This window comes from Corynebacterium urinipleomorphum (assembly GCF_900155535.1).
Classification (GTDB): domain Bacteria; phylum Actinomycetota; class Actinomycetes; order Mycobacteriales; family Mycobacteriaceae; genus Corynebacterium; species Corynebacterium urinipleomorphum.
The window spans coordinates 84,299-141,969 of the sequence record NZ_LT706965.1; the positions used below are offsets into that span (position 1 = coordinate 84,299).

General features: G+C 63.4%; 50 protein-coding genes, 2 tRNA genes and 2 pseudogenes (1 of these 54 cut by a window edge). 35 read left to right on the top strand and 19 right to left on the bottom strand.

What is annotated here, in order from left to right:
• Positions 1-496: pseudogene (locus tag CZ338_RS11160) on the bottom strand (DUF1542 domain-containing protein); the annotation flags it as partial.
• 133 nt (positions 497-629) lie between these two features.
• Between CZ338_RS11160 and CZ338_RS07580 the strand changes: the two are divergent.
• The 5 genes from CZ338_RS07580 to CZ338_RS07600 all read left to right on the top strand — a co-directional run bounded on the left by CZ338_RS07580 (position 630) and on the right by CZ338_RS07600 (position 3,964).
• A tRNA-Gly gene (locus CZ338_RS07580) sits at positions 630-701 on the top strand.
• 157 nt (positions 702-858) lie between these two features.
• Positions 859-932, top strand: a tRNA-Pro gene (locus CZ338_RS07585).
• Positions 933-1,002: 70 nt separating this feature from the next.
• On the top strand, positions 1,003-2,403 hold the full coding sequence (gene tig, locus CZ338_RS07590; protein ID WP_087117653.1) for a trigger factor: 1,401 nt from the start codon (positions 1,003-1,005) through the stop codon (positions 2,401-2,403).
• Positions 2,404-2,728: 325 nt separating this feature from the next.
• The gene (locus tag CZ338_RS07595; protein ID WP_087117654.1) at positions 2,729-3,310 is read left to right on the top strand and encodes an ATP-dependent Clp protease proteolytic subunit; all 582 of its coding nucleotides are present in this window, start codon (positions 2,729-2,731) and stop codon (positions 3,308-3,310) included.
• A 33-nt stretch (positions 3,311-3,343) separates the two neighbouring features.
• Positions 3,344-3,964, top strand: a complete 621-nt coding sequence (locus CZ338_RS07600; protein WP_087117655.1) for an ATP-dependent Clp protease proteolytic subunit — start codon at positions 3,344-3,346, stop codon at positions 3,962-3,964.
• 70 nt (positions 3,965-4,034) lie between these two features.
• On the opposite strand, the gene CZ338_RS07605 is transcribed toward CZ338_RS07600, so the two are convergent.
• The 3 genes from CZ338_RS07605 to CZ338_RS07615 form a co-directional block, all read right to left on the bottom strand.
• Positions 4,035-4,562 carry a hypothetical protein gene (locus CZ338_RS07605; protein WP_087117656.1) on the bottom strand — a complete coding sequence of 176 codons (528 nt, stop codon included), beginning with the start codon at positions 4,560-4,562 and terminating at the stop codon, positions 4,035-4,037.
• A gap of 82 nt (positions 4,563-4,644) precedes the next feature.
• Positions 4,645-5,199, bottom strand: coding sequence for a hypothetical protein (locus tag CZ338_RS07610; RefSeq protein WP_087117657.1), 555 nt, complete (start codon positions 5,197-5,199; stop codon positions 4,645-4,647).
• Positions 5,200-5,275: 76 nt separating this feature from the next.
• Entirely contained in the window at positions 5,276-6,049 is a 774-nt protein-coding gene (locus CZ338_RS07615; RefSeq protein ID WP_235839505.1) for an alpha/beta fold hydrolase, read from the bottom strand.
• 255 nt (positions 6,050-6,304) lie between these two features.
• Here CZ338_RS07615 and clpX point away from each other — a divergent pair, with 255 nt between their 5' ends.
• Positions 6,305-7,576: an ATP-dependent Clp protease ATP-binding subunit ClpX gene (gene clpX, locus CZ338_RS07620; RefSeq protein WP_087117659.1), complete on the top strand. Its 1,272-nt coding sequence runs from the start codon at positions 6,305-6,307 to the stop codon at positions 7,574-7,576.
• Between the two features lie 41 nt (positions 7,577-7,617).
• On the opposite strand, the gene CZ338_RS07625 is transcribed toward clpX, so the two are convergent.
• Complete coding sequence (locus CZ338_RS07625; protein ID WP_235839506.1) at positions 7,618-8,451, bottom strand: TetR/AcrR family transcriptional regulator; 834 nt, start codon at positions 8,449-8,451, stop codon at positions 7,618-7,620.
• A gap of 242 nt (positions 8,452-8,693) precedes the next feature.
• Here CZ338_RS07625 and CZ338_RS07630 point away from each other — a divergent pair, with 242 nt between their 5' ends.
• The 7 genes from CZ338_RS07630 (at position 8,694) to CZ338_RS07660 (ending at position 19,185) form a co-directional block, all read left to right on the top strand.
• The gene (locus CZ338_RS07630; protein ID WP_087117661.1) at positions 8,694-9,686 is read left to right on the top strand and encodes a malate dehydrogenase; all 993 of its coding nucleotides are present in this window, start codon (positions 8,694-8,696) and stop codon (positions 9,684-9,686) included.
• Between the two features lie 44 nt (positions 9,687-9,730).
• The gene (locus tag CZ338_RS07635) at positions 9,731-12,469 is read left to right on the top strand and encodes a valine--tRNA ligase (protein ID WP_087117662.1); all 2,739 of its coding nucleotides are present in this window, start codon (positions 9,731-9,733) and stop codon (positions 12,467-12,469) included.
• Between the two features lie 38 nt (positions 12,470-12,507).
• On the top strand, positions 12,508-13,962 hold the full coding sequence (gene folC / locus CZ338_RS07640; RefSeq protein ID WP_087118190.1) for a bifunctional tetrahydrofolate synthase/dihydrofolate synthase: 1,455 nt from the start codon (positions 12,508-12,510) through the stop codon (positions 13,960-13,962).
• A complete protein-coding gene (locus CZ338_RS07645) occupies positions 13,962-14,417 on the top strand; it encodes a DUF4233 domain-containing protein (protein WP_087117663.1) in 456 nt (151 codons plus the stop codon). The genes folC and CZ338_RS07645 overlap by 1 nt, the downstream gene beginning before the upstream one ends.
• Before the next feature lie 169 nt (positions 14,418-14,586).
• Entirely contained in the window at positions 14,587-15,738 is a 1,152-nt protein-coding gene (locus tag CZ338_RS07650; protein ID WP_087117664.1) for an acetyl-CoA C-acyltransferase, read from the top strand.
• Positions 15,739-15,741: 3 nt separating this feature from the next.
• Complete coding sequence (locus CZ338_RS07655; RefSeq protein WP_087117665.1) at positions 15,742-17,940, top strand: 3-hydroxyacyl-CoA dehydrogenase/enoyl-CoA hydratase family protein; 2,199 nt, start codon at positions 15,742-15,744, stop codon at positions 17,938-17,940.
• Between the two features lie 111 nt (positions 17,941-18,051).
• Positions 18,052-19,185: an HNH endonuclease signature motif containing protein gene (locus tag CZ338_RS07660; protein ID WP_087117666.1), complete on the top strand. Its 1,134-nt coding sequence runs from the start codon at positions 18,052-18,054 to the stop codon at positions 19,183-19,185.
• An 83-nt stretch (positions 19,186-19,268) separates the two neighbouring features.
• Here CZ338_RS07660 and CZ338_RS07665 read toward each other — a convergent pair whose 3' ends face one another.
• Together CZ338_RS07665 and CZ338_RS07670 are read right to left on the bottom strand one after the other, a co-directional pair.
• The gene (locus tag CZ338_RS07665; RefSeq protein ID WP_087117667.1) at positions 19,269-20,474 is read right to left on the bottom strand and encodes an acyl-CoA dehydrogenase family protein; all 1,206 of its coding nucleotides are present in this window, start codon (positions 20,472-20,474) and stop codon (positions 19,269-19,271) included.
• 80 nt (positions 20,475-20,554) lie between these two features.
• Complete coding sequence (locus tag CZ338_RS07670; RefSeq protein ID WP_087117668.1) at positions 20,555-21,748, bottom strand: acyl-CoA dehydrogenase family protein; 1,194 nt, start codon at positions 21,746-21,748, stop codon at positions 20,555-20,557.
• Positions 21,749-22,060: 312 nt separating this feature from the next.
• Here CZ338_RS07670 and CZ338_RS07675 point away from each other — a divergent pair, with 312 nt between their 5' ends.
• The 19 genes and pseudogenes from CZ338_RS07675 (at position 22,061) to CZ338_RS07765 (ending at position 40,691) form a co-directional block, all read left to right on the top strand.
• Positions 22,061-22,369, top strand: coding sequence for a hypothetical protein (locus tag CZ338_RS07675; RefSeq protein ID WP_087118191.1), 309 nt, complete (start codon positions 22,061-22,063; stop codon positions 22,367-22,369).
• 20 nt (positions 22,370-22,389) lie between these two features.
• A complete protein-coding gene (ndk, locus tag CZ338_RS07680) occupies positions 22,390-22,800 on the top strand; it encodes a nucleoside-diphosphate kinase (protein WP_087117669.1) in 411 nt (136 codons plus the stop codon).
• A gap of 234 nt (positions 22,801-23,034) precedes the next feature.
• Positions 23,035-24,804, top strand: coding sequence for an alkaline phosphatase D family protein (locus tag CZ338_RS07685; RefSeq protein ID WP_087118192.1), 1,770 nt, complete (start codon positions 23,035-23,037; stop codon positions 24,802-24,804).
• Positions 24,805-25,525: 721 nt separating this feature from the next.
• Positions 25,526-28,240: an Rne/Rng family ribonuclease gene (locus tag CZ338_RS07690; protein WP_407919378.1), complete on the top strand. Its 2,715-nt coding sequence runs from the start codon at positions 25,526-25,528 to the stop codon at positions 28,238-28,240.
• A gap of 192 nt (positions 28,241-28,432) precedes the next feature.
• The gene (gene rplU, locus CZ338_RS07695) at positions 28,433-28,738 is read left to right on the top strand and encodes a 50S ribosomal protein L21 (protein WP_087117670.1); all 306 of its coding nucleotides are present in this window, start codon (positions 28,433-28,435) and stop codon (positions 28,736-28,738) included.
• Positions 28,739-28,765: 27 nt separating this feature from the next.
• The gene (rpmA, locus tag CZ338_RS07700; RefSeq protein WP_087117671.1) at positions 28,766-29,110 is read left to right on the top strand and encodes a 50S ribosomal protein L27; all 345 of its coding nucleotides are present in this window, start codon (positions 28,766-28,768) and stop codon (positions 29,108-29,110) included.
• Between the two features lie 148 nt (positions 29,111-29,258).
• On the top strand, positions 29,259-30,782 hold the full coding sequence (gene obgE / locus CZ338_RS07705; protein WP_087117672.1) for a GTPase ObgE: 1,524 nt from the start codon (positions 29,259-29,261) through the stop codon (positions 30,780-30,782).
• Positions 30,782-31,897 (top strand): glutamate 5-kinase, encoded by a 1,116-nt coding sequence (proB, locus tag CZ338_RS07710; protein WP_087117673.1) that lies wholly within the window; start codon positions 30,782-30,784, stop codon positions 31,895-31,897. The genes obgE and proB overlap by 1 nt, the downstream gene beginning before the upstream one ends.
• 23 nt (positions 31,898-31,920) lie before the next feature.
• Positions 31,921-33,198: a glutamate-5-semialdehyde dehydrogenase gene (locus CZ338_RS07715; protein ID WP_235839507.1), complete on the top strand. Its 1,278-nt coding sequence runs from the start codon at positions 31,921-31,923 to the stop codon at positions 33,196-33,198.
• 57 nt (positions 33,199-33,255) lie between these two features.
• Positions 33,256-33,759, top strand: coding sequence for a hypothetical protein (locus CZ338_RS07720; protein ID WP_087117675.1), 504 nt, complete (start codon positions 33,256-33,258; stop codon positions 33,757-33,759).
• Positions 33,756-34,421 (top strand): nicotinate-nucleotide adenylyltransferase, encoded by a 666-nt coding sequence (nadD, locus tag CZ338_RS07725; protein ID WP_268875428.1) that lies wholly within the window; start codon positions 33,756-33,758, stop codon positions 34,419-34,421. The genes CZ338_RS07720 and nadD overlap by 4 nt, the downstream gene beginning before the upstream one ends.
• A 69-nt stretch (positions 34,422-34,490) precedes the next feature.
• Entirely contained in the window at positions 34,491-34,955 is a 465-nt protein-coding gene (gene rsfS, locus CZ338_RS07730) for a ribosome silencing factor (RefSeq protein WP_087117677.1), read from the top strand.
• A gap of 6 nt (positions 34,956-34,961) precedes the next feature.
• A complete protein-coding gene (locus tag CZ338_RS07735) occupies positions 34,962-35,603 on the top strand; it encodes a histidine phosphatase family protein (RefSeq protein WP_087117678.1) in 642 nt (213 codons plus the stop codon).
• The gene (locus tag CZ338_RS07740; protein ID WP_087117679.1) at positions 35,603-36,397 is read left to right on the top strand and encodes a DegV family protein; all 795 of its coding nucleotides are present in this window, start codon (positions 35,603-35,605) and stop codon (positions 36,395-36,397) included. The genes CZ338_RS07735 and CZ338_RS07740 overlap by 1 nt, the downstream gene beginning before the upstream one ends.
• A gap of 109 nt (positions 36,398-36,506) precedes the next feature.
• On the top strand, positions 36,507-37,154 hold the full coding sequence (locus tag CZ338_RS07745) for a ComEA family DNA-binding protein (RefSeq protein ID WP_087117680.1): 648 nt from the start codon (positions 36,507-36,509) through the stop codon (positions 37,152-37,154).
• A 575-nt stretch (positions 37,155-37,729) separates the two neighbouring features.
• A pseudogene (locus CZ338_RS11395) lies at positions 37,730-38,730 on the top strand (ComEC/Rec2 family competence protein).
• Complete coding sequence (holA, locus tag CZ338_RS07755; RefSeq protein ID WP_087117681.1) at positions 38,714-39,649, top strand: DNA polymerase III subunit delta; 936 nt, start codon at positions 38,714-38,716, stop codon at positions 39,647-39,649. Before CZ338_RS11395 ends, holA begins: the two are co-directional and overlap by 17 nt.
• 65 nt (positions 39,650-39,714) lie before the next feature.
• The gene (locus CZ338_RS07760) at positions 39,715-40,047 is read left to right on the top strand and encodes an ankyrin repeat domain-containing protein (protein ID WP_087118194.1); all 333 of its coding nucleotides are present in this window, start codon (positions 39,715-39,717) and stop codon (positions 40,045-40,047) included.
• Positions 40,044-40,691, top strand: a complete 648-nt coding sequence (locus CZ338_RS07765; protein ID WP_087117682.1) for a LysE family translocator — start codon at positions 40,044-40,046, stop codon at positions 40,689-40,691. Before CZ338_RS07760 ends, CZ338_RS07765 begins: the two co-directional genes overlap by 4 nt.
• A gap of 20 nt (positions 40,692-40,711) precedes the next feature.
• Here CZ338_RS07765 and CZ338_RS07770 read toward each other — a convergent pair whose 3' ends face one another.
• The 4 genes from CZ338_RS07770 to CZ338_RS07785 all read right to left on the bottom strand — a co-directional run bounded on the left by CZ338_RS07770 (position 40,712) and on the right by CZ338_RS07785 (position 43,432).
• Positions 40,712-41,392: an alpha/beta hydrolase family esterase gene (locus CZ338_RS07770; RefSeq protein ID WP_235839508.1), complete on the bottom strand. Its 681-nt coding sequence runs from the start codon at positions 41,390-41,392 to the stop codon at positions 40,712-40,714.
• Positions 41,393-41,687: 295 nt separating this feature from the next.
• A complete protein-coding gene (gene rpsT / locus CZ338_RS07775; protein ID WP_087117684.1) occupies positions 41,688-41,951 on the bottom strand; it encodes a 30S ribosomal protein S20 in 264 nt (87 codons plus the stop codon).
• Positions 41,952-42,164: 213 nt separating this feature from the next.
• Entirely contained in the window at positions 42,165-42,659 is a 495-nt protein-coding gene (locus CZ338_RS07780) for a type II toxin-antitoxin system PemK/MazF family toxin (protein ID WP_087117685.1), read from the bottom strand.
• A 74-nt stretch (positions 42,660-42,733) separates the two neighbouring features.
• Complete coding sequence (locus CZ338_RS07785; protein WP_087117686.1) at positions 42,734-43,432, bottom strand: hypothetical protein; 699 nt, start codon at positions 43,430-43,432, stop codon at positions 42,734-42,736.
• 103 nt (positions 43,433-43,535) lie between these two features.
• Here CZ338_RS07785 and lepA point away from each other — a divergent pair, with 103 nt between their 5' ends.
• Complete coding sequence (lepA, locus tag CZ338_RS07790) at positions 43,536-45,386, top strand: translation elongation factor 4 (protein WP_087118195.1); 1,851 nt, start codon at positions 43,536-43,538, stop codon at positions 45,384-45,386.
• Here the strand turns inward: lepA and CZ338_RS07795 are convergent, their stop codons facing one another.
• Positions 45,387-47,231, bottom strand: a complete 1,845-nt coding sequence (locus CZ338_RS07795) for a BCCT family transporter (protein ID WP_087117687.1) — start codon at positions 47,229-47,231, stop codon at positions 45,387-45,389. It lies immediately after the preceding gene.
• 63 nt (positions 47,232-47,294) lie between these two features.
• Here CZ338_RS07795 and CZ338_RS07800 point away from each other — a divergent pair, with 63 nt between their 5' ends.
• On the top strand, positions 47,295-48,518 hold the full coding sequence (locus CZ338_RS07800) for an alpha/beta fold hydrolase (RefSeq protein ID WP_087117688.1): 1,224 nt from the start codon (positions 47,295-47,297) through the stop codon (positions 48,516-48,518).
• Here the strand turns inward: CZ338_RS07800 and CZ338_RS07805 are convergent.
• Complete coding sequence (locus CZ338_RS07805) at positions 48,488-49,369, bottom strand: ribokinase (protein WP_087117689.1); 882 nt, start codon at positions 49,367-49,369, stop codon at positions 48,488-48,490. The genes CZ338_RS07800 and CZ338_RS07805 overlap by 31 nt on opposite strands.
• A gap of 143 nt (positions 49,370-49,512) precedes the next feature.
• Between CZ338_RS07805 and CZ338_RS07810 the strand changes: the two genes are divergently transcribed.
• Positions 49,513-50,808, top strand: coding sequence for an acid phosphatase (locus tag CZ338_RS07810; RefSeq protein WP_087117690.1), 1,296 nt, complete (start codon positions 49,513-49,515; stop codon positions 50,806-50,808).
• On the opposite strand, the gene CZ338_RS07815 is transcribed toward CZ338_RS07810, so the two are convergent.
• From CZ338_RS07815 to brnQ, 6 genes are all read right to left on the bottom strand, one after another.
• Positions 50,805-52,205, bottom strand: a complete 1,401-nt coding sequence (locus CZ338_RS07815; protein ID WP_087117691.1) for an ATP-binding cassette domain-containing protein — start codon at positions 52,203-52,205, stop codon at positions 50,805-50,807. The two genes, CZ338_RS07810 and CZ338_RS07815, sit on opposite strands and share 4 nt — an antisense overlap.
• Positions 52,202-52,990 carry an ABC transporter permease gene (locus CZ338_RS07820; protein ID WP_087117692.1) on the bottom strand — a complete coding sequence of 263 codons (789 nt, stop codon included), beginning with the start codon at positions 52,988-52,990 and terminating at the stop codon, positions 52,202-52,204. Before CZ338_RS07820 ends, CZ338_RS07815 begins: the two co-directional genes overlap by 4 nt.
• Positions 52,987-53,919, bottom strand: a complete 933-nt coding sequence (locus CZ338_RS07825) for an ABC transporter permease (protein WP_087117693.1) — start codon at positions 53,917-53,919, stop codon at positions 52,987-52,989. Before CZ338_RS07825 ends, CZ338_RS07820 begins: the two co-directional genes overlap by 4 nt.
• A complete protein-coding gene (locus CZ338_RS07830; protein WP_087117694.1) occupies positions 53,916-55,394 on the bottom strand; it encodes an ABC transporter substrate-binding protein in 1,479 nt (492 codons plus the stop codon). Before CZ338_RS07830 ends, CZ338_RS07825 begins: the two co-directional genes overlap by 4 nt.
• Positions 55,395-55,427: 33 nt before the next feature.
• On the bottom strand, positions 55,428-56,402 hold the full coding sequence (locus CZ338_RS07835; RefSeq protein ID WP_087117695.1) for an LLM class flavin-dependent oxidoreductase: 975 nt from the start codon (positions 56,400-56,402) through the stop codon (positions 55,428-55,430).
• A gap of 76 nt (positions 56,403-56,478) precedes the next feature.
• A protein-coding gene (gene brnQ / locus CZ338_RS07840) for a branched-chain amino acid transport system II carrier protein (RefSeq protein ID WP_087117696.1) crosses the window boundary here: on the bottom strand, positions 56,479-57,671 show its 3' portion. 223 nt of this gene lie beyond the right edge of the window; only the last 1,193 of its 1,416 coding nucleotides appear in the window; its start codon lies off the right edge, out of view — the gene reads right to left on this strand; the stop codon is at positions 56,479-56,481.

Genomic DNA, 57,671 nt, shown 5'->3' on the forward strand with positions numbered 1-57,671 from the left:
CCACAGCGCCGCCGGGGTAGTAGTGCGGAGTCTGCGAGCTCGCGTGCGGGGAGGCCTGGATAGTCTGGCCGTCGAATTCAGCGGTGCGCGGCTCGGTCACACGGCCGGCCTGACGTTGGGCCTCCAACTCCGGCAGCTGGGGGCCGGGCGCGAGGCCCAATATTTCGCGGGCTGCATCAACGTAATAAAGGCCTTCCAACGCCGACTCGCGGGCCAGCTGGGCTTGTCGCACCGTCGTGGCTTGGGTCAAGGCGGAATTGGCCGCGTTATAGCGCTCCGACGCGTCAGCCATCGCCTGGCTGGAGGCTGCGTCCGTACCCGAAATGGTGAGCACCTGGTGGCCGAGACGGTCGACCCACCGTCGGGCGTCGGCAAGCGCGTCCTCCAAGTTCGCGCCGTCGACCTGGGCGCGCTGGCTGTTGTTCTGCGCACCTCCGACAACCTTGACGGTGCCGAAGAGGATCACCGCGATCAGCAACAAACTCACAAGTCCCATGTCCACTCCTTCAATCAACCACTTTCCCCAACGATAACCGAGGCTCGGGCATTCCTTTCCTGGCCCTTTCCGGGCACTTTTTGGAGCGAGTCGCACAGTGGGTTAAGCTTGTCTGCGCGCATAAATCGCGTTCGGGAATGTCGTATAGTGGCTAATACCTCAGCCTTCCAAGCTGAAGACGCGGGTTCGATTCCCGTCATTCCCTCCGCTCCGGCCGGTCCATGCTTCATCGCAGGGCCGGCCTTAATCATGTGCGGGATCCGCGCAAGTGGCCCCCGATGATTCGGGTCTTTTTTGCTTCACGCTAGAATCGTCTCCCGTGAGTCAGCGTGGTGTGTTCGCCGGCGGCTCGCAGCGACCCACGGGGCGTGGCGCAGCTTGGTAGCGCACCTGCTTTGGGAGCAGGGGGTCGCAGGTTCAAATCCTGTCGCCCCGACAAGGAGACGCTTGTGCGCCTCCTGCAAATTTTTTGAACAAATACGCAATCTAGCCAGGAGAGAATTTCCGTGAAGACTTCCGTGGACAAGCTCAGCGACACTCGCGCGAAGCTGACCGTGACCGTTCCGTTCGACGAGCTCGGCCCGGAAATCGACCAGGCGTACAAGGCCATCGCACAGCAGGTCAACATTCCGGGTTTCCGTCGCGGCAAGGCACCGCGCCAGCTTATCGACGCCCGATTTGGCCGCGGCCCCATCCTCGAGCAGGTCGTCAACGACATGCTGCCGACTCGGTACGAAGCCGCTGTGACCGAAAATGACCTGAAGGTCATCGGGCAGCCCGAGATCGACATCACGAAGATCGAGGACAACGACTACGTGGAGTTCACCGCAGAGGTGGATGTCCGCCCGGAGATCGAGGTCCCGGACTTCTCCAAGATCTCCGTCGAGGTGCCGGCGCTGAAGATCGACGACGAGGCCGTCGACGAAGAGCTGGATAATCTGCGTGCCCGCTTCGGCGAGCTCAAGGACACCAAGCGCAAGATGAAGAAGGGTGACTTCGCTGTCATTGACATCGAGGCCACCATCGACGGCGAGAAGATTGAGGAAGCTTCCACCGAGGGCATCTCCTACGAGATTGGCCGCGACGACCTCATCGAGGGCCTGGACAAGGCCATCAAGGGTCTGAAGACCGGTGAGGAAGCAGAGTTCACCTCCGAGATCCAGTTCGGTGAGCACAAGGGCGAAGAGGCCACCATCAAGGTCACTGTCCAGCAGACCAAGGAGCGCAAGCTTCCGGAGCTGGACGAGGAGTTCGTCCAGATGGCGTCCGAGTTCGACACCGTCGAGGAGCTGCGCGAGTCTACCCGCTCCCAGCTGGAGGAGAACAAGAAGGCGCAGCAGGCCGCCGACATCCGCGACGAGGTGCTCAAGGCAGCCCTCGAGCAGACCTCATTTGAGCTGCCCAGCGCAGTTGTGGACGAGCAGGTGCACAACCAGCTGCACCAGATCCTCGGCCAGATGGCTCACGACGAGAACGCTTTCGCCCAGATGCTCGAGGCACAGGGCACGACCCGCGAGGAATTCGACAAGGAGTCCCGCGAGAACGCCGAAGACTCCGTGCGCACCCAGCTGTTCCTCGACGCTGTCGCCGACCAGGAAGAGCCGGAGGTCTCCCAGCAGGAGCTGACCGACCACATCCTGTTCACCGCGCAGTCCTACGGCATGGACCCGAACCAGTTCATCATGCAGCTGCAGCAGTCCGGCCAGATCGCTAACCTCTTCGCGGATGTCCGCCGCGGCAAGGCTCTGGCAGCCGCGATCTCCCGCACCTCCGTCAAGGACGACGAGGGCAATACCATCGACCCGAACGACTACTTCGGCGAGATCGACGAAGAGGAGATCAACGAGGCTGAAGCCGCCGACCAGGCAGTGGCCGACGCCGCTTCTGAGAAGGAAGAGGACAACTAAGCTTCCTCGCTGAACCTCCCCGCCGTGATTCGGCCGGGAGGTTCTTTCGGCTAGGCACCTATTTCGGCTCCCCAATCCCAAACACCGATTCCTGCCTATCTATTCACAAGGACAGGATAAAGCCGCGGATTGATCCGACTTTGTGAAAGGCATCCTGGAATAGGTATCTAGCCCGGCGGGGTCCGCCACCTGCCAGCCTCTACGCTGACAGCGAACACAGCCCCAAGCGGGGAATCCGCAACTAGGGTGGGGCGTTATCGTAGGCGAGAAACGACGATTGACAGAGTCACTCAGAGTCACATTGACAGATTTAAGGAGCACATCGATGACTTCTCCGGCAACCGGCATGAACCTCGGCGACTCGGTGTACGAGCGCCTGCTGCGCGAGCGCATCATCTTCCTCGGCCAGGAGGTGGACGATGAGATTGCCAACAAGCTGTGCGCGCAGATCCTCCTGCTGTCCGCCGAGGACCCGAACCGAGACATCTCGCTGTACATCAACTCCCCGGGCGGATCGGTCACGGCCGGCATGGCTATCTATGACACGATGAAGTACTCTCCGTGCGACATCGCCACCTACGGGATGGGCCTCGCCGCGTCGATGGGCCAGTTCCTGCTCTCCGGCGGCACTAAGGGTAAGCGCTACGCGTTGCCGCACGCGCGCATCATGATGCACCAGCCGTCCGCAGGCGTGGGTGGCACCGCTGCAGACATTGCCATCCAGGCGGAGCAGTTTGCGCAGACCAAGCGCGAGATGGCTGAGCTCATTGCGGAGCACACCGGCCAGACCTTCGAGCAGATCACCAAGGACTCGGACCGCGATCGTTGGTTCAACGCGCAGGAGGCGAAGGAGTACGGCATCGTCGACCACGTTATTTCGAACGCCCAGGGCACGATCAGCAACTAACCGGCAGAACAACACACAGAGGAGATAATCACTATGTCTTTCCAGATGCCCAACTCCCGTTACGTCCTGCCGAGCTTCATCGAGCAGTCCTCGTTCGGCACCAAAGAAACCAACCCGTACTCGAAGCTTTTCGAGGAGCGCATCATCTTCTTGGGCACCCAGGTCGATGACACGTCGGCGAACGACATCATGGCGCAGTTGCTTGTCCTGGAGTCGCAGGACCCGGATCGTGACATCACGATGTACATCAACTCGCCTGGCGGTTCGTTCACGTCCCTCATGGCGATCTACGACACGATGCAGTACGTCCGCCCGGATGTTCAGACCGTGTGCCTGGGCCAGGCTGCTTCCGCCGCTGCCGTGATTCTCGCCGCGGGTGCGCCCGGTAAGCGTGCCGCGTTGCCGAATTCCCGGGTGCTCATCCACCAGCCGGCCACTGAAGGTGCGCGCGGCCAGGTGTCTGATCTGGAGATCCAGGCTCAGGAGATCGAGCGCATGCGCCGCCTCATGGAGGACACGTTGGCACGCCACTCGGGGCGCACGGCGGAGCAGGTCCGCATCGACACGGACCGTGACAAGATTCTCACTGCCTCCGAGGCTGTCGAGTACGGCATCATCGACCAGGTCTTCGACTACCGCAAGTTGAACGCCTAAAGCGCTCGCTTATCGACGGTCCCCCCGCTGCTTCGTCCCCGAAGTCAGCGGGGGTGCGTTTTGCCAGCTCTTAATCGCAGATGATCATGTCCTTCTTCAGTTCGGCCGGGACTCCAAGCTCGTCAAGATGTCCCTCGTCGTAGCACTTGAAGCCAGTGAAGGTCTGTCCGGCTGGTTCAATTCGCTCCCAGTCTTGGCCGTTCCACATCATGTACGACGTAGCATCGGTCGCGTAGATGCCCACGCGGGCGAAGTGGCCATCGCAGTAAGAAGAAACTTCGTCGCCAGGCGACCCCTGCTCAACAGACTTCCAGTTGCACGGCCCCTTGTCGGAACCGCTGCTTGCATCGGCAGCCGCGGCAGGCTCCCGCTTCTGCTTGGCGGAATCATCTTCTTCGTCCACTGTTTCTGTCTCAGTCTCGTAAATCGTGGACACCGTAGTTGAGGCGCGCTCGGTAGTGGTTTCCTCCTCGGTGGGTGTGCTCACCTCTTGGTCCATGTTTGGTTCAGCGAGGGAATCTTCATCGTTGGAGCACGCGGTGATGCCGAGCGGGAGAGTCAGAGCGAAGAATGCGGCGGCGAGGCGGCGGGTTGTCATGGTCGTAGCGTTCCTTTGTCGTCTCGGAATGTGTTCAATTCACACCTTAGTGCTGGGTGTGAACCAGCCCGTTGAACAGCGGTTAGGGCATCACTGTCTTGTCTGGCCCAGCGACGGTGAAGGACTCGTCGTTGTAGCCGCACTCGATGCTGTCGCCGTCGGGAGCTTGGCACCAGCCATTGAGGTACTCGAGGCGCTCACCTGGCTGCAGTTCTCCGGAACCGGCGCTACCGCCCTCAAGGACGCCCCATGAGGTTCCTTCGTCGCTAGCGAAAATCGCGCTCGGTCGTCCGGTGAAGGGCACCCACGGGTTGCCCGGCATGTCCTCCAAGTCGGGCACTGAATCGTCCGGATTAGCGGAACAAGCGACGGCTGCCGCGCCGAGTGTGCAGAAGTAGGCGGTCCCGGCAACAGTCATAGTGACGTTTGCGTTGTCCCCTAGGTCGTCCATGAAGGGCTCGGGGGATACCAGTGAGTATTCAGGCTCGTCCGTTTCCGACACCAACGTGGGAGTGATCACTTCAGCCGACGGGGTGTTCGTCTCTGGGGCGGTGTCGTTGCCATCGCTGGAGCAGGCGGTGGCAACCAGCGGCAGCGCGAGCGCGACACCGGCGGTAGCGAGGCGGCGGTGGGTCATGGTGCGATCCTTCGTTCAAGAGCAGGTGCTATTCATGACACCTTATCGTGGCAGGTGACCCATCCCGCCTGATTCGCTATTTTTGAAGGAAAGCCAGCAACGCCTCGTTGAACTTCTCCGGTTGCTCGGTGCCAACTTGGTGAGAGGCGTTTTCAATGACAACGCATTCTGCCTCGCCGGTCACGCCCGCGGCGATCTCCTGGAGTTGCTGGGGGCCTGTCGACGGATCGTCGGCGCCCGCGATGGTGAGAACCGGCACAGTGATCTCCTGAAGGCGCTCGTCGAAGCCCCATTTTGCGAGTGCGTCGCCGCATTGCGCGTATGCCTCGGGATCGACAGAGCCGACCATCGCTTTGAACTTATCGACGGTCTCAGGCTCCCGTTCCTTGAACCCGTCCGTGAACCAGTTGTCCACAGTGGGATCCACGATGGACGACATTCCGTCGTTGCGGGCGGTGTCGGAGCGCCCCTGCCACTTGCCTGCGCCACCTAGGAATGTCGCTGTGGAGGCGAAGACGGCGCTATCAACACGTTCGGACGTGGCTGCCAAGTACTGAGTGATGGCGCCGCCCATCGACAGGCCGACGATGGTGCAGTGCTCGATGCCGAGGGATGTGAGCGTCTCTAGGACATCCCGGGCGAGATCGTCGACACTGGTCATGCCCAGATCAACAGCAGGGGTGGGTGAGTCGCCGTGGCCTCGGTGATCGATGCGCACGACGCGGTACCGCTCCTCTAAGGCGGGGAGCTGCGGCTCCCACGCCTCGTGTGTGGTGCCGATGGATGGGAGCAGCACGACGGTTTTCTCGCTGTTTTCGTTGCCGGATACGATGGAATGCAGTGTGGTCATGTTCCTCATTGTCCCGAAAAACAACGTCGCTTGCAGGGCTCCTGCGGGCCCTCTCACTGCGATGCCACTCCATCTGAAATAGTGGTGGATAGAGCGGAGTCTCCGCCTAGAAGATGGATTTCACAGGCGTTCGAATGACCGCATTCGGAATGTTCACCCCACCAGGTAGCGTTGTGGGCTACAGCAATCCATTGAGAGCTCCCACAAAAAGAACCGAACCGACACCACGAGTTAAAGCGAGAAGTAGAACACCCCATGGCAGTTACGCAAGACAGCTCCGACCTGTTGAAGTGCTCCTTCTGCGGCAAGAGCCAAAAGCAAGTTCGCAAGCTCATCGCCGGCGGCGGCGTGTACATCTGCGACGAGTGCATTGAGCTGTGTAACGAGATCATCGAAGAAGAGCTGGCAGGAGCTCAGTCCCAAGACAAAGGGGACGATAATAAACTGCCGCGCCCTTCCGAGATCACGGCGTTCCTGGATCAGTACGTGATCGGCCAGGACCAAGCGAAGCGCACGCTCGCAGTTGCGGTTTACAACCACTACAAGCGTGTCCGGACAGAAAAGGAAAGTCTTCGGAAGAAGGACGAGGACGTCGAGATCGCCAAGTCCAACATCCTTCTTCTCGGTCCCACAGGCTCGGGAAAGACATACCTGGCGCAGACTCTGGCGCGGATGCTCAACGTGCCTTTCGCTATCGCCGACGCGACGAGCCTCACAGAGGCCGGGTATGTCGGTGAAGACGTGGAGAACATCTTGCTCAAGCTGCTTCAGGCAGCGGATTTCGATGTGGAGCGTGCACAGAACGGCATCATCTACGTCGACGAGGTGGACAAGATTTCCCGGAAGTCGGAGAATCCGTCGATCACCCGGGATGTGTCCGGCGAGGGCGTCCAGCAGGCACTATTGAAGATTCTTGAGGGCACCGTGGCATCCGTCCCGCCGCAGGGCGGCCGCAAGCACCCGAATCAGGAATTTATCCAAGTGGACACCACCAATATTTTGTTCGTGGTCGCTGGAGCCTTCGCGGGTCTGGATAAAGTCATTGCGGAACGCGTGGGCAAGAAAGGCATCGGCTTCGGCGCGGAGATTGACAGTGCTGCGCAGCGAGAAGAGCAGAATCTGCTCGCGCAGGTGCAACCCGAGGACTTGGTCAAATTCGGACTCATTCCGGAGTTCATTGGTCGTCTGCCCATTGTCGCGGCGGTGGAGAATCTCGACGAGGAGTCCCTTGTGCGCGTGCTCACTGAACCGAAGAACTCGCTAGTGAAGCAGTACCAGCGACTATTCACCATGGATGACGCAGAGTTGCGATTCACTGAGGATGCCCTCGCAGCTGTGGCTAAGAAGGCGGCGGACCGCGGCACCGGTGCCCGTGGTTTGCGTGCGATCATGGAGGACACACTGGTGCCCATCATGTACGACCTGCCCGACCGCGAGGACGTGGAAGAGGTCGTGGTCGATGCGGATGTCATCACGGGCGAGGGCGAGCCGGAGTACATCCTGCGGAACACAAAGAAGTCCGCGTAGTGCCCGCGGCGAGGGGAGAGCTCAGCGTCAGCCAGTTCTAGCTATTCCCCGGAAGGGATGGCGGTGTAGTTGGGGTCGTAGATGCCGTCGATAAGCGTGTCCGCGATGTAGTCGCCCTCGCTCGACTCGTCTTTGTCCGTGGGCTCAACTGCCTCGGGTACGGATTGCGTCAGGTAGGACTCGTATCCTGAGTTCGGGATATTAGAGGTCAGGAAAGTCAGCACAGAGTCGATGGTCAGGCGGCGCATGCCTTCTGTGTTGGCGGGGCTGAGCAGATTGATCTGGCCGAATTCGTCCAACGTGGCATGGTTTCCAACACGGAAGAACGTCAGAGAGGCGATGAGCACCACGATGTCCGTGGCGGATATGCCCGGGCGGAACGCGCCCGCGTCCTGCCCCATGAGCAGAAGTCGCTCGATTTGAAGGAACACTTCGGAATCGTTTCGCACCGTGGTGATTTCTTCCGGGGTGAGCACTGGGTCCAGATTTTCCCGCAGGAATAACCGGATTGAATCCGGGTTATGGATCATCCGGTTGTATAGCACGTCCACGAAACGGCGGATGCCCTCGACGGGCACGGCGTAGGAGCGGTCCAGGAATTCCTGGGGAGGGGAGAAGCTCCATGCTGCACGGGTCAGCGCCCGGCGGTACAGCTCTCTTTTGTCCCCGAAGTGGTAATGCAGCATTCGTTTCGACATGCCGGCTTCCCGGGCAACTGAGTCGAGCTTCGTGGCGGCGTACCCCTGTCGTGCGAAGTGGCCCAAGGCGATGTCCACGGCGCGCTCCAGCACAGCGTTGTCAGCGTTGTCGGCGTTTTCGATGGTATCGGTCACCTCGTTGCCGGGCCGGGAGCCTGGGTGCAAGGACTCCGTCACAGCTTCTCCTTTGAAAGCTCGCAATAGTTTCTCGGCGGTGCGCGAACGCTCCCGCCGTCTCCCCTTCATCGTGCCCAAACGGGGTTGCACGCGCCGAATGAACGGACGAAAGTGGGCGTTGGGTGTGGAAATTGCCTAGAACAACGGGGGTAGCATGGGTGGTGTCACACAGACCCCGCACGCCTTTTCGGGGGGTGATGCCACCCTGCCGGGGAGCGGGAGAGATACGTGAAGGAGAAGAAATGACTAATCCGCAGGAAGCTCAGAAGACCGTCAAGGTTGCCGTCACGGGCGCCGCAGGCAACATCGCTTATTCGCTGCTGTGGCGGATCGGATCCGGCGAGGTGTTCGGTGCGGACACGCTCGTGGACGTTGCGTTGCTGGATATTCCGGATGCCGTGGGCAAGGTCGACGGTGTGGCGATGGAGCTCAACGACTCCGCACTGGGCAATATCCGCAACATCACTGTCACAGCCGACCCGACCACGGCGTTCGACGGCGTGAACGCGGCGTTCCTCGTCGGTGCCAAGCCGCGCGGGGAGGGCGAGTCCCGCGCCGACATGCTGGCCGCTAACGGGAAGATCTTCCTCGAGCAGGGCCGGGCGATCAACGACCACGCGGCGGATGACGTCCGCGTGCTCGTCGTGGGCAACCCGGCGAACACGAATGCCTACATTGCTAACAAGGCGGCGCCTGATGTCGCGCCGGAGCATTTCAACGCTCTCATGCGGCTCGACCACAACCGTGCGATCTCCATGCTGTCGGAGAAGCTCGGGGAGCACTCGAGCGCGTTCGAGAACATCCTCGTGTGGGGCAACCACAGCGACACCCAGTTCCCAGACATCACCTATGCCACGGTCAGCGGAGAGTCCGTGGCGGACCGCGTGGAGCGCGAATGGTACGAAAACGAGTTCATTCCGCGCGTGGCCAAGCGCGGCGCCGAGATCATCAAGGTTCGTGGCCGCTCTTCGGCGGCATCCGCGGCATCCGCGGCAGTGGACCACATGCGCGATTGGGTCAACGGCACCGAGGGCAAGTGGGTCACGTCCGCTGTCGTGTCCCAGGGCAGCTACGGGGTTGACGAGGGCCTCGTTTTCGGGTTCCCGGTCATCGGCATCAACGGCCGTTGGGGCATCGTGGAGGGGCTCGACCTTAACGACGATCAGCGCGCACGCATCGACGCCAATATCGAGGCGTTGCGCGCTGAGGCGGAGATCGCCGACAAGCTCTTCTAACTCCCTCGCGGTCCGCCGAGGCGTCACGGCTACACTGTCATACCGTGACTGAATCTAGCGCGACGTACAACGAGCAGCTTATCGGTGTCAGCCGGGCGGATGCCCTGCCGAAGAGCTGGGAGCCTCAGGACCTCGAGCAGGGCATCTACGAAGACTGGGTGGCCAAGGGCTATTTCACGGCCGACCCGTCTTCGGACAAGCCCGCGTACTCGATCGTATTGCCGCCGCCGAACGTGACGGGCCAGCTGCACATGGGCCATGCCCTGGACCACACGCTCATGGATTCGCTGGTCCGCCGCAAGCGCATGCAGGGCTACGAGGTCCTGTGGTTGCCGGGCATGGACCACGCTGGCATCGCCACCCAGACCAAGGTCGAGGCCATGCTCAAGGAGACCGAGGGCAAGGACCGCTACGACTACGGCCGCGAGGAGTTCATCGGCCGCGTCTGGGAATGGAAGGAAAAATACGGCGGCACGATCACGTCGCAGATGCGGGCGATCGGTGATTCCGTCGACTGGTCGCGCGAGCGCTTCACGTTGGACGAAGGGCTCAACCGCGCCGTCGTCACCATTTTCAAGCAGCTTTTCGACGCCGGGATGATCTACCAAGACTACCGCCTGGTCAACTGGTCGCCGGTGCTGGAGACCGCCGTTTCCGACATCGAGGTCGTGTACAAGGATGTCGAGGGCGAGTTCGTTTCCATCCGCTACGGCTCGCTTAACGACGACGAGCCGCACCTCATCGTCGCCACCACCCGCGTGGAGACGATGCTGGGTGATGTCGCTATTGCCGTCCACCCGGACGACGAGCGCTACCAGCACTTGGTCGGCCAGGAATTCGACCACCCGTTCCGCGACGACCTGAAGCTGAAGGTCATCGCCGACGATTACGTGGACATGGAACTGGGAACCGGTGCAGTGAAGATCACCCCAGCCCACGACCCGAACGACTACGAGATGGGTCTGCGCCACGACCTGGACATGCCCATCATCATGGACAAGACCGGGCACATCGCGGACACCGGAACCGAGTTCGACGGCCTGACCCGCGAGGAAGCCCGCGTGAAGGTGCGCGAGGCGCTGGCTGAGCAGGGGCGCATCGTCAAGGAAGTCCGCCCCTACGTCCACTCCGTCGGCCACTCCGAGCGCACCGGCGAGCCGATCGAGCCACGTCTGTCGCTCCAGTGGTTCGTGAAGGTTGCCGAACTGGCCCGCATGTCCGGCGAGGCGGTGCGCGAAGGCGACACCGTCATCCACCCCGAGTCCCTGAAGAAGCGTTACTTCGACTGGGTGGACAACATGCACGACTGGACCATTTCGCGTCAGCTGTGGTGGGGGCACCGCATTCCGATCTGGTACGGCCCGGAGGACGCCGACGGCAACCGCGACATCATCTGCTGCGGCCCCGACGAGGAACCGCCGGCGGGCTACGAGCAAGACCCGGATGTCCTGGACACCTGGTTCTCCTCTGCTCTGTGGCCGTTCTCTACGATGGGCTGGCCGGATAGCACCCCGGAGCTGGAGAAGTTCTACCCGACGACCGTGCTGGTCACGGCCTACGACATCCTCTTCTTCTGGGTCGCGCGCATGATGATGTTCGGCACCTTCGCCGGAACCCAAACTCCCGAGATTCTCGGCGCAGGCACAGGCGGCCGCCCGGAGATTCCTTTTGAGCACATCTTCCTCCACGGTCTCGTCCGCGACGAAAAGGGCCGGAAGATGTCCAAGTCCCTCGGCAACGGCATCGATCCGATGGACTGGGTGCGCGACTACGGTGCGGACGCCCTGCGTTTCGCGCTCGCCCGCGGTGCGAACCCGGGCATCGACCTGCCCATCGGCGACGACAACGCCGCCGCTGCCCGCAACTTCGCCACCAAGCTCTACAACGCCACGAAGTTCGCGCTGATGAACGGCGCCGCCGTCGGCCCGCTGCCGTCACGCGAGGAGCTGACAGACGCGGACCGCTGGATTCTGGACAGGCTGGAAACGGTGCGCGGGGACGTCGATAAGCTTCTGGACGACTACCAGTTCTCCAAAGCCAACGAAGAGCTCTACCACTTCGCGTGGGACGAGCTGTGCGACTGGTACCTCGAGATCGCGAAGACCCAGATTCCCCGCGACGGCGAATCCGAGCGAGGCCGCACCACCCAGATCGTGCTCGGTCGCGTCCTCGACGTGGTTCTGCGCCTGCTGCACCCGACGATGCCGTTCGTCACCGAGGTGCTCTGGAAAGCACTCACCGAGCAGGAATCCCTCTGCCTCGCAACGTGGCCGACCGCCGAGGACACCAACGGCGGCGCAGAGGTGGACACCACCGCGCAGCGCCGCATCACCGACGCCATCGCGCTGATCACCGAGCTGCGCCGCTTCCGTTCCGACCAGGGTGTCAAGCCGTCCCAGAAGGTGCCGGCGCGCCTCGACTTCGCCAAAGCGGACCTCGCCGGGCAAGAGGAGATGATCCGCTCGATCGCGAGGGTGGAGGAGCCGGGGGAGGACTTCGCGGCGTCGGCAAGCATTGAAGTGCGCTTGAGCGAGACGACGCTTGACGCGGCCCTGGACACCTCGGGCACCGTCGACGTCGCGGCGGAGCGCAAGCGCCTGGAAAAGGAGCTCGCTGCCGCGCAGAAGGAGCTGGGGACCACCGGCAAGCAGCTCGGCAACGAGTCCTTCCTGGCTAATGCTCCGGCCGAGGTCGTGGAGAAGATCAAGGCCCGCCAGCAGGTCGCGCAGGAAGAGGTCGAGCGCGTCACCGCCCGCCTCGAGGGCCTGCCGGAGGCGAAGTAGTGGCGGAGAGCGAAGACCAGGGCGGATACGACATCCGCATGGACGAAGACGGGCTCGTGCTCAATCTAGGCGACGAGCTTATCGACGCCCCGTCCGATTCCCCCGACTCCGAAGCCCCCGTAGCGCGGCCGGTGAGCGACACCGACCTTGCTGAACTCGCCCGCGTGGAGAGTGAGCTGCTCGCGCGCTGGCCGGAAACGAAGATCGATCCGAGCCTCGACCGCATCGAGATGCTCATGGACTTCCTCGGGCACCCGGAGCGCGCCTACAAAGTGATTCACGTAGCGGGCACGAACGGGAAGACCTCGACGGTGCGGATGATCGAGTCGCTGCTGCGCTCCTTCGGCGCGCGCGTCGGCCGGACGACCAGCCCGCACCTGCAGTCCATCACCGAGCGCGTCGGCATCGACGGCGAGCCGATCCACCCCGCGGATTTCGTGCGCATCTACGAGGAGATCGCACCCTTCGTGGAGATGGTGGACGCGAAAAGCAGCCACCCGATGTCGTATTTCGAAGTGACCGTTGCGATCGCGCTCGCGGCATTCGCCGACGCTCCTGTCGAGATCGCTGTCGTCGAAGTCGGCATGGGTGGCACGTGGGACGCGACGAACGTCGTCGAATCAGACGTGGACGTGATCATGCCCGTCGGCCTCGACCACACCGACTACCTCGGCGACACCATCGGCGAGATCGCTGGGGAGAAGGCCGGGATCATCCGCCGCCCCGAGGCCGTGACCATCGTGGCGGACCAGGAGGCGGACGCAATGCGCGTCATCCTCGAGCGCACTGTCTCCGTCGGCACCGCGGTCGCGCGCCTGGACCAGGAATTCGGCGTGGAAGAGACCGGCGTCGCCGTCGGCGGCCAGACCCTGACGCTGCGCGGCCTGTCGGGTACCTACGACAACATCTTTCTGCCGCTGTCCGGCCCGCACCAGGCACGCAACGCCGCTGTCGCGCTCGCAGCCGTCGAGGCGTTCTTCGGTGCCGGAGCGGAAAAGCCGCTCGACGCCGACACCGTCCGAGCCGGTTTCGCCGCCGCTGCATCCCCCGGCCGTTTGGAGCGCGTCCGCTCCACCCCGACCACGTTCATCGACGCGACGCACAATCCGCACGGAGCGCAGGCGCTCGCCGCCGCCATCGAGCGCGACTTCAACTTCGCGCGCCTCATCGGCGTGCTGGGCATCCTCGACGACAAGGACGCCGTCGGCGTGTTCACCGCCCTCGAGCCGGTGCTGAGCGAGGTGGTGATCACCCAGAACTCGTCGCCGCGCGCCACCGACGCCTACGAGCTCGCGGAGACTGCCCGCGACATCTTCGGCGAGGAACGCGTCCACGTCGAGGAGCACCTCCCGTCCGCGTACACGCTGGCTGTCGAGCTCGCCGAAGAAGCACTCGAAGCCGTCGGTGTTCAGTCCGGTTCCGGCGTGCTCATCACCGGATCCGTGGTCACCGCCGGCGAGGCCCGCGCCATGTTTGGAAAGGACCCCGAATAATGTCCCGTACCCCGCGCCAGAACCGGCCCGTCGAGTACGGGCCCCTCGGCCCCGGCTCCGCCCCGGTCAAGGACCCGATCAAGGGGCTGTCCGGCGTGCTCTCAGGCACACTCGTCATGGAGGCGATCACGATCTGGCTGTGCCTCACCGTGATCCTCAAAATCAACGACGGCGAACTCTGGACCACCTTCAACTGGGTCTTCATCACCGCCATGGGGCTCATTCATTTTCTCGCCGCATTCTTTCAGCGGCACCCGAAGGCATTGCTTATCGACGTCGCCCTTCAAGTCCCCCTAATCCTCGTCGGCTTCTTCATCCACTGGTCCGTCGGGGCAGTGGGCATCATGTTCGGGATCGTCTGGTTCCTTATCGTGAAAATGCGTGCCGAGATCCTCGAACGCCAGCGCCGCGGCCTGCTCACCACCCAGCACCTGGGCACCGCCGAGGACGCGTAGAACGGGGCGGGCAGGCGGTCGGTGGTCCGTCGATAAGCGTGCGCTCGCCCCGCACGCGTGTGGCCGGGGACACCCGCGACGAAATATGTGATCCAGGGTCGAAACTCGGGTGTGATCTTTCCTATAATTGTGGGGATGTGTAATCCAGCACAATCGATGAAGGAGATCCATGTCTGAGCCTATTTACATCACCCAGGCCAAGCGCTCGCCCGTCGGCACGTTCGGCGGTTCGCTGTCGCGTATGGCGACCATCGACCTTGGCACCCACATCGCCAAGGCCGTCATCGAGGAATCCGGCGTCCCCGCCGAGAACTTCGACTCCTCTGTGTGGGCCAACGTGGTCACCACGATCCCGCGCGACAACTACACCTCCCGCGCGGTCGCTCTTGAGGCAGGCATGCCGAAGAGCTCCCACGCCTACGGCGTGAACCGCCTCTGCGGCTCCGGCGTTCAGGCCATCATCTCCGCCGCGCAGCAGCTCATCACCGGTGACGCGAAGCTCTCCATCGCCGGCGGCGTCGAGGTCATGTCCCAGGCCCCGTACTCCGTCGAGGGCATGCGCCAGGGCCGAAAGATGGGCGACGGCCGCCTGATCGACTGGCTCACCGGTGCACTGACCGACCCGATGGGCAACGGCGGTATGGGCATCACCGCGGAGAACATCGCCGCGAAGTACGGCATCTCCCGCGAGCGCCAGGACGAGTACGCGCTGCAGTCCCAGGAGCGCGCAGCCGCCGCTATCGCGAACGGCGAATTCGTGGAGCAGATCGTCCCGGTCGGCGAGTTCACCACCGATGAGCACCCGCGCCAGACCACCCTGGAGAAGCTCGGTGGCCTGCGCCCGACCTTCAAGAAGGACGGCACAGTCACCGCCGGTAACTCCTCCGGCATTAACGACGCCGCCGCGGCAACCGTCATGACCACCGAGTCCGGCCTGAAGGAATTCGGCCTCGAGCCGCTGGCCAAGGTCGTCTCCTGGGGCGTCGCCGGCTGCGACCCGGCCACCATGGGGCTCGGCCCCGTCGCCGCTGTGCCGAAGGCTCTGGACAAGGCTGGCCTGTCGCTGAACGACATCAAGCTCATCGAGTCCAACGAGGCCTTCGCCGCCCAGTGCATCGCCGTCGCGGACCAGCTCGGCTTCGACAACGACAAGACCAACATCCAGGGCGGCGCCATCGCTCTCGGCCACCCGATCGGCGCCACCGGCGTCGTCCTGACCACCAAGCTCATCCACCAGCTGAAGAACGCTGGCGGCGGCTACGGCCTCGTCACCGCCTGCATCGGCGGCGGCCAGGGCATCGCACTCATTCTGGAGGTTTAAACAATGGCAGCTAAAGACATCAAGACCGCGGCAGTTCTCGGTGCCGGCTCCATGGGTGCCGGTATCGCCGCGCACATGGCCAACGCGGGCATCAAAGTCCACCTGCTCGACCTTCCGCTCGAAGACGGCGACAACCGCGACGGCCGTGCCCAGAACGGCATTGACACCCAGCTGAAGCGCTACGGTTTCCAGCGCCCCGAATACGCCAAGCTGGTCACCCCGGGCAACACCGAGGACCACCTTGACCGCCTCGGCGAGGTCGACTGGATCGTCGAGGCCGTCTTCGAGGACATCGACGTCAAGCGCGACACCTTCGCCAAGGTCGACGCCCACCGCAAGCCGGGTACCCCGGTGTCCTCCAACACCTCCACCATCCCGCTTGAGGTTCTGCTGGGCGAGGCATCCGAGGAGTTCAAGCGCGACTTCTCCATCACCCACTTCTTCAACCCGCCGCGCGTGATGCGACTGGTCGAGTACGTCGAGGGCCCGGACACCTCCGCCGAGGTCAAGGAGCAGATGCACCACGTCCTCGAGCGCCAGATGGGCAAGGTCGTCGTGGACTGCCGCGACACCCCGGGCTTCATCGCTAACCGCATCGGCAACTTCTGGATGGCCGTGGGCGCCAAGACCGCCTTCGACCAGGGCATCAAGCCGGAGCAGGCGGACGTCGCGTTCGGTCGCCCGTTCGGTGTTCCGCGCACGGGCATCTTCGGCCTCTTCGACTACGTGGGCATCCAGCTCGTCCCGGGCATCTGGGGCTCCCTGCTCAAGGCGCTCCCCGATACGGACGCGTACCAGGATTACAACATCGTCGAGCGCGACGAGTTCAAGACCCTCCTGGACAAGGGCTTCACCGGCCGCACCGCGGAGTCCGGCTTCTACCGCGGCCGCGACGAGGTCTACGACTTCTCCGCGGGCGACTACCGCCCGAAGGAGAAGTTCGAGGTGGGCAAGGACCCGAAGGAGCTCATGGAGTCCGGGACTCCGGAGGGCGACTACGCACGCGAGGTCTTCAAGGTCTTCATCAAGTACTGCTGCGACACCGCACCGGAGATCACGGACACCGTCGACCAGATCGACATCGCCATGCAGCTCGGTTACGGCTGGAAGAAGGGCCCGTTCGAGCTCGCTGATTCCATCGGCATCGACTACGTCGCATCGCTTTTCGACGACGCCCCGTCCCTCCTTCAGTCCGCTCAGCAGGCCGGCGGCTTCTACGCTGACGGCAAGGTGCTCGGCACTGACGGCCAGTTGACTGACCTGCCGAACCGCGAGGGTGTCATCCGCGTGGCTGAGCTTGTCGCCGGTGCCGAGGAGATCGCCGGTAACGACGACGCCACCGTGTACAAGCTCACCGACGGCGACTACGCTGGCTTCGGTGTCTTCGTGTACAAGACCCCGATGAACTCGAACTCCAACAACGTCACTGAGCTGTGGACGCACGCGCCGGAGTGGGACCTCAAGGGCCTTGTCATCGCCAACGACGAGGAGCGCGCTTTCTCCGCTGGTGCCGACCTGGGCACGCTGGCGAAGCTGTCCGGCCCGGAGGGCGATGCCGAGGAGCTCGCCCGCACCATCAAGCAGGGCATCGACGGCCTCCACGGTGCACGTGTCGCTCGGTACCCGGTTGTCGGCGCTGTCCGCGGCGTCGCCCTCGGCGGCGGCATGGAGCTGCTGCTGCACACCGACGCGTCCGTGATCCACGCTGAGACCCGCGTCGGCTTCCCGGAGCGCAATGTGGGCCTGTTCCCGGCATGGTCCGGCCCGGTGCGCCTGCTGGAGCGCCTGGTGGATCTGGGTGTGCCGAACCCGCACGCAACCGCGTTCAGCGTGCTGCTCAACGTCAAGCCGGTGCCGGCAGTCAACGTCGACTTCTGGCGCGAGAACGACGAGGTCATCCAGTCCCCGGACCACGTCGTCGAGGGCGCACTCGAGCTGGTGAAGAAGCTCGCTGATGGCTACTCCGCCCCCGCGGACGCCGAGCTCCCTCTCACCGGTGAGACCCTCGAGTTCACCGACGGCTCCGATACCGACAAGGCGATCGGCGATGCCCTGGCCAAGGTCTTTGCCGGCGAAGGCACCGCGAACGAGGACGAGCTGGCTCAGCGCCAGGTGGATGCCGCTACCGAGGTTCTCCTTCGCCAGGAGAACCACGACCGCGCCGTGTCCATGGCCACCACGCGTAAGCCGCTTAACAACTAGTCGGCCGACCGCACGACCGGCATCCCGCACCGCGCGGAGTGCCGGTTTTTGCGTACTGTAGTGCGCAAACAGGCCTTTCCTGGGGTTGCTTCTTCGGTTAGCGTACGGGCCATGAGGTTCACTGAATTGGTCCGGGCGCTGTCCGACAGCGTTGTGGACGCGCTCGCGGAATTCGACCGCGAGACGGCGCTCGCCGCCGGCATTGAACCGAACCGTGTCCGCGGGTGGGCGCGGGTACACGACGCGTTCTTCGGCCGCACGAAGTGGACGAAATGGCAGCGGAGAGCGCTAGACAAGGCGCGGGGAAGCGGGCTCTCGATCGACCAGCTCGCCTACATTGAGTCGCGGCTTTCGCTTATCGACGATCCCTCAACCCGCTGGAAGACCCGCCTGACCCTCCTGGGCACCCGCGGCAACTTCGATGCTGTGAAGCGCCGCGCAAAGAAGCTGGTGCCGGACCCGGAGCCCACTCCGCCTGCGGATGCCGTGAAGTTCGGTCGCGCCGCTTCGGGTAAGCAGACCATGACGGTGACTGCAGACCAGCGCCTTATTGCCGACACCGAGCATTTCCTCCGCGACGGCATTGACACGTCAAAGCCCGCCATGCCCCAGATGTCCGCCAAATTCGAAGACCTACTGCGCGGCAATCTCGGCTCCGGCTCCGGCTCCGGCCCCGCCCCGACTACGTCCGCTGTGCCGCATGCTCAGCCCCGGCCCATGGTCCTCGTCGGGTTGCCGGACTACGTGAGCATCGTCCGCGGCGAGGGCGACGAAGTCATTCTCGGGCTCACCGACGGCACGACCATGACAGGAGCGGAGTTCCTCAACCGCTTCGTCGCCACTGCGGAGAACGAATTGGAGGCGGCGGTTTTCCACCCGGAGGAAGGCGCGGTGAACCTGTACCGGTTGAGCCGTTTCGCCAACCAGAAGCAGCGCGATCTCGCCCGCGCCGCGATGCCGACATGCTCCCAGCCGTTCTGCCGCCATGGTGCCGATGCGTGCGAGATCCACCACGTCACCCCCTGGGCCAGGGGAGGGGAGACGAACCTGGCGAACCTCGCTCCGTTGTGCAGCTACCACAACCGCGTCAACGACGATGATCCGCGGCGAGCCAGACGCGGACGCATCGAGATGCACCGGGGAACACCTGTCTGGGTCTCACCGCGCGGAAAACTCGTGCCTCAGATGCACCACAGGTATGGCGCGATGTCGACGCTATTCGGCACGGACCCGCCGCCCGGTTGATCGTTGACGCAACCCGCCAGCACCGGATTAAGAAAAACCGGACCCTGCTACAGCAGGATCCGGCTACTTACCGTGCTCTCGTTCTATGAACGGTATGCGGATACTCCGGTAATGGACTTGCCCACGATGAGGGACTGGATGGTGTCGGTGCCCTCGTAGGTGTGCAGTGCCTCGATGTCCGCGTGGTGGCGTGCCACGTCATTCTCGAGCAGGATGCCCACTCCGCCGAACATGTCGCGCGCATCCGCGGCGATCTTGCGGGCGCCGCGGGTGTTGTGCACCTTGGCCAGAGCGGCCTGCTTCTCGTTGAGCTCGCCAGCTTCCTCCAGCTCCAGCAGACGGCGGCAGTACAGCGCCATGGAGGTCACTTCCTGCAGCATGTCCGCGAGACGCAGCTGGATGATCTGGTTCTTCACCAGCGGGCGGCCGAACTGGGTGCGGCGCTGCGCGTAGTCGAGGGCCTTCTCGTAGCAGTCGATCGCCATTCCGAGTGCGACCCACGCGACAGCGATGCGGGTGCCCGTCAGGACACGAGCGGTGTCGCGGAAGGAGCGGGAATTGGGGAGGCGGCGGTCGTCGGAAACGCGGACGTCGTTAAGCGTGATGTGCGCCTGCGGAATGCCGCGCAGTGATGCCTTGCCGACGATTGTTTCCGCCTCGTACCCCTCCTGGTCCTGGTCGACGATGAAGCCTTTGACTTCGCCGTCTTCCTCGTCGCGCGCCCAGATGATGGCGATGTGGCCGACGGAGCCGTGGCCGATCCACTTCTTCTCGCCGTTGATGACCCACTCGTCGCCGTCGCGGCGCGCGGACGTCTCCAGACCGATCGAGTCCGAACCGTGGTCCGGCTCCGTCAGCGCGAAGCCGCCGCGGATCTCCATGCGGGACATGGGGCCCAAGTACTTGGCCTTCTGCTCTTCGGAGCCGCACTCGGAAATCGAGCGCATTGCCAGACCAGACTGCACGATGTGCGCGGTAGCGGTCGACGCGTCCGTGCGCGCCAGCTCCATCTGGATGAGGCGGTTCGCGCGGATGGAAATGCCGGGCTCGCCGTCGATGGAAATGCCGTCGGTGACGAGACCGCGGCGCGCTGCTTCCTCCACGCCCGGGATGTTGTACTCGGCTTTCTCCCACGCCTCGTTGAGCGTCGGGCGTGCCCACTCCATGAACTCGCGGGCCTTCTTCCACCATTCGAGGTCCTCGCCGTCCACGTCGGCGAACACTTGGTAGTAGTCCGTCTTCGGGTTGAGGATGGCGGCGACGCCGGAAAGATTCTCATCTTGAGTCATAGTTTTTCTCTCCTCTATGAGTTAGAAAAGCTGCACCGCGCGGCCAAGCCGGTCGCAGTGCAGCTCAAAGTGATCTGACCTTAGCCGGCGAACGCGCCGACGCCAGTGATGGACTTGCCCACGATCAGGGACTGCATCGTGTCGGTGCCCTCGTAGGTATGCAGTGCCTCGATGTCCGCGTGGTGGCGTGCCACGTCGTTCTCGAGGAGGATGCCCACGCCGCCGAACATGTCGCGGGCGTCAGCGGAGATCTTGCGGGCTGCGCGGGTGCAGTGGACCTTAGCCAGAGCTGCCTGCTGCTCGGTTAGCTGGCCGGACTCCTCCAGTTCGAGGAGGCGGCGGCAGTAGAGGAACATCGAGGTCAGGTCCTGCAGCATGTCGGCGAGGCGCTGCTGGATGATCTGGTTCTTCACCAGCGGACGGCCGAACTGGGTGCGGCGCTGAGCGTAGTCGAGAGCCTTCTCGTAGCAGTCGGTGGCCAGTCCGAGCGAGGCCCATGCGACGGACACGCGGGTGCCGGCGAGGACCTTCGCGCAGTCACGGAAAGAGTTGGCGCCCGGCAGGCGGCGGTCTTCGCCGACGCGGACGTTGTTGAGCTTGATGTGGGCCTGCGGGATACCGCGGAGGGATGCCTTGCCCACGATCGTCTCAGCCTCGTAGCCCTCCTGGTCCTGGTCGACGATGAAGCCCTTGACCTGGCCGTCCTCGGTGTCGCGGGCCCACACCACAGCGATGTGGCCGACAGAGCCGTGGCCGATCCACTTCTTCTCGCCGTTGATGACCCACTCGTCGCCGTCACGCTGCGCGGTGGTCTCGAGGGCGATGGAGTCGGAGCCGTGGTCCGGCTCGGTCAGAGCGAAAGCGCCGCGGATCTCCAGGTGGCACATCGGCTTGAGGTACTTGGCCTTCTGCTCCTCGGAACCGCACAGCGCGATGGACTGCATGGCCAGGCCGGCCTGGACACCGAAAGCGGTGCCCATGGAGGCATCGACACGCGCGAACTCGAAGGCCATGAGGCGGGAGGCACGCACGGACATGTGCGGCTCACCCTCGATCTCGATGGCGTCGCGGAACAGGCCGCGCTTGCCAGCTTCAGCGACGACGGGGATTTGGTATTCGGCCTTCTCCCAACCCTCATTGATGTAGGGGCGGGCGAACTCGCCGAAGTCGCGGGCCTTCTTCCACCATTCGAGGTCCTCGCCTTCGATGTCGGCGAACACCTGGTAGTAGTCAGTCTTCGGGTCCAGCAGGTCGTGAACTGGGTTCTCAGCCATGATTTCCTCTTTCTTGGGTTCCGGAGTGGGTTCCGCCCCGCGAAATGTGGAGCAAAACCATAACGCCTCTAATTGTGACGTATGTCGCAGGTGTTTACAAACGAATGCGCGCCGATTTTTGTGGGATTAGTCGCACCGTCCGTGACCGTGCGGAATGGGTAGGAGAAAAGGCCGGAGCCGAGGGGGTGGGTCCCGATCCCGGGGCGCCATTCCATTGCCCTGGCGTGGCGTCCCTTGGTGTAGCGTGCCTGCGACCAGTTCGAAAATGTGTTCTACCGCCACCTTCTGGCGCAAGTGGGTATCCTCGACGCTATGCAAGCTGCTTCCCTCGCGCTCGCCGCGGTGCTGTCCATTGCTGCGATCGTCATCGCGTTCACGAGTGTTCCCCGTTGGATTGCCGTCGTTCTTCTTGTTGTGGCTGCCGTGGCCCTCTTCGTAGGTTTGCGGGAGAAATATCTGGCGATGGAAGACGAGACGCTCGAACTTGATGCCGAACAGGAGGAGACCGTGCGCCGCCTGAAGGCGGAAGGGCGCGAGGATCTGGCCGTGCGGCAGGTGCAACTGTGGTTCCGCAACACCGACCATGGGTCTGCGGCGGCTGTCGTGCGCGACATCGTTTAGTTGGCGGTAGTGTGGGGCGCATGACTGAACGCACTCTGATTCTGATTAAGCCCGACGGTGTCGCAAACGGCCACGTGGGGGAGATCATCTCCCGCATTGAGCGTAAGGGCCTGAAGCTCGTCGAGATGGACCTGCGTACTGCAGACCGCGAGACCGCTGAGAAGCACTACGCGGAGCACAAGGACAAGCCGTTCTTCGGGGAGCTCGTAGACTTCATTACCTCGGCACCGCTCGTGGCGGGCATTGTTGAGGGCGAGTCCGCGATCGCCGCGTGGCGTCAGCTCGCCGGCGGCACCCACCCGGTGGAGAAGGCTACCCCGGGCACGATCCGCGGCGACTTCGCTCTGACGGTCGGCGAGAACGTCGTTCACGGTTCGGACTCTCCGGAGTCTGCGGAGCGCGAGATCGCCATCTGGTTCCCGAACCTTTAAGCTTCACAGTTCTAAACTGTTCCAACCCGCGCGGCGTGCGCGGGTTTTTGCGTTTCACCAGGGGAATTACTCGTCGTTAAGCGTGCTGTTGCTGTAAGTGCGAGGCGCTGGATTCTAGGAATGTGAATGCGTGCGCCCCTGCAATGTGAACGCCATATGAATTAAAGCCGAACAATCGGCGGTGGGGCAGGGTTCCGGTTGCGAGGTGTAACTGGGGGCCCGATTCTTATGGTCATGACTGAAAAGAATCTTCCTCGTCGTCGCTTCCTTGCCGGTTCCGCTGCGGCCGCCGCCGGCGTCGCTGTGGCTGGTAACGCCACTGCCAACGCACAGCTGTCCTCCTCCAGCTCCCTGTCTTCTGCACGTCTTCCGAAGATGAAAGAGGCTGAACACTCCGCGTTCATGCACGGTGTCGCTTCCGGTGACCCGACTCCGGAAGCTGTGATCATTTGGACCCGTGTCACTGTCAGTAAGGAGGCAGTTCCCGGCTCTGGGAAGGGTGCCGATGCTGTCGTCAATTGGGTAGTCGCCAGCGATAAGGAACTCAAGTCCGTGGTGCGTTCTGGCGAATTCACAGCCCGCGCGGCAAGCGACCACACGGTGAAGGTGGATGTCACGGGCCTCGAGCCGGGTACGACCTACTACTACGGTTTCAGTTGGAACGGAAAGAAGTCCCCGACGGGCACCACTCACACCGCTCCGGAAACGACAGCCCGGCTGAATGAATACAAGCTGGCTCTCGCATCGTGCGCAAACTGGGAGTGCGGTTACTTCGGTTCCTACCGCGGCATGGCCCGCGCGGCACAGCAGGGCAAGATCGACATTGTTGTGTTCCTCGGCGATTACATCTACGAGTACCCGACAGGCGAGTACGCCGGTAAGAGCGGTGTTTCCCGCCCGCACGTCCCTACGAACGAGATTGTGACGCTGAAGGACTACCGCGAGCGCTACGGTCGCTACCGCACCGACCGCAACCTGCAGGCAGCGCACGCTCTCGTTCCGTGGGTTGTGGTGTGGGACGACCACGAGTCCGCAAACGACTCGTGGCGCGAGGGCGCAGAGAACCACACTCCTGAGAAGGAAGGTCCCTGGTCGAACCGAGTGTCTGCCGCGCAGCAGGCGTACTACGAGTGGCTCCCGGTCCGCATTACGCCGACCTCCAAGGAGGGGCACCTGTACCGCAGCTACCAGTTCGGTGACCTGATCAAGCTGACCATGATGGACTTGCGCACCTACCGCGATGAGCCGCAGAGCGCGCTCAGCCGCGAGAACGGTGCTGCAGGACGCACCATGCTGGGTAGCGAGCAGTTCAACTGGGTCAAGCACGAGGTTGAGACGGCGAACACAGCATGGAACGTTCTCGGCAACTCGGTCATGATTTCTCCGATGGAGATCGGCCACCTGCCGGCGACGACGGAGGACAACCGTCTTGCCAACCAGGTCCTGGACGACTTCACCGGCTCCACGGGCATCGTTCCTGAAGAGCCTAATGTGCCCGCAACGGGCATCGTCGCCAACAGCGACCAGTGGGACGGCTACCGCGCCGAGCGCGCAAAGCTTCTCGACGTCCTGTCGAACACCCAGCCCCACACCCTCGTCCTGACCGGTGACATCCACTCCGAGTGGGCTCACTCCGTGCAGCACAAGGGCAAGGAGATCGGTTGTGAGATGGTCTGCTCTTCCATCTCCGCTCCGAACGTGGACGAGATTGTCACCACCTACACCAAGACGTACACCCCGGAGGACAACCGCATCACTCACCTCGTTGAGGGTGTCATGTACGCCTCGAACCCGTGGGTCAACCACGTCGACTTCGACTCCCACGGTTTCGGCATCGCTAACGTGTCCAGGAACAGCGTCAAGATGGACTTCTACCGTGTCTCCGACGTCGAGGACCCGGGCGCTACCGCTGAACTCAAGGTCTCCCGCACCTGGGTTGCCGGCCAGGGTTTCCAGAAGGACAAGGAAGTCAACGCTACCCGTGGTAGCCAAAAGAACAGCTAATAGCTCGATTCGCTGAACCGCTCCCCGCAAGCTGGGACTGACACGTCAGTTCCTGTTTCGCGGGGAGCTTTTTCATTGGGGTCGCTGGGGCAGAAACAGCCCCGCGGGCCAAGGCTGCGGGGAAGAGCCATGCGGGGCGGCAACCCATGTCCCGTTCAAGTGAAAGCTGTGCCACAATGGGGCGCGAAGCGTGCGGGCCTCTTTTGGAGGTGCTGGCGCTTGTGAAGCTTCCATGTATGTTCCGCGCTCGGTAGTGCGCGTGGCACTGTGCGGCGGCGGTGGGTCGAATCCACCAGCGCCCGGTGTCGGCGTCTGACGCGCGGCAATTGAATAGGAGATTTCCGTGGCTAAGAGCGACGAGACAACTACCCCGCGTAAGCGTCGGGCACGCAAGAGCGGGAAGAAGACCGCTAGTAATTCTGCAAGTATCAAGGTTGAAGTTGAGCCTGGCAGCTCCAGTGTCACTGGGGACACCACCGCTGGCACGGCGGAGGACAGTGCCACCGTATCCGGCGACACCACCGAAAAGAAGGCGGTGAAGAAGTCGGCGAAGCGGGCGGCTAAGAAGTCTGCGAAGAAGACAGCGAAAAAGTCTTCGAAGAAGACCGTCAAGAAGGCAGCTAAGCGGGCCCCGAAGAAATCGGCGGAGCAAAAGCCGGCTCAGAAGGAGTCCGCTCAGGCAGCATCGTTCGACCGTTCGCAGATCGGTGAGAAGACCCGCGTGTTCGTTCTCGCGAAGGCTCTCGGAATGCCGTCGAAGGACCTCGTGGTCAAGCTGAACGAGCTGGGGCTGGTGAAGGTGGCGCAGTCGTCGCTAAGCAAGGCGGAGACGGAGCAGCTACTCGATGCGCTCGAAGCTCCTTCGGCAGGGGATACTGCTTCCGCCGATACGCCTGGTGTGTACAACGCGGGGCAGGAGACAGTCCAAACCGAGCAGGCCGTTGCCACTGACGACAAGACTAATGACAGCAAGGCTGAGGAGAAGATCCGTCACCGCGTGCGCAAGGACGTGGAAAACGAGATCAACCAGATCGAAGAGAAGGTCGAGGCTGACCTCCTCACCGATGTCGAGCCCGAGGTCACTCCGGCGCCGGACGAGGTAGAAGAGGCTGCAGGGCTCTATGCGCCGGTATTCAAGGCAGCTCCGCGCCACTCGAAGAGGAGGGCGAGGAGGGCAGGGGATGCGTCGATAAGCGATGCCCCGGAGCCCGCGGCAACCGTGTCCGACGAGTCGGACGAGGAGCTGATCGAGGAGCCCAAGGCGATCAAGGGATCGTCGCGTTTAGAAGCGCAGCGCCGCCGCCGCAGTGAACGCCGCGAGGAGGAGCGTAAGCGTTCCCGCGTGGTGTCGCAGGCGGAATTCCTCGCGCGCCGCGAGTCTGTGGAGCGCACCATGGTCGTTCGTGAGCGCAAGCGCCACGACGGCGCCGGCACCATCACTCAGGTCGGTGTCCTTGAGGACGGTCTGCTGGTCGAGCACTTCGTGGATTCGGATGAGAACGCGTCCATGATCGGGAACATTTACCTCGGCCGCGTGCAGAATGTGCTGCCGAGCATGGAGGCCGCCTTCATCGACATCGGGCAGGGGCGCAACGGCGTGCTGTATGCGGGTGAGGTCGACTGGAAGTCGGCAGGGCTCGGCGGCCGCTCCCGGCGCATCGAGCAGGCACTCAAGTCCGGCGACCAAGTGCTCGTCCAGGTGACCAAGGACCCGGTGGGGCACAAAGGTGCGCGCCTGACCACGCAGATCTCGCTGGCCGGCCGTTTCCTCGTGTACGTTCCCGGCGGCCGCAGCGCGGGCATTTCCCGCAAGTTGCCGGCGCCCGAGCGCAAACGCCTGAAGGACATTCTTGTGCGCGTGGTACCGGGTAAGGGCGGAACGATCATTCGCACGGCAGCGGAGGGCGCGCCGGAAGAGGCCATCGCCGCCGACGTGAACCGCCTGCACTCCCAGTGGGAGGCTATCCAGGAGGAAGCGGAAAAGGAGAAGGCGTCCAAGGGCGCCAAGCCCGTCACGCTGTACGAAGAACCGCGTCTTTTGGTGAAGGTTGTGCGCGATCTGTTCAACGAGGACTTCGACAAGCTCGTCATCGACGGCAAGAAGTCCTGGAATGTGGTGCACAGCTACGTCCAGTCTGTGGCGCCGGATCTGCTCGACCGTCTCGAGAAATTCGACCGCCGCGCGCACGAGGGACGCGACGCATTCGATGTCTACCGCGTCGACGAGCAGATCCAGAAGGCGCTGTCGCGCACGGTGTGGCTGCCGTCGGGCGGCACGCTGGTCATTGACCGCACGGAGGCGATGACCGTCATCGACGTCAACACCGGCAAATTCACCGGCTCCGGCGGTTCCCTCGAGGAGACCGTGACTAGCAACAACCTTGAAGCGGCCGAAGAGATCGTGCGTCAGCTCCGCCTGCGCGACATCGGCGGCATGATCATCATCGACTTCATCGACATGATCCTGCCCGAGAACCAGGAACTCGTTCTGCGCCGCCTCAAGGAGGCGCTCGGCCGAGACCGCACGCGCCACCAGGTCTCTGAGGTCACGTCGCTTGGCCTCGTCCAGCTCACGCGCAAGCGCCTGGGCACCGGCCTCGTGGAGACGTTCTCCACCAAGTGCGAGCACTGTGACGGCCGGGGCATCGTGCTTACCGACGACCCCGTCGACCCCGACACCTCCCACCCCGCCCACTCCTCCGAACGCCGCAAGCCCGCTCAGTCCCCGGGCAACCACCCAGCCGCCAAGGCGATGGAGAAGCGCAGCAAGAAGAGCGCCGAGGAGCTTGCTGACGCCGTGGTGGCCCAAAGCAGTGACGCCGAGACCGAGCCGAAAGACCCCCGGGCCGGTGACCAGAGCGACAACGGCGGCAATGACGGCGACCAGCCTCGCCGCAGTTCGTCGCGCCGCCGTGGACGCCGCGGTTCCGGTCGCGGCCGCGGAAAAGACCAGAGCAACCAGCAGGACAGGCAGGAGCAGCAGGAGGAAAAGAAGAAGCAGCAGGAGCAGCCCCGCCAGACGTACGAGGAAGCGGTCGAGGAATTCGAACGCTCGCCGCGCCGCAAGCGCTCGACGCGCGGCAATTCGGTGTCGGACTACCGCCCTGACCCGAAGGACTTCGAGGACCTGACCACGGAAGATGTGATCGACGAGGCAGCGGACGCAGTGGCTCTAGCTGAAGAGGCTGCCAACACGACGGAACAGAGCGGTCACGAGTCCGAGGGAGAGAAGCAAACCCCGTCTAGCAGTCGTGGCACGCGCCGTCGCCGTCGCGCGACCCGCCGCACCCAGTCGGAGAACCAGTCGGTGCCGAAGAAGGAGCCGAAGAAGGAGCCGAAACGCGAGCAGCGTCGGACACAGGAGGAGCCTGCACGGGAGGCGTCGATAAGCAAAAGCTCCCGCGGGCGACGCCGTGCGACGCGTAAGTCCCGCTAGTTTGGTCTTTGATGGTGGCGCGGTGTAGTCTTTGACAGTCGCTGTTTTGGGGCGCGCCTTCGCAGATACATGCATGCGAGCGAGGCTGCGACGTTGATTCACGTAAACCCCCAGAACGCTTATGTTTATCCGATGGTGATCGGTGCCGTGGCATGCCGGCGCCGTCCGAGATGAAGAAAGGGGTAACCCGCTATGTACGCGATCGTCAAGACCGGCGGCAAGCAGTACAAGGTTGCCGAAGGCGACCTCGTTCGGGTCGAGAAGATCGAGGGTGAAGCTGGCGATTCTGTGGCGCTCACCCCGGTTCTCCTCGTCGACGGCGCAAACGTCACCTCCAAGTCCGAGGATCTGGCCAAGGTCAACGTCTCCGCTGAGATCGTTGAGCACGGCAAGGGCAAGAAGGTCGACATCCTCAAGTACAAGAACAAGACCGGTTACAAGGTGCGTCAGGGCCACCGTCAGCCCAACACCACCCTGAAGATCACCGGCATCAAGTAAACCGAGACGTCTTAGGAGGCATCCACAATGGCAACCAAGAAGGGCGCATCGAGCTCCTCGAACGGCCGCGACTCCGAGTCCAAGCGCCTCGGCGTGAAGCGCTTCGGCGGCCAGCAGGTCAAGGCGGGCGAGATCCTCGTCCGTCAGCGCGGCACCAAGTTCCACCCGGGCGACAACGTCGGCCGCGGCGGCGACGACACCCTCTTCGCGCTGGCTGCAGGTTCCGTGCAGTTCGGCATCAAGAAGAAGCGCCGCATCGTCAACATCGTTCCGGCTGACGCAGAGGGCGTTTCCTCTGAGGTCCTCGAGGCCGCTAACGACGCTGGCCTGGTCGACGACGCTGTCGTCGAGGAGAAGTCCGCAACCGCGTAACTTCCCGCTCAATTCTTCGAAGGCGCCGTGGATCCGTAAGGGTCTAACGGCGCTTTCGCTTATCGACGGCTCACCGTCCCCTCTCGTACACTCAACTGCACGAGCAGAAACCCCTTGATTCCCCTCCGACGAAAGGCAGGCACTCACAGTGGCGCAGTTTGTTGACCAGGCGGTGTTGCACCTGCAAGCCGGCGACGGCGGCCACGGGTGCGTGTCTGTGCACCGCGAGAAGTTCAAGCCCCTCGGCGGCCCGGACGGCGGCAACGGCGGACACGGCGGCGACATCGTTCTCGAGGTGTCCACGCAGGTGCACACCCTGCTGGACTTCCAGTACCGCCCGCACGTGAAGGCGAAGCGCGGTGGCAACGGTGAGGGCGACCACCGCAACGGCGCGCGCGGCGAGGACTTGATCCTGCCTGTTCCCGTCGGCACTGTCGTGCGCGATGAAAAGGGGGAGATCCTCGCTGATCTTGTCGTCCCCGGCACACGCTTCATCGCCGCGGAAGGCGGCTACGGGGGTTTGGGCAACGCGGCGCTGGCCACCGCGAAGCGCAAGGCTCCAGGCTTCGCGCTCAAGGGCGAGCCAGGACAGGCGCACGACCTCATTCTCGAGCTGAAGTCCATGGCCGATGTCGGCCTGGTCGGCTTCCCCTCCGCGGGCAAGTCCTCGTTGATCTCGGTGCTCTCCGCCGCGAAACCGAAGATCGCGGACTACCCCTTCACGACGCTGCAGCCCAACCTCGGTGTGGTGGACGTGGGCAACGACACGTTCACCATCGCCGATGTGCCCGGCCTCATCCCGGGCGCGAGCCAAGGCAAAGGCCTCGGGCTGGACTTTCTGCGCCACATTGAGCGCACTGCGGTTCTCGCGCACGTGGTGGACACCGCGACCCTGGAGCCGGGACGCGACCCGCAGTCCGACATCGAGGCGCTGGAGGCGGAGCTGGACTCCTACGCCGACCAGCTCGACCACGATTCGGGTCTCGGCGACTTGCGTGAGCGCCCGCGCATCATTGTGCTGAACAAGTTGGACATCCCGGAGGCGAAGGAGCTCGCGGAATTCCTGAGGGAGGATCTCGCCGCCACGTTCGGGTGGCCGATCTACACCGTGTCCACCGCCACCCGCGAGGGGCTCGATGAGCTGAAGTGGGCACTGTGGGAGATCGTGCAGACTGCGCGCAAGGCCCAGCCGAAGGTCAAGGCGGAGGCGGCCAAGCACCAGAATAACCAGGTCATCCGTCCGAAGGCAGTGGATCGAAACGACGACATCGTGGTCATTCGCGATCCGGACTACCCGGAGGGCTGGCTGGTCACCGGCGAGAAGGCGGAGCGCTGGATCCGCCAGACCGACTTCGAGAACGACGAAGCAGTCGGCTACCTGTCCGACCGTCTGAACAAAGCGGGCGTGGAGGACCAGCTGCGCAAGATCGGCGCGCACGAGGGCGACACGGTCACCATCGGGGAGATCTCCTTCGACTGGGAGCCGTCGATCGGCGGCGACCCGACAATGGCCGGCCGCGGCCAGGACGCGCGTCTCGGCGGTACCGACCGCATGTCCGCCGCCGAGCGCAAACGTGCCTCCCAGGCACGCCGCGGGCTTATCGACGAATACGATTACGGCGAGGACCTCCTCGACCGCCAGGAAGCTGATCGTGAGAGGTGGCAGGGCTGATGGCCACTCTGCGCGACGAGATCGCGTCCGCGAAGAAGATCGTGGTCAAGCTGGGCACGAGCTCGCTGGTGGACGCCACGTCAGCCGTCTCCCAGCCGAAAATCGACCGTATCGTCGATGCCATCGAGGCCCGCACCGGCCGCGGCGGCGACGTCATCGTGGTCTCTTCCGGTGCGATCGCCGCCGGCATGACCCCGCTGGGGTTGACCGTCCGCCCGAAGGACTTGGCTACGAAGCAGGCTGCGGCCTCCGTCGGGCAGATCCACTTGGCGCAGGCGTGGGGCGAATCCTTCGCCCGCTACGGTCGCACCATCGGCCAGGTCCTGCTGACGCAGTCGGACGCAGGCGTGCGCGAGCGCGCCCGCAACGCCCAGCGCACCATCGACCGTCTCCGCCAGATGGGCGCGGTGCCGATCGTGAACGAGAACGACACGGTGGCCACCTCCGAGATGCGCTTCGGCGACAACGATCGCCTCTCCGCGATCGTGGCCACCCTGACTGCCGCGGACGCGCTGATTCTGCTGTCGGATGTGGACGGACTCTACGACCGCAACCCGAAAGACCCCGGCGCGCGCTTCATTGACGAGGTGCGCAGTGGCAAAGACCTCGACGGAGTCGTGGCCGGCGACGGTGGTGTCTTCGGCACCGGAGGCATGGCCTCGAAAGTCTCCGCGGCGCGCCTGGCCACACGCGGGGGAGTCCCCGTTCTGCTCACCTCCGCAGAACACATCGAGGACGCGCTCGGCGACGCCTCCGTGGGAACCGTCTTTCATACCCGCCCCGAATCCAAGCTCTCCGCTTGGAAATTCTGGGTCCTCTACGCCGCCGACGCGGAGGGCGTGCTGCGGCTCGACGCAGGAGCTGTCCAAGCTGTCACGCGCGGCGGCACATCGCTCCTCGCGGTGGGCATCACCGGTGTGGAAGGAGATTTCCACTCCGGCGACATCGTGGAGATCCTCGGCCCCGACGGCCAAGCCATCGGCCGCGGCGTGGTCGGCTACGACGCCGCCGAACTCACCGGAATGCTGGGCAAGCACACCGACGAACTGCCCGAGCACCAGCGCCGCTCCGTGGTTCACGCGGACTACCTGTCCAATTACGCCTCACGCTTGTAATTCTCCCGCTACAGTTGGCCACCATGGTTGATGCGAGAGAGACCGAGCGCGCAGAAGTCCTGGACAAGGCACAGGCAGCGAAGGCAGTAGCACCGACGCTGGCCACGCTTCCCACCCCGAGCAAGGACGCGCTGCTGCACGCGGCGGCAGACGCGCTCGTGGCGCGCACCGAAGAGATCCTCGCCGCTAACAGCCGCGACATCGAGGGCGGAAAAGCAAACGGTCTCAGCGAATCGCTCATTGACCGTCTCGCCCTCGACGCGGCCCGCATTGAGAGCATCGCGGGCGGTCTGCGCCAGGTCGCCGCACTGGCAGACCCCGTCGGCGAGGTCTTGCGCGGCGGACTGATGCCCAACGGCATCCAGATGAAGCAAGTTCGGGTTCCGCTCGGCGTGATGGGCATGGTGTACGAGGCCCGCCCGAACGTCACGGTCGACGCGTTCGGTCTCGCGCTGAAATCGGGCAACGTGGCACTTTTGCGTGGCTCGAAATCCGCGCGGCACTCGAACGAGGCACTCGTGGCAATCCTTCAGGACACCGCAGAACAGCACGGTCTGCCCCGGGAGATCGTCCAGCTCCTGCCGTGCGACAGCCACGACTCCGTGCAGGACCTCATCACCGCGCGCGGGCTCGTCGACGTTGTCATCCCGCGCGGCTCCGCGCGGCTTATCGACGCAGTGGTCACCGGCGCGACCGTCCCCACCATCGAGACCGGCACCGGCAACTGCCACTTCTACATCGACGCCGACGCGGACCTCGACCAAGCCATCGCGATGCTGCTCAACGGAAAGACCCGCCGACCTTCCGTGTGCAACGCGACCGAGACAGCACTTATCGACGCCGCACTTGCCCCCACCGACCAACTCCGCGTCATCACTGAGCTGCAGGAGGCGGGGGTGAGGGTGCACGGGGACGTCGATAAGCTCGCTGCGCTGGGTGCGGAAGATGTCATCGCCGCGACGGACGCCGACTGGTCCGACGAGTACCTCTCGATGGACATCGCCGTGCAGATCGTCGACGGAGTGGACGGAGCCATCGCGCACATTGCGCGCTACACGTCGGGGCACACGGAAGCGATCGCGTCCAAAAATGCCTACGCATGCCAGAAATTCGCCGCAGAAGTCGACGCAGCCGCCGTGATGATCAACGCCTCCACCGCCTTCACCGACGGGGAGCAGTACGGGATGGGAGCCGAGATCGGCATTTCCACCCAGAAACTCCATGCCCGCGGACCGATGGCGCTCCCGGAGCTGACCAGCACTAAGTGGATCCTCGAAGGAACCGGTCAAACGCGGCCGTGATGCTGATGGGGTACGATGCCTAACGTAAAAGCTTGGCCCCAGGAAGAAGGCTCACCCATGCGTTTCGCGCCGAAGGCTGTTGCGGCAGCGACGACAGTCGCTTTGGCAACCGGTGTGAGCGTTGCGCCGGCAGCTCAAGCCCAGACAGCGGCCGCAGATGAACGGATGGCGCGGGATGCGCTCGTCTCTGAACTCGGACTGAGTTTCGCGCCGCCCGCTGTCCGGATCGGGAAAGAGCTCTATGTCCTTATCGACGGCACATATGTGAAGGCCGACCGGGAGCTCCCGTCCCACGTGTGGGAGTCTCTGCGGGGGCCGGACCGTGAACAACCGCAGCCCGAAAATGCGTCTGAAGGAACCGGGATGACGGGAAGCTCTACCTCCACCATCAAATCATCCAGCGCAGGGGACCGCGGCGAGAAACCCAACGTGGCCCGTTGGCTCGTCCCGCTGCTGGTCACGGGTGGTGTGATAGCGGGGCTCGCCGGCTTGATCCAGAAACTCTACCCGTCCGGACGCCTGATCTTGTACTTCCAGCCCGGTAAGCCCGTCACGCCATGACCGGACACAACACAGCGGCGGCGTTCCCCACTGAAGGAAAGCCTGAAGAGACTAATACATCACCCCGGCGCATCGGGATCATGGGTGGCACGTTCGACCCGATCCACAACGGCCACCTCGTCGCGGCAAGTGAGGTTGCGGACGTGTTCGACCTAGAGGAGGTCGTGTTCGTACCCACCGGTGAGCCGTGGCAGAAAGCAGATCGGCGCGTGTCCGACGCGGAAGACCGCTACCTGATGACGGTGATCGCCACCGCCTCCAACCCGCGCTTCCATGTCTCCCGCGTGGATATTGACCGCGGTGGACCCACCTACACCGTGGACACTCTCGAAGACATCGCGGAGCTCTACCCGGGCGACGACCTGTTCTTCATCACCGGTGCAGATGCCCTCGCCTCCATCATGTCGTGGCGCGACTGGGAGAAAATGTTCGACCTCGCCGAATTCGTCGGTGTCACCCGACCCGGTTACGACCTCACGGAGGACATGCTCCCCGAAGTGCACCGCGGCCGAACACACCTGATCAAGATTCCTGCCATGGCGATCTCCTCCACCGACTGCCGCGAGCGCGCCTCCCAAGGCCGCCCGGTGTGGTACCTGGTGCCGGACGGGGTGGTGCAGTACATCGCCAAGAACGAGATGTACGCCAACTGGCCAGACTGACCCCGGCGTGGGACAATGCGTAGGTTGCCCAAAGACTGACCTAGAACACTTAGAGAAGGAACCGCACGTTTGACTGCTTCGGACACCGCCCGCGAATTAGCCGTCGTCGCCGCTAAAGCCGCCGACGAGAAACTGGGACGCGATATCGCCGTCATCGACGTCACTGATGTCATGGCCATCACCGACGTTTTCGTCGTCGTTTCCGCCGACAATGAGCGCCAGGTGGCTGCCATCGTCGAGGAAGTCGAGGACGCGCTGACCAAAGCGGGCGCGGAGCCGAAGCGCCGCGAGGGAAACCGCGAGTTCCGCTGGGTGCTGCTGGATTACGGCTCCTTCGTCGTTCACGTACAGCGCGACGCGGAGCGCGAATTCTATGGCTTGGACCGCCTGTACGCGGATTGCCCCCTCATCGAGGTCGAGGGGGTAGAAGCGCCGGCGCGTCCCGGCCAGTTCGCTGACGACGCGAATGTGCGTTCGCTGGAGAACATCGAGGAGCTTCCGCTCGCCGGCGAAGGCCCGGGCGACGACCTGTAGGCGACCATGAGCCGACGTTTAATCATGATGCGGCACGGCCAGACCACGTACAACGCCGGTCGCCGCATGCAGGGACAGCTGGACACACCGCTCTCTCACGTCGGGTTGGACCAAGCCCACGCCGCCGCCGAATGGCTTGGTAGCAGGGACATCGTCAAAATCGTGTCGTCGGATTTGAGTCGTGCGCGGGTCACGGCGGAAATCGTCGGGGAAAAATTGGGTCTTGACGTCGAGCTGGATCCCCGCCTGCGCGAGACGCACTTGGGCACGTGGCAGGGTATGACGCACGCAGAAGTCGACGAGGCATTTGAAGGTGCCCGTGCGGCGTGGCGGCACGACCCGGCGTGGACACCTCCGCAGGGGGAGTCGAGGTTGGACGTGGCGGGGAGGGCGCGTCCGGTCGTCGATAAGCTGATGCGTGATGCTGATTGGGACGGCCATGCTGTGCTGCTTGTTGCGCACGGGGGGACGATCGCGGCGTTGACCGCGAACCTGCTCGGACTCGAGCATGCGCAGTACCCGCTGCTCAAAGGTCTGAACAATACGAACACGTCGCAACTCATCGCGCGGCCCCGGTTCGGCGGCGACGGGTCCTGGGATGAAACACAGTGGTACTTGGAGGCGTGGAACCAAGGGGCCGCGCGCTGATGCCGGTCCGTGTCGTCAGCGATTCTTCCTCCGGAATCCCCGCGGAGATCGCCGAGGAGCTGGATATCACCGTCCTTGACCTGCACATGGTCGACGATGAGGACACCTCCACATCCGGGCTCTCGGCTCTTGAGCTCGCGGCGGCGTACGCACGCCAGCTCGAGCGCGGCGGCGACGACGGAATCGTGGCGCTCCACCTGTCTAAGCGACTCTCATCGACATGGTCCGCGGGTGTGAGCGCCTCGGCAGTGTTTGACGATGCCGTGCGCGTCGTTGACACGGACTCCGCGGGAATGGCCGTCGGTGCCGCCGCAGTCGTCGCTGCCTCCTTTGCCCGGGCGGGCGCTGACCTGGACGGGTGCGCTACCGCCGCGGAGGCTACCCTGGCCATGTCCGAAACCTGGTTGTACCTCCGCCAACTCGACGACATACGCAAATCCGGCCGGTTGTCCGCCACCACCGCGATGCTGTCCGCCGCTCTGCTGGCCACAAAGCCGATCCTGCGCGTCAACGACGGCAAGCTCGAGCTGGCGATCAAGACACGAACTCAGTCGAAGGCTTTTTCCAAGCTCGTGGCCCACGTCGCCGAACGCGCTGACGGCGTGCCCGTGTTCGCCGCCGTGCAGTACAGCGGCGACAAAGACAGCGCAGCCACCCTCGCGGACATGCTGAAGGAAGTGCTCGCGCCTGGGTCGACCGTCAGTCTCGCTCCGCTCACCAGCGCAGTTGCCGCTCACACCGGCGACGGTGCCATCGGGCTGTCCGTCTTCTACACCACTTCTGCCGCAGAGTAAACCCCTCCAGCCTGAGTTTTCCACAGGTCCGTGATGCGTCAACACGGTTATCCACAGGTGATTCGCGGAGCTCTTCGCCGTGCCAGGGGTCGGTCGTAGCGTGAGGCGCATGAAGGTATCGCAACGTCTCGCAGAACTCACACGCCCCACGGGGGAAGAAGACCTCATGGCCGTGGACTACCCCGAACCCCGCATTAATGTCGCCCCGAAACAGGCAGCGGCGGCGGTCGGCGCGGTCCTCGTCCTCGTCGGCGGGTGGTTCGTCGTGCGCGACGGCCCACCGGAACCCGAATGGGAATCGGCAGAGGTCGCTGCCCCTGCAGGTGAGCCAGCGTCGGTCGTCGTGTCTGTCGTTGGTGCTGTAGCTCAGCCTGGTCTGGTCACGCTTGACGAGGGCGCGAGGATCGCCGACGCGCTCGAACAGGCCCGTCCGCTGCCTGAGGCAGAGTTACTCAGCCTCAATCTCGCGCAGGTGCTCGCCGACGGTCAACAGATCATCGTGCTGGCGAAGGGGGAAGCGCCACCCGCGGCGGCTGGAGCTGCAGCTGGTCAGAGCGCAGGGTCGTCGGGCATCTCGCTCAACACGGCTTCGGCGCAGGACCTCACCGAACTTCCCGGGGTGGGGGAAGCGACCGCAGCGGCGATCGTGGCGCACCGCGAGTCCATCGGATCGTTCACCAGCGTCGATCAGCTTCTCGACGTCAAAGGCATCGGCCCCGCCAAATTCGACGCCATCAAGGAACTGGTCAGTCTCTGATGAGTGAGCTGCGCCTTGTCCCCGCCGCGGCGGTGGTGTGGGCGGCTGCGATGGCGGTGATTCTGGCCGGGCCGCTCGTCGCGGCAGGCGCAATCGCAGCGGCTACGGTGGGATGTATTCTCTGGCGCCAGCCAGGCCAAGCGATTCTCAGTGGCGGTCTCGGCGCGTGCTCCGCAGCTATGGCATGGGCGCGGAGTGCCCTCGCTCAGGCGACCACCTTCGGCAGTACGCTCACCGGCACTGTCAGTGGGGCGCCGAAGCAGCTCGATTCCGGCGACTGGTTGGTCAACGTGAATGTGGGCGGTTACCCAGTGCCGGTTCCGGTGTTCACGAAAGAAATCCCGGAACACATCGTTGCGGGAACGCTCGTCGAGGTCGCCGGCACCCCAAAGGAATCCACCCGACCCGGCATCGGCACCGTGACCTTCAACGGAAGCGTGGATGTCATCGGCCCACCGACGGGATTTGCCGCTTTCGCCGCGGATGTCCGCGAGAAATTCGGTGCCGCCGTCGACGTGGCAGTGGGGGAGTACACGCAGGGGCTCATCCCCGGAATGGTGATCGGGGATGTCTCGATGCAGTCCGCGGAGGAGAAGCAGGCGTACATCGATACGGGGCTCAGCCATTTGAGCGCCGTCAGTGGCGCTAACTGCATGTACGTGGCCTCGGCAGCGCTGCTGATTGCGCGGTTGTGCAAACTCGGTCTGCGCCCGCAGATCGCGGCGGCAGGGGTGGCTCTGCTCATCTACGCGGGGCTCGTCGGACCGGAACCGAGTGTGCTGCGCGCAACGGTCTCCGGACTCGTGGGCTTCACCGCCGTGGTGGCCTCCACCCGCGCGGAGCCGATCCACGTGCTGTGCCTGTCCGTCATCGGTCTCGTCCTGGTGGATTCGGACTTGGCGGTCAACTACGCATTCGCCTTGTCCACTGCGGCGACAGCTGGAATCGTAGCCGTCTCACCCTTGATCTATCGGGCGCTCGCACCACTGGGGTGGCCGGACATCGTCGGAAAGCAGTCTCTGTCGCTATCGCAGCGGATCTGGCCACAGCGCCGATCATCGCGCTCATGGCAGGGAAAGTCTCGCTCGTCGCGGTCGCTGCCAATGTACTTGTCGGCCCCGTCGTCGGCGCAGTGACGGTGCTGGGCATGGCAGCGGCAATTCTCGCGCAGTTTCACCACAGCCTTGCGGCGCCGCTGCTCTGGGTTATCCAGCCGCTCGCGGCGTGGATTCGTTTCGTCGCCGACACCGGCGCGCACTTTCCGGCTAGCACCATCCAGGCCCGGCCGGCGACAGTCGCCGTCGTCTACGGCTGGATTCTCGCCGGTTTCATCGCGGAAAAACCCCGCATCACCATCGCAGCCGCCGCGGTGGTGGTCGGGGTGGCGATGACGGGGGAAAAATCAGTGGACGTCGATAAGCGGAATGCGTACGTCGTGGAACGGGAAGCTGACATTGGTCCGCTGCCGCCCGGCACGACGGTGGTGGTCGTACGCGAGGCGGTAAAGCATGACCGGCCGGTGGTCACCCAGGAGGGAATTCCGGTGATCTATCCGTACAATGACCAGCATGATTAACCCGGTCCACTTCGTCGTCGGTGAGGATGAATTCCTCGCCGAGCGCGCAACTAACGCCATCATCGATGAAGCCGGACCCACTGCTGAGGTGACCACTCTGCGCGCCGGCGACGTCACGGCGTCGGAGCTCGCGCAGGCGACTAGCCCGTCGCTGTTCGCGGAGGAGCGCGTCGTGGTGGTCACCAACACGGAGCTCGCCGGCAAGGAACCCACCGAGCTGCTGCTGCAGGCGGCTGTGGACCCCGCGCCGGGCATGACCCTCGTCATCGCGCACAGCGGCAAGGGGCGCAACAAGTCGTACGTGCCCAAATTCCGCAAAGCGGCCGAGGTGCACGAGGTGAATCCCCCGAACCAGCGCGAGCGGCAGAGCTGGGTCACCGCGGAGTTCCGCCGCCACGGTGTGCGCCCCACTCCCGACGTGATTGGTGCTCTGCTCGAGTCGGTGGGCTCGGACCTGCGCGAGTTGGCGTCCGCGATCGAACAGCTCGTCGCCGACACCGACGGCGAGATCACCGTCGCCGGGGTGCGCGCCTACTACACCGGCGTGGCGGAGGTGTCCGGCTTCGACATCGCGGACCAAGCAGTCGCAGGCCGGACGGACCGGGCCCTGGCCAGCACGCGTCGCGCACTGCAGCTGGGCATCAGCCCGGTCGCGATCGCCGCGGCTCTGGCCAACAAAGTCGGCGACATCGCGAAACTGTACCAGACCCGCGGCAACCCCGACCAGGTGGCGCGGACGGTGGGGATGCACCCGTTCGTCGCCAAGAAAACGATGCAGGTCGCGCGCAACTGGTCCGGCAGCTCGGTCAGCGAGGCGGTGATCATCGTCGCGGAACTGGATGCCACCGTCAAAGGGCAGGGCGGGGACCCCGAATTCGCGGTCGAGGACGCTGTCCGGCGCATTGCGCAGCTCGCGTGATAGGGTGCGTCACCGTGACTGAGATTCCCGCAGACGTGCAAGAATTCGCCACCCGCCTGTTCAACATGGCGCGTAAGGGTGACACGACGTTGTTGGACTACGTGGACCAGGGTGTCGCCGTGGACATGGCCAACCAGGACGGCAACACGTTCCTCATGCTCGCTGCGTACTCGGGCCACGTGGAGCTCGCCCAAGGGCTCATTGCGCGCGGCGCGGACGTGAACAAGCTCAACGACCGCGGGCAATCTCCACTCGCCGGTGTCGTGTTCAAAAAAGAGGACGCGCTTATCGACGTCCTCCTGAACGCCGGCGCCGACCCCACCTCCGGAACCCCCGACGCTATCTCCACGGCGAAAATGTTTGAGCGCGACGACCTCGTGGAGAAGATGAGCAAGTGAATCCCGCGGACCTCGCGGCGATCGTTCTACTGAATCTGGCAGGTGCGGCCACGCCGGGGCCCGATATTGTCCTGCTCACACGCCTAGCCACCCGTTCGCGCAAGCACGCCATCGCGGCGACGCTGGGGATCTACGTCGGGGCGTTCTTCTGGATCACGCTGACCGTGGTGGGTGCCGCGGCACTGCTCAACGCATTCCCGTGGCTGCTGGAGCTCATCCAGGTGGCGGGCGGCGCCTGGATCATGTTCATGGGGTACACCACTGCCCGCCAGGGGTGGAAAGACCGCGAGAACCCGCCCGTGGATATGGATGAGGCGGAAGAAAGACTGGGCACGACCCGCGACAGCTTCTTCAAGGGTCTGACCACGAACTTGTCCAACCCCAAGATCGTGCTGTTCCTCGCCGCATTGGTCGCCCCGCTGTTGCCGCCTAGCCCAAGCATCGGTACCGCGGCGATTGTGATCTTCGCGCTGTGGTTCACCGCGTTCTTGCTGTTCATCGGATTCAGCATGGTGGTGTCCACAGAGCGCGTGCGCCGCAAACTTTTCAGCGCCGGACCCTACATCGATCTCGGCGCTGGGGCGTTCTTCCTCGTTGCGGGAACGTTCCTGATCGTCCGCGGCATCGTGGGACTCGGCGCTTAGACCAGTTCCTAGACCAGCTCCTAGCCCAGGAAAAACCGGACGACCTGGTCGGTCGCGCCGGGGAACCACGTGTGCCCGCCACCGGCGACTTTGCGCAACTCTGTGCGCGCTGCGCATCCGGCCGGCACAGAGACCGTCGTGTTTCCAGCCTGGTGGGTGCCCACCTTGTTCATGTTGCACCCGTTGCGGCGGCCGAAATCGTTGAAAACCGCCGGCACTGAACGATACGGTGCGCCGTGGCGGACGCCGCCGCTGTAGGAAACGGTGTTGTCGTTGTCGGCGTGCATGATCAACGTGGCTACCTTGCCCGGGGCGCAGTTGCTCACAGTCGGGTTGTAGTAGGCTCCCGCAACGCTGGCGATTCCCGCGACTAGGTCCGGGGCGTGGCAGCTTAGAGCTGCCGCCATGCCGCCGCCGTTGGAGAGGCCCGCGGCGTAAATGCGCTTGCGGTCGATTTTGTGGAACACCCCAACCTTGTCCAGCACCGCACGAATATAACGGATGTCGGACTGCATAGATGTCTTGGCGTAAGGTGCCCCACCCCAAGCGTTGGCTATGCCTTGGGGGTAGATCACGATCGCCCGGTCGCCGGCGGCGCGCTCAAGTTGCTCGTAGGAGCGCGCCCGGGCCGCATCGTGCTGCCAGCCGCCGAACCCGAGAATGACCGGGTAGGCGCGCGCAGGATTGTAATTGCGCGGCAAGACCAAGGTATAGGGCCGGTTTTGCCCGCCGACAAAGACGGTTTGCGAACCGGAACCAACCATGCTTGAGCCAAAGGACGACAGGTCGGAAAAGCTAGAGAGGCTAGATGCGGCAGCTTCAGCTGGGGCGGCCGACATAGAGAGGGAGGCGGCGATCATCGCGGCACATACACCCCTGCGGAGTTTGAGCATGAGGGGGATCATACGGTGATGGTGGGAGGATGTCATCTCGGCCCGCCCCATGAAAAATTCCCCGCCACCGTGACGGTGAACGGGGAATGGCGACCAGCGGAAACTAGCCCAGCTTGTTCAGTGCACGGGCCATGTTGGACTTCTTGTTGGCCGCATTGTTGCGGTGGAAGACACCCTTGGTCACTGCTTTGTCCAGCTTGCGGGACGCGACGCGCAGCTGTGCTTCGGCGGCGGTCTTGTCGCCGGACTCGACGATCTCGTTGAACTTGCGGATCTCGGTGCGGACTGCGGAGCGGATGCCCTTGTTGCGTACGCGGCGCTTCTCGTTGGTCAGGACGCGCTTCTGCTGCTGCTTGATGTTAGCCATGAGGTACCTCTTGAAACTCGTGTTGAAACTCTTGTGCCGATATTCGGCTGATGAACGTGCATTCAGCGACCTAGCCTGAACAGGGAGTGCAGCGCCGCAGCTTGTAGGACCGCGGACCCAAGGTCCTGCCCGCGGTGTACGGTGCCCCAAGTATTCAGCTGGTGCGAATAACGTTCATACCCTAGCAGCCGCCCCGGTCTGCCCAAAATCGCGTCAGCTCCAATTGAAGTGCTTGCGCAGGTGATCTGCGATGTGCTCGAAACGGCGGGCGGGGAAGAGCGCGCCGCGGCGGCGAAGGTCGGTTTCGGGGATGAAGAGAGTCTTGTCCAGCCGGACCCAACAGGGGTCCCCCGTGGGTTTCCATTCCCCACTGCCGATGGGGAGCCAGTCGGAATCGTCGGCATGGTCCTCATTCGCAGAGATGAGCAGCCCGAGGACATCGTGCCTATCTCTGCCAACGACCAGCATGGAACGTTCCTTGAATGGTGAGGTGGGCACATTGAACCAGACCACTTCACCCGGCTCAGCCTGGCCGTCCATGTCGGGGGCGTAGAAAATGCTGCGTGAGATCTCGCCGGTGGGAACGACTCGGGTGCGGGCGGCGCGGCGGCGCTCGCTGGTGGGGGAGTTGCCCATGCGCTCGTTGAGGATCTTCAGCCCTTGGTCCAGCGCCGTCGGCTTCGGGGTAAGGCGCCGCTTGAACTTCATCGTGACCGTCCGCAGTAGAGAAGGGGTGTGGGAATTTAAGGGTAGTGGGTTCAAGGGGGCGTCGACAAGCGTTTTTAAAGGTCTAAGCGATCGATGCTGGACCGTAAATCGGTCAGCGCTTTGGGCTCGCCTGTGTTGCGGGCGAGGCGGGTTTGGGCGAGAGCTTGCTGGGTGAGTGCGCGCCAGTGCTCCGAGCTGAGCGGCAAGTTATTTGCCTGGCAGTAGTTGTACATGCCGATGCATTGGTCCAGCACGTCGTTCTCCTCGGCCGTCATCGTCAGACGGTCGGCGATGAAGACGGGCAGCGCGGCCGCGGGCTCCCCGCCGAATTTCTGGACGAGTTGCTGGTGCGCGGTGACCGGAATCGATTCTGCCGAGCGGTGGCCCAGAAACTGCACGAAGGAGATGACTCGAAAGCAGAAGGCGAAGAGGCCGAGCAAGACACCTGAAAAGATGGCTGGTGCCTCAATCGACGTTCCAGCGGGCACGACGATGAGGAGGACCGCCGCGAGGGTCATCAGGACCGATATTCCGACGCGTCGTAGCGCCGCTGTGGATTTCTTCGTGGCGGGTGGATCCGGGGTGAGGGGCTCTAAGAATTGCGTGAATTCGTCGTAGGTGCGGAACGTGTGCGCGTTCGTGCCGTCGATGAGCTGGTTGAGGTTTTGCGGCAGGACGAAGCGACTGAAGTCTTTGGGGAACAGCTCCACGGCGGCGTTCCACTCGCGGCGCATGGGTTGCGCGCCGAGCCACGGGCTGGGGTGGTCTGTCATCGCGGTTCCTCCTTTATGCCGCTCACCTTACCCCGCGGCGGCGATTGCCCCGCGGGGTTGGGCTCACGGTATGGTGACCTTAGTTTTTTCAGGAGGGATGGCGATGGCGAAGACCAGCACCAATTTCGCGTTGACGACGTTCACGGATCCGGCGCAGATCCGCAATTTCTGCATCATCGCGCACATCGATCACGGCAAGTCGACGCTTGCGGACCGCATCCTCCAGTTGTCCAACGTGGTCGAGGCGCGCGACATGCGCGACCAGTACCTAGACAACATGGATATTGAGCGCGAGCGCGGCATCACAATCAAGGCGCAGAACGTGCGCCTGCCGTGGACGACGGCGGACGGGCAGCAGACGATCCTCCAGATGATCGACACCCCGGGCCACGTGGACTTCTCGTACGAGGTGTCGCGTTCGCTCGACGCGTGCGAAGGAGCAATCCTGCTTGTCGACGCAGCTCAAGGCATCGAAGCCCAAACCCTGGCCAACCTGTACATGGCCATGGAGAACGACCTTGAGATCATTCCGGTGCTGAACAAGATCGACCTGCCCGCGGCGGATCCGGACAAGTACGCCGGCGAGATCGCCCACATCATCGGCTGCGAGCCGGAGGACGTGCTGCGCGTGTCCGGAAAGACCGGCGAGGGCGTACCCGAGCTGTTGGACAAGGTCGTCGAGCTCGTCCCGCCACCGAAGCCTCTCGCCGCGGAAGGTGCCGACGCTCCGGCCCGCGCTTTGGTCTTCGACTCGGTGTACGACACGTTCCGCGGCGTGGTCACCTACATCCGCATGATCGACGGCAAGCTCGAGTCAGGCCAGAAGGTGACCATGATGAACACGGGCGTCACCCACGACATCCTCGAGATCGGCATTGTCTCCCCGACGATGCAGAAGGCAAAAGGTCTCGGCCCGGGCGAGGTCGGCTACCTGATCACTGGCGTGAAGGACGTCCGCGAGACCCGCGTCGGCGACACCGTCACGTGGGCGTCCAAGGGTGCTTCGGAGCCGCTCGACGGCTTCGAGGACGTCAAGCCGATGGTCTATTCGGGCTTGTTCCCCGTCTCGCAGGAGGACTTCCCGGCGTTGCGCGAGAGCTTGGAAAAGCTTCAGCTTAACGACGCCTCTTTGACCTGGGAGCCCGAGACCTCCGTCGCCCTCGGCTTCGGTTTCCGCTGCGGCTTCCTGGGGCTGCTGCACATGGAGATCACCCGCGACCGTCTGGAGCGCGAATTCGACCTGGACCTCATCTCCACCGCACCGTCCGTCACCTACCGTGTCGTGGCGGAGGACGGGACCGAGTCCCTGGTGCACAACCCGTCCGACTGGCCCGGCGGAAAGCTACAGGAAGTCTACGAGCCGGTGGTGAACATGACGTTGATCGTGCCCCAGGAATTCGTGGGCACCACGATGGAGCTGTGCCAGTCCAAGCGCGGCCAGATGAAGAATATGGAGTACCTCTCCGAGGAGCGCGTGGAGTTGCGCTACATCATGCCGCTCGGCGAGATCATCTTCGACTTCTTTGACATGCTCAAATCCCGCACGAAGGGCTACGCCTCCCTCAACTACGAGGAGGCGGGCGAGCAGGAAGCAGACCTGGTCAAGGTGGACATCCTGCTGCAGGGCGAGCCGGTCGACGCATTCTCCGCCATCGTCCACCGCGATTCCGCCCAGTGGTACGGCAACAAGATGACCAAGAAGCTCAAGGAGCTCATCCCGCGCCAGCAGTTCGAGGTGCCTGTCCAGGCCGCCATCGGCTCCAAGATCATCGCCCGCGAGAATATCCGCGCGCTGCGCAAGGACGTCTTGTCCAAGTGCTACGGCGGCGACATTTCCCGTAAGCGCAAGCTCCTGGAGAAGCAGAAGGCCGGTAAGAAGCGCATGAAGTCCATCGGTTCCGTCACGGTGCCGCAGGAGGCATTCGTCGCGGCGCTGTCCACCGACGAAGAATAGCTAGTCCTCTTTCTCGTCCTCGACTTCTTCCTTGGTGTAGCCGTCGTCCCACGTGTCGGTGTCGTAGTCATAACCGACGCGGTTTCCGTGCTCGTCGGAACGCTCGTACCAGCGGGTGTACTTATCGTCGGATGAGTCGAAGTCCTCGCCGGCACCGTCGCCCTCGCGGGCGCGCTGGACGACGAGCTCGAAATTATCTCCGTAGGCCTCGAGGCCGTGCCACACCGCGTACTGCAGAGCTGTGTCGGCGTAGCGGTCGCGGATCGAGTGGGGATCGGTGCGCAGATCCTGGACGAAGGAGAACAGTAGCCCCAGCATCACCACCGAGAACGGCAATGCGATGAGCACCGTCAGCGATTGCAGGCCGGACAGGGCATCTTCGCCGCCGGCGAGCAGCATGACCACCGCGACCCCCATCATGCACAGACCCCAAAACACCGAGACTTTCTTGTTCGAATCGGGGTCGCCTTTGGACGACATTGTGCCCATCACCACCGACGCCGAGTCAGCCGTGGTGATGAAGAAGACGGCCAGAATGCCCACGAGGATGAAGGGGGTGAAGGAGCTGAGGGGGAGGGCGTCGAAAAGCGAGAAAAGCACTTGCTCTGGTGTTGACTCCCCGTCGAATCCCGGGACGCCCTCGCGCGAGAACGAAATCGCTGTGCCGCCGAAAATACTGAAGGCGAGAACGAGGATCGAGGTGGGAACGACCACCGTCATCACGATGAATTCGCGCAGCGTGCGGCCGCGGGAAATCTTGGCCAGGAACGTGCCCACGAACGGCGCCCACGAGATCCACCACGCCCAGTAGAACGCCGTCCAGTCGGACTGGAATTCAAGCGTTTCCTCGCCCCATGACAGTGACCGCGACGCCATGTTGAAGAACTGGTCGAAGTAGTACAGCACGCCCGACGGAATCAGGTTGATCAGTAGCAGCGTCGGCCCGGTGAGGAAGATGAAGACCATCGCCAAGCCGGTCAGCGAAATGTTGATGTTGGACAGAATCCGGATGCCCTTGGACACGCCCGTGACCGCCGAGATGATGAACCCGCCCGTGAGCACCGCGATGATGACCAGCAAGATGGTGGTGCTGATCTCCCAGTCGGTGACGATGTCCAGGCCCTCGCCGATCTGCAGCGCCGCGATACCGAGCGACGCTGCGGTGCCGAACAACGTCGCCGCGACCGCCATGATGTCGATCACGCGGGAAATCGCGCTGCTGTTCTTGTTCTCCCCCTGGATAGACGCGAACAGCGACGACATGAGCAGGGGACGCCCGCGCCGGTACGTGGAATAGGCGATCGCCGCACCGACCAAAGAGTAGATCGCCCACGGGTTGAAACCCCAGTGGAAATTCGACTGCGCGAGCGCGCCGTGCATCGCCTCCTCCGTGCCGGCCTCGGTGGTCAGCGGGGGAGGGTTGAGGAAGAACTCGAGAGGCTCCGACGGCCCGAAGAAGAAAATGCCCACGCCAATGCCGGCGGCGAACATCATGGCGATCCAGGAGAATCGGCTGAACTCCGGTTCCTCGTCGTCCTTGCCCAGCCGGATCTCGCCCATGCGCGTGAACGCGACCACCACGACGAGGACGAGGCACACGACCATCACGATGTTGAACAGCCACCCGGCGTGCTCCATGCCCCAGGCAAAAGCGGTGCTCGCTATCGATGACACGGATTCAGGACTGTAGATGCCCCACCCGATGAACCCCAGAATGAGGGCCGCCGCCACACCGAAAACGACCTTATCCACCCCGAATTCGTACCGTTGCTCCTCAACACTGATGCCCCGGATCAGTCCGGGGTGCATGCCGTCGGGATACTGCGGGTCGCGGTTGTCCGCCATGGTTCTCCTTTTCTCCGGTCATGGACACCTAAGAGTTAAGCAGGTCACGGATATACTCGAGACGTGTTTTCAACGATCATCCCGCCGAACGCTTCCACTAAAGAGCATGAACTCGAGGTCCCCTGGGATAGGTCGAGGCCGGATTTGGGAACCTTCACCCTTTTCTGCCGTGAGTTGTACACGGACGAGTCCCTGCCGCCGCTGCTCTTTCTCCAGGGCGGGCCCGGCAGTCCCGCACCGCGGCTCGTGCAGGGCTGGATCCCGGAAGCGCTGAAACATTACCGCGTCTTTCTTCTCGACGAACGCGGAACCGGCCGCTCCGGAAAAATCGACAAAGGGACCCCTGAGCTGATCCGCCCGGAAATCCTGTCCAAGCTGCGCTGCCCCGATGTCGTGGCGGATGCAGAAGATCTGCGCCGCCACCTCGGCTTTAGCACGTGGGACGTGATGGGAAACTCCTTCGGCGCGCTGTGCACCGCGAGCTACCTGTCGTATGCACCACAAGCCATCAACCGGGCTTTTCTCACCGGGGCTCTACCGCATCTGGGGTGGACCGCCGACGAATACAACGAAATCACCCTCGACCTCGTGGACCAGCGCTGCCAAGAGTTCTACGACGCCGTCCCGTACGCAGAGCAAACCGTCCGAGACGTGTGCGCCCACCTGAACGCGACGGAAGAGTTCCTCCCGACGGGGGAGCGCCTCACCGCGAACCGGTTCCGTTTCATCGGGGTCGCACTCGGCGCGGAATTCGGGTTCACCATGCTGGCCAACCTCCTAGAGTCCCCGTTCTACCGAAACGAGCGACGCCTCCGGAAGGACTTCCTGGCCAACGTGAGCAGCTTTATCAGTACCGAGGCCAACCCACTTTGGGCCGTGGTCCACACAACGCTGATCGGTTCCTCGGATGAGGTGGGCACCTCACGTCTCGCGGCCGACCCGACCTCGTCCGAGCCCTATTACCTCCTGGGTAACCACTTCTTCCGCCACCACTTCGAGGAAGACCCGGCGCTCGTCCCGTTCTTGGATGCCGTCCGCACGATGGACACCTACGACTGGCCGCCTCTCTTCGATGCCGACCAGTTGGCAGCCAACACCGTCCCCGCCACCGTCGCGCTGTACGAGCACGACATGTTCGTCCCGTTCGACATGGCAATCTCAACGGCTGAGAAAATCGGCAATCTCACCGTGTGGACGCACCCGGAGTGGGACCACGATGCCATCTATAACCATGGAAAAGATCTATTCCGCGCCGTTCACGGCAGCTCGTCGCCGCTCCACGGGTAGGACGGCTGCGCGCCGGGGCGGGTCACAGAAAACGCACCCACGCGCGCAGCGAACCGGGCAGCTTCCTCCAGCGAATCGCCCTCTATCAACCGGTGGCACAGCGCACCCGTGAATGCATCTCCGGCACCCACGGTGTCCACCGCTTCGACCTCCGGTGAATCCACCCGGACTACGCCGTCCGGCGTTCCCACCAGCGCACCGGCAGCGCCCAGCGTCACCACCACCGACGTGAACTCCCGCAGCAATTCCTCAATGCACCTCTCCGGGGGACAAGCCCGTCCCAGCACCAGTTGCGCCTCGTGCTCGTTGACGATCAGCGGATCGGCCTTCCTCAGCGCGCCGCGGTCCACATCGATCACCGGGGCGAGATTCACCACTACGCGTCCCGTCGCCAGCTCCACAGCCCGTGCGAACCCGTCCGCAGGAATCTCGCCCTGCAGCAAGACAAGGTCAGCACCGCTCACCACAGCAGCATGCTTATCGACGACACCAGCCCCCACCTCACCGTTCGCCCCCGGCACCACCATCACGGTGTTCTCTCCGTCAGCCGCCACTGTGATCACGGCCAGGCCAGTCGGAGCGTCGAGGGTCTCGAGGGCGGTGAGGTCCACTGCGGCGTCGATAAGCAATTTCTGCGCTTCGTCCGCGTGCGCGTCGTTGCCGATCGCTCCCACGAGAGCCACCGAACTACCCAGGCGTGCGGCGGCGACTGCTTGATTCGCCCCCTTGCCTCCGGGGGTGATGCCGCCCCCGCTTCCCAACAGGGTCTCTCCGGGGGTGGGATGACGGGGGACATTGACGGTCAGGTCGGCGTTGATGGAGCCGACAACGGTGATTCGTGGAGACTGCACAAGGCCACGCTATCTGCGCGAAGAAAATCGCACGAATCCTTAGCCCAGTGTTCACACTTTGGTTACCTAAACAGGTTACGTTAAGTGAGTCATCAGTCCTCTGTTGAATTGTCAGAGTGTTCACATCTCACTCAAGGAGAACCATGAAGCGCGCCTATACCGCTCTTACAGCGTCAGTGCTCACCATCGCACTGGCGTCGCCCATCGCGTCTGCTCAGCCCCTGTCCCACGTCAACATGGATGTGCCCCCCGCTGTCGCGGCCAAGCTGCCGGCTAAGGTCCCGCAGATTCGCGACGCAGGCACCGGTTCCAGTACCGGCCAGGTGCCCAAGCAGGTTCACGGCGCCCCCACCCCGGTTCCCTTCACCCCCGACTACATCGGTGGTTACATCTCCGACATCTCGCCGTACCAGTACGGCATCTACGCTGAGGTCAACCGTCTTTTCCCGTACCTGCGCGACAAGCGTCCCGATGTGATGGACTCCAACCGCGCTCAGGTTGTCAAGATCAACAACGCAGCTGAGTCTGATCCGGTGAAGATCAAGCTCGCTCAGCGTGACGCTGTCGCTTCCTCCGACGAGCTGCTGGTGACTCTGTCTGAGGGCCTCGGCGAGCAGTTCGGCAACGAGTTCCGCAAGGCTCTCGCTGAGGGTCGTCTCCCGAAGACCCAGTTCCTCCTCGGTAACGGCTACCTGGCGCGCACCGGTGGCCTGGCTAGCTCCACCTTCGCCGAGAAGGAGTACTTCAACTACAAGCGTCCATACAAGACCATGCCGGACAAGATCAAGCGCTACAACCCGCCGGGGGAGGACCTCTACCTGTCCTCCAAGTCCTTCCCGTCCGGTCACACCAACCAGGCTGCGCTCGTGACTTCTCTGCTCGCGTACATGGTTCCGGAGGTCGCTCCGCAGCTCCACTACCGTGCTGCTGTCGCTGGTAACAGCCGTATCGTCCTGGGTGTGCACTACCCGCTCGATGTCATCGGCGGCCGCATGTCCGGTCAGGCTGCCGCTGCTGACCGTCTGAACGACCCGAAGATGCGCAACGCTCTCGACCAGGCAGCCAAGGAGCTGCGCGCCGAGATCGAGTGGCGCACCGGCAAGTCCATTGCCCAGCTGGTGGCATCCGACAAGCCGTACGCGCCGACGCAGCACGCGGTTGCTCAGACCACCAAGTGGAACACCTACGACTTCGCGCCGATCTACCACCGCGATGCTCCGATGATCGTTCCGCAGGCAGCTCCGACCCTCATCGCCGGCAGCTTCCCGCAGCTGAACTACGCTCAGCGTGCTTCCATTATCGCCCAGACGGCGGCACCTGCAGGTAACCCGCTGGACTGGCAGGCTGAGGGCGGTTCCTGGCAGCGTGTGAACCTGGCCGCAGCTTCCAGCGCGAAGATCCGCGTGGAGCCGAACGGCAAGGTCACCGTTCTCCGCTAAACCCCCGGAATAGCCCGTAGCAACGACTTCGTGTAGTCGTGCTGCGGGTTTTCCCATACCTGCTCGGTGGGGCCGGTCTCCACGATCCGGCCTTTGTGAAGAACCGCGATCGTGGGGCACACTTGCCTCACCACTGAAAGGTCGTGGGAGACGAAGACGAGGGTGGAGTCGTTGTGGGTGACAAGGTCGTCGATAAGCTCGAGGACCTGCGCGCGCACCGAGACATCCAATGCTGAAACCGGTTCGTCCGCAATGAGGATCTGAGGGCGCGGGGCGGCAGCGCGCGCGATCGAAATCCGTTGCCGCTGTCCGCCGGAGAACTGTCGGGGGAAACGGTCGCCGACACCGTCCAAACCCACCTGCGCCAACACCTCGTCCGCCCGTGCAGCGCCCGCTCCTGTTTCCATTACCGAATCGCGCACGGCCCGCCGCGGATTGAGGGAAGAGTAGGGGTCCTGGAAGACCATCTGCAGATGCCCGTCCACCGTCACCGTGCCTGAATCAGGCTCGTTCAACTGGGAAATGACACGAAGCAGCGACGTCTTTCCCGATCCTGAGCCACCGACAATGCCGATGCGCTCGCCCTTCCGCACCGTGAGCGAAATGCCGTCCAACGCCAGGGTGTCTCCGCGCCGCCACGTCACGTCACGCAACTGGATCACCGGCTCGCCCACGGACCTGACCGCTGCCGGTGCTCCCGGCCGCGATGCCGCCACGAGCTGAGCCGTGTACTCCACTTGCGGATTCCCCAAGTCCGCATCCGGATCCACGATCGCGCCGTTCTTCAGCACGATCACGCGGTCCGTCATCTGCCTGATCACACCGAGGTCGTGGGTGATGAAGAGTAGCGCCATCCCGCGTTCCCGGACGAGTGAATCGAGAAGGCTCAGGATCTGCTGCTGGACCTCGACATCGAGCGCCGTCGTCGGTTCGTCGCAAATGAGCAACTCTGGGTCCCCGGCGATGGCCAGGGCGATCAAGACTCTCTGCCTCTGCCCGCCCGACAGTTCGTGTGGAAAACTCGATGTTCTCTCCACCCCGACTTCTTTCAAGAGTGCACGCGCTTTCTCCAGCGAGCACGCCTCCGCGACTTGTCGCTCGACCGTCATCAGCGGATCCAGCGCTGTCATCGGTTCCTGGAAAATCATGGCGACCTTGGACCCGCGCAGTCTCCTCTTCTTCCTCGGCGAAGAATTGATCATGTCGGCGCCAGATAGCGTCACAGTTCCCCGCGGCTTCAGGCGTTCATCCAGCAGCCCCATGATCGTCAGCGCCGTCATGGACTTTCCGGAACCGGATTCACCGATCAATCCCAGTCGCTCGCCGGGCGCGATGTCGAAAGAAATTCCGTCGAGGATCCCGTCGATGGTCAGGTCCTCGATGTGCACGAGTGTCATCGGTCAGCTCTCCTGTCGGCTACGGCATCGCCCAGCAGGTTGAATCCCAGCACTGTTCCGGCGATAGCCAGCCCCGGCCAGAGAGCCAGGTGCGGGGCAGTGGACAGGTACGCCTGGGAGGCCTGGAGCATTCGGCCCCACGACGCGTACGGAGCAGGGGTACCCAGCCCCAAGAATGACAGTCCCGCCTCAGCGAGAATCGCCAGCGCCAGCGCCACCGACACCTGTACAGCCAGCGTCGCCGTGATGTTCGGGAGCACATGCCGCCACGCAATCAAGAATCCAGGCACCCTAGAGATCCGCGCGGAGAGCACGTAGTCCTGCGCCATCACCTGCATTGTTCCGACGCGTGACACGCGCACGAACCCGGGAATCCCTGCAATACCGATCGCCAGCACCACGATCCACATGGACCCGCCGAACACTGCCGTGAAGACGATGGCCAGCAGCAACGCCGGAAAAGCCAGCACCAGGTCGTTGGCGCGCATGACCAGCAGGTCCGTCCAACCGCGGTTCATGCCGGCAAGAATCCCCAGCGGCACCCCCACCAGCGCCGACAGCGCAACCGCCGCCAGCGCCACAGTCAACGTAGTTTTCGCGCCGTCCATCACGCGGCTGAGCACGTCTCGGCCGTACTGGTCAGTACCGAACCAATGGGACCACGACGAACCTTGCAGTCTCTCCGCAGGTACCGCATGAACTGGGTCATAAGGAGTCCACACCACCGCAACGACCGCCGCGAGCACAGCTAGCCCCACGAGAATGAGGCCGGTTGCTTTTCTCATGTTTGCCTCCTTAACCGGGGATCGATGAACCGGTACAGCAGGTCGACCACCAGTGTGACTGCCAGGGTGAACACCACGAGCAGCATCATCAGGGTTTGGACGGTGGTGAGGTCGCGGGTGGACACCGCGTCGAGAAGCATTGTGCCCAGGCCGGGGAGCGCGAAGACCCGCTCAATGACCACTGCGCCGACAATGAGCGTGGTGAACTGCAAGCCCGTCACAGTCAGCACCGGAAGAAATGCATTCCGTAGAGCGTGCCTGTACAGCGCCTGCCGCGTGGACAGGCCGATGGCGCGGGCGGTGCGCACATAATCCTTGTCCAGCTCCTCGTTCACCGCGCTCCTCACATACCGGGTCAAGATCGCGGCCTGAACCAGACTGAGCGCCACCACCGGAAGAACTAGATGCGCGAGGAATTCCCCGAACCCCGCGTTCGGCGGCACCCAGCCGTTCGCCGGCAGCCACCCCAGCCACACGGAAAATACGGCGACAGCAAGAATGCCCACCAAAAAGCTCGGCACCGCGATACCGACCTGCGTCAATGCAGACACGAGCGCCGTATCCCACCTGCCGCGGCGCCGCACCAGATAGGTGCCGAGCGGAATCGCGATCGCCATGGATAAGACCATCGCGCTCACCGTCAGGATCAAGGAGACTTGCATCCGGTCGATCACCAGGGGAGTGATGTCTTGTTTGCTGGTCAACGAGGTCCCGAATTGACCCGTCAGCATTCCGCCGACCCAATCGACATACTGTCTCACCAGCGGCTGGTCTGTTCCGAGTTGGTGCGATAGCTCCGCGACGTCCTCGTCCGTCGCCGTCACGCCGAGCGCGATCCGCGCCGGGTCGCCCGGCACCGCGCGCAAAAGCAGAAAGATTATCACGCTCGCGGCGAACAGCATCCCGAAAAATCGGCCCAACGCTTTCATTTCTTTGTCACCCCCGCGAGGTCGAGCCCGTCGGTGACCACGTTCGGGTCCACACCCTCCACGCCGGGGGCGGTGACGACAATATTGGGCAAATTGGCCAGAGTCAGGGCACCCGCATCGCCCATGATCGAATCGACTGCTTTCCGCATGAATTCGGTCTGCTCTTCCGGCGTCCCGGCATCCGCACTCGCGAAGTCGTCCCGCACTGTCTGCGAGTCAAACCCCAAGTAGTAGTCCGGAGAAAACAGCTGCGGCATATCGCGAGGCTCGACATGGGCGATCAACGAGGCTTGATAATCCGCCTGTTTGAGCACCTGGTTCAACCACACAGCCGGAAACTCGACGGTCTTCAGCTCCACCTGGAAGCCGACATCCCGCAACTGCGAGAAAATCAACTCCGCAGCATCCTGAGCATACGGAAGCGAGGGCACCGTTACGGTCACCTCGGGGTTTCGCCCCGCCAGCAACTCTCTCGCCTTGTCTGGGTCGAACGGAAAATAGTTCTTTTCCGTGAACCAGGGGTCGCTCGGAGCCACGGGAGCTCCGCCGGTATCTGTAGCCATGCCGGACCACACGACATCATTGAGAGCTTTCCGGTCGATCGCGTATGCCGCAGCTTTCCGCACGTCCGGATCGTCGAATGGAAAAGTCCTGTTATTCAAACTCAACAGCACTTCACCGTTTGTAGTGCCCACCTGCACGTCAAAAGAATCGGGCAAATTTTGCAGCATTTCCGGAGCTTGCAGGCCCCACAACACATCCACATCGCCCACACGCAAAGCATTCACAGAAGAAACAGCATCCGAGAAATACCGGATCGCAGCATCCTGCCGCGCGGGCTCGCCCCAGTAGTCTTCGCGCGCGTCGAAAGAAATAGACTCGCCGAGCGCGAAATGGTCCACCACGTACGGCCCTGTTCCCACAGGATCGGTAGCCAGCTTATCGACGCCCCCCGGCGCCATCATCGCCCCCGTCAACGTCCCCATCGACCACAACCAACTATTGGATGGAGAAGATAACCGAACCTTTAGCGTCAGCCGATCCACTACATCAACGTCCTCTACCGGAGACATCTGCTCGGAAAGTCCGTTGGTCCACTTCTCCTTCACGTAGTTGATGGAAAAAGCGGCTGTCTCAGCATTGAACGCCTCGCCGTTCGAGAATGTCACGCCATCTTTCAGGTGGAACGTGTACTCGGTCCGGTCCTCGCTGACATCCCAGCTTTCAGCGAGGAAGGGTTGGGGCTGGCCGGAGGCGTCGATAAGCACGAGCGTCTCGTAAACATTGTTCATGAGCGCCTGCGGAATCGCGGCACCTCCCGTCGTTGTGAAATCGAGGGAGGCCGGCGCCGATGTCGTGCCGACGACCACGCTGCCCGGCTCGATGCGGCCAACGTTCGACGCCGTGCTACCGGCGGAACATGCAGCCAAAAACCCGGCTGAAAGTACCGTGACAACGGCACCAAGTGCTCTCATGCAGCAAAACACTATTCATGCGCTGCGGCGATCTCAAGCTTCCGCGAGGATCTCCATGGACCGGAGAACTTCCTCATGAGTCGGGGACTGGAATGAAAGCATCAACTCGTCTGCCTGAGCGTGCCGAGAGAACTTCTCCAAGTAGTCCACGACCTGCTCGCCGGTGCCTTCCGCCGTGTAGCGCAACATACCCACAATCTGATGGCCTTGGGGGGAGTTCATCACTGAGTCGAGCTGCTCCTCGGTGAGCGAACGTCCTTGGCGTCCGAGCAGCGCTTTGACCCGCGCACGGTGCACCAACTCAGTTTGGCGGGCGGCGTCTTCCGCGCTTTCCGACGCCGTCACGTTAACCGCAGCAATCACGTACGGCTCAGCGCAAACATCCGACGGCTGGAAGTTCTCGCGGTAGTACCGGGTCGCCTCCTCAAGGTGCGTCGGCGCAAAGTGGGACGCGAAAGAATAGGGGAGTCCCAACTTGGCCGCGAGGGTAGCGCCAAACATTGAAGAACCCAGAATATAAATCGGGACATTAGTTCCCGCGCCTGGCACCGCGGTCACCCCCGGAATCACGGAGCGGCCAGCCAAGTACCCCTGCAACTCCACGACATCGTTGGGGAAATTTTCAGCCGCCATCGGGTCGCGCCGGAGAGCCCTCCCGAGCGTGTTCTGGTCCGTGCCGGGCGCACGTCCCAAACCGAGATCAATACGGTCGGGGTACAGCTCCGCGAGTGTGCCGAATTGCTCCGCAATCACGTACGGAGAGTGATTAGGCAGCATAACGCCGCCAGCACCGAGACGAATCTTCTCGGTCTTGGCGGCGATATGCGAGATCAGCACCGCCGGCGACGACGAAGCGATCGACGGCATGTTGTGGTGCTCGGAATACCAGACGCGGTCGTACCCCAGCTTCTCCGCTGTCTGGGCCAACTCCACTGAGCGGGCCATTGACTCACCTGGAGTCTCATCGTCACGGACAGTGCAGAAATCCAGCAGAGAAAGCGGGGTCATGGTGGTCCTTCCGGTGCATCGGGAAAACTTTCACCCGATGCAACACCCCGGAAGGCTATGTCATTCCACCCGTGGGTTATGCGTTGTGGGCCTCAGCCTCTTCGAGGGTCTCACCCTCGACAGTGCGCTGCGTGCCGATTTCCAAAGGAGCGTGCGGCTTAGCAAAGTCAATGATCACACCGATGATGAACGCCACTGCAGTCGGCAGCAGCCAGCCCAAGTCGTTGGCCTGCATCGGCGACCAGTCGACGATCGGGGACAGCGCGTCCGCGCCCCAGCCCAGCGAAATGAAGGTGGAAATCAGGGACCAAGCCACTGCGACCCAGATCGGCAGGAAGAAGCCCCAGCGCAGGCGAGTGCGACGGCGGAACAGCGGCTCAATGAGGGTGACAAAGATCAGGGCAATCGCCGGCGGGTATAGGAAGCCCACCACAGGGCCAGCGATGGAGATGACGAAGTCAAGGCCCTGGGTCGCCATCAAAGCGGAAGCAACGGCGAAGATGATCGCCCACGTCCGGTAAGAGCCTGCGAACTGCTCGGAGAAGTACTCTGCGGTGGAGGTGATCAGTCCGATGGCGGTGGTTAGGCACGCGAGGACGACGATCAGGGCGAACACGGTCTGGCCGGGGCGGCCCATGAGCTGCAACGCGGAGTCGGCAAGCAAAGGTGCTCCCGAGTCGTACTGGGACGCGTCCGGCATCGCGCGGCCGATCAAGCCCAAGCCGATGTAGATTAGCGCGAGCAAGATGCTGGCGCCGACACCCGCGAGAATGGTGCCGCGAACCAGCGGCTTGCCCTCAGCGAAACCCTTATTGCGCAGGGATGAGATGACCACGATGGAGAATGCAAGCGCGGCGATCGAGTCCATGGTCAGGTATCCCTCGAGCACGCCTGCCGGGTACGGGTTGGACGCGTACGTTTCGCTCGGCTGGTAGTGCTGGTTCGTCATGGTGAACAAAGCCATGCCGATCATGATGACCAGGAGCAGGACCAGTACCGGGGTCAAGAATTTACCCAGGGTGTCTGTAATACGCGTCGGGTTCCACGAGAGAGCGAGCGCGATACCGAAGAAGACGATATTGAAGATTGCTGCGCTTGCAGTGCTGTCCCAGCCGAACAGCGGGGTAACGGCCACCTCGAAAGACACCGCACCAGTGCGCGGCAGAGCGTAGAAAGCACCGATGGACAGGTACGCGAGGACAGGGAAGACGACGCCAAAAATGGTGCCGGCACGCTGCGCGAGGTCGCGCACGTTCGAACCGGACAGGG

What these genes read in the sequence shown, in the direction of transcription:
- CZ338_RS07595 (WP_087117654.1), top strand. Translation starts at nt 2,729, where the DNA reads ATGACTTCTCCGGCAACCGGCATGAACCTCGGCGACTCGGTGTACGAG.
- CZ338_RS07600 (WP_087117655.1), top strand. Translation starts at nt 3,344, where the DNA reads ATGTCTTTCCAGATGCCCAACTCCCGTTACGTCCTGCCGAGCTTCATC.
- CZ338_RS07605 (WP_087117656.1), bottom strand. Translation starts at nt 4,562, where the DNA reads ATGACAACCCGCCGCCTCGCCGCCGCATTCTTCGCTCTGACTCTCCCG.
- CZ338_RS07610 (WP_087117657.1), bottom strand. Translation starts at nt 5,199, where the DNA reads ATGACCCACCGCCGCCTCGCTACCGCCGGTGTCGCGCTCGCGCTGCCG.
- CZ338_RS07615 (WP_235839505.1), bottom strand. Translation starts at nt 6,049, where the DNA reads ATGACCACACTGCATTCCATCGTATCCGGCAACGAAAACAGCGAGAAA.
- clpX (WP_087117659.1), top strand. Translation starts at nt 6,305, where the DNA reads ATGGCAGTTACGCAAGACAGCTCCGACCTGTTGAAGTGCTCCTTCTGC.
- CZ338_RS07630 (WP_087117661.1), top strand. Translation starts at nt 8,694, where the DNA reads ATGACTAATCCGCAGGAAGCTCAGAAGACCGTCAAGGTTGCCGTCACG.
- folC (WP_087118190.1), top strand. Translation starts at nt 12,508, where the DNA reads ATGGACGAAGACGGGCTCGTGCTCAATCTAGGCGACGAGCTTATCGAC.
- CZ338_RS07645 (WP_087117663.1), top strand. Translation starts at nt 13,962, where the DNA reads ATGTCCCGTACCCCGCGCCAGAACCGGCCCGTCGAGTACGGGCCCCTC.
- CZ338_RS07650 (WP_087117664.1), top strand. Translation starts at nt 14,587, where the DNA reads ATGTCTGAGCCTATTTACATCACCCAGGCCAAGCGCTCGCCCGTCGGC.
- CZ338_RS07655 (WP_087117665.1), top strand. Translation starts at nt 15,742, where the DNA reads ATGGCAGCTAAAGACATCAAGACCGCGGCAGTTCTCGGTGCCGGCTCC.
- CZ338_RS07660 (WP_087117666.1), top strand. Translation starts at nt 18,052, where the DNA reads ATGAGGTTCACTGAATTGGTCCGGGCGCTGTCCGACAGCGTTGTGGAC.
- CZ338_RS07665 (WP_087117667.1), bottom strand. Translation starts at nt 20,474, where the DNA reads ATGACTCAAGATGAGAATCTTTCCGGCGTCGCCGCCATCCTCAACCCG.
- CZ338_RS07670 (WP_087117668.1), bottom strand. Translation starts at nt 21,748, where the DNA reads ATGGCTGAGAACCCAGTTCACGACCTGCTGGACCCGAAGACTGACTAC.
- CZ338_RS07675 (WP_087118191.1), top strand. Translation starts at nt 22,061, where the DNA reads ATGCAAGCTGCTTCCCTCGCGCTCGCCGCGGTGCTGTCCATTGCTGCG.
- ndk (WP_087117669.1), top strand. Translation starts at nt 22,390, where the DNA reads ATGACTGAACGCACTCTGATTCTGATTAAGCCCGACGGTGTCGCAAAC.
- CZ338_RS07685 (WP_087118192.1), top strand. Translation starts at nt 23,035, where the DNA reads ATGACTGAAAAGAATCTTCCTCGTCGTCGCTTCCTTGCCGGTTCCGCT.
- rplU (WP_087117670.1), top strand. Translation starts at nt 28,433, where the DNA reads ATGTACGCGATCGTCAAGACCGGCGGCAAGCAGTACAAGGTTGCCGAA.
- rpmA (WP_087117671.1), top strand. Translation starts at nt 28,766, where the DNA reads ATGGCAACCAAGAAGGGCGCATCGAGCTCCTCGAACGGCCGCGACTCC.
- proB (WP_087117673.1), top strand. Translation starts at nt 30,782, where the DNA reads ATGGCCACTCTGCGCGACGAGATCGCGTCCGCGAAGAAGATCGTGGTC.
- CZ338_RS07715 (WP_235839507.1), top strand. Translation starts at nt 31,921, where the DNA reads ATGGTTGATGCGAGAGAGACCGAGCGCGCAGAAGTCCTGGACAAGGCA.
- CZ338_RS07720 (WP_087117675.1), top strand. Translation starts at nt 33,256, where the DNA reads ATGCGTTTCGCGCCGAAGGCTGTTGCGGCAGCGACGACAGTCGCTTTG.
- nadD (WP_268875428.1), top strand. Translation starts at nt 33,756, where the DNA reads ATGACCGGACACAACACAGCGGCGGCGTTCCCCACTGAAGGAAAGCCT.
- CZ338_RS07735 (WP_087117678.1), top strand. Translation starts at nt 34,962, where the DNA reads ATGAGCCGACGTTTAATCATGATGCGGCACGGCCAGACCACGTACAAC.
- CZ338_RS07740 (WP_087117679.1), top strand. Translation starts at nt 35,603, where the DNA reads ATGCCGGTCCGTGTCGTCAGCGATTCTTCCTCCGGAATCCCCGCGGAG.
- CZ338_RS07745 (WP_087117680.1), top strand. Translation starts at nt 36,507, where the DNA reads ATGAAGGTATCGCAACGTCTCGCAGAACTCACACGCCCCACGGGGGAA.
- holA (WP_087117681.1), top strand. Translation starts at nt 38,714, where the DNA reads ATGACCAGCATGATTAACCCGGTCCACTTCGTCGTCGGTGAGGATGAA.
- CZ338_RS07760 (WP_087118194.1), top strand. Translation starts at nt 39,715, where the DNA reads ATGGCGCGTAAGGGTGACACGACGTTGTTGGACTACGTGGACCAGGGT.
- rpsT (WP_087117684.1), bottom strand. Translation starts at nt 41,951, where the DNA reads ATGGCTAACATCAAGCAGCAGCAGAAGCGCGTCCTGACCAACGAGAAG.
- CZ338_RS07780 (WP_087117685.1), bottom strand. Translation starts at nt 42,659, where the DNA reads ATGAAGTTCAAGCGGCGCCTTACCCCGAAGCCGACGGCGCTGGACCAA.
- CZ338_RS07785 (WP_087117686.1), bottom strand. Translation starts at nt 43,432, where the DNA reads ATGACAGACCACCCCAGCCCGTGGCTCGGCGCGCAACCCATGCGCCGC.
- lepA (WP_087118195.1), top strand. Translation starts at nt 43,536, where the DNA reads ATGGCGAAGACCAGCACCAATTTCGCGTTGACGACGTTCACGGATCCG.
- CZ338_RS07795 (WP_087117687.1), bottom strand. Translation starts at nt 47,231, where the DNA reads ATGGCGGACAACCGCGACCCGCAGTATCCCGACGGCATGCACCCCGGA.
- CZ338_RS07810 (WP_087117690.1), top strand. Translation starts at nt 49,513, where the DNA reads ATGAAGCGCGCCTATACCGCTCTTACAGCGTCAGTGCTCACCATCGCA.
- CZ338_RS07815 (WP_087117691.1), bottom strand. Translation starts at nt 52,205, where the DNA reads ATGACACTCGTGCACATCGAGGACCTGACCATCGACGGGATCCTCGAC.
- CZ338_RS07820 (WP_087117692.1), bottom strand. Translation starts at nt 52,990, where the DNA reads ATGAGAAAAGCAACCGGCCTCATTCTCGTGGGGCTAGCTGTGCTCGCG.
- CZ338_RS07825 (WP_087117693.1), bottom strand. Translation starts at nt 53,919, where the DNA reads ATGAAAGCGTTGGGCCGATTTTTCGGGATGCTGTTCGCCGCGAGCGTG.
- CZ338_RS07830 (WP_087117694.1), bottom strand. Translation starts at nt 55,394, where the DNA reads ATGAGAGCACTTGGTGCCGTTGTCACGGTACTTTCAGCCGGGTTTTTG.
- CZ338_RS07835 (WP_087117695.1), bottom strand. Translation starts at nt 56,402, where the DNA reads ATGACCCCGCTTTCTCTGCTGGATTTCTGCACTGTCCGTGACGATGAG.